The 57,671-nt window shown below is 55.3% G+C and carries 54 protein-coding genes (1 of these 54 running past the window's edge); 12 read left to right on the top strand and 42 right to left on the bottom strand.

Features of this window, described 5'->3' with window-relative positions; translation table 11 throughout:
- From JAO32_RS14840 to JAO32_RS14790, 11 genes are all read right to left on the bottom strand, one after another.
- Positions 1 to 630: the start of an MFS transporter gene (locus tag JAO32_RS14840; protein ID WP_334241755.1), read on the bottom strand. It extends 993 nt beyond the left edge of the window; 630 of the gene's 1,623 nt are visible here — the first part of the coding sequence; the start codon lies at positions 628 to 630; its stop codon lies beyond the left edge, outside the window.
- Positions 627 to 1,787, bottom strand: a complete 1,161-nt coding sequence (locus JAO32_RS14835) for an HlyD family secretion protein (protein ID WP_334241753.1) — start codon at positions 1,785 to 1,787, stop codon at positions 627 to 629. The genes JAO32_RS14840 and JAO32_RS14835 overlap by 4 nt, the downstream gene beginning before the upstream one ends.
- 192 nt (positions 1,788 to 1,979) lie before the next feature.
- Entirely contained in the window at positions 1,980 to 2,798 is an 819-nt protein-coding gene (locus JAO32_RS14830) for an alpha/beta fold hydrolase (RefSeq protein WP_334241751.1), read from the bottom strand.
- Positions 2,799 to 2,850: 52 nt separating this feature from the next.
- Positions 2,851 to 3,672, bottom strand: a complete 822-nt coding sequence (locus tag JAO32_RS14825; protein WP_334241749.1) for an alpha/beta fold hydrolase — start codon at positions 3,670 to 3,672, stop codon at positions 2,851 to 2,853.
- Positions 3,673 to 3,859: 187 nt separating this feature from the next.
- Positions 3,860 to 4,762, bottom strand: coding sequence for a neuromedin U (locus JAO32_RS14820; RefSeq protein ID WP_334241746.1), 903 nt, complete (start codon positions 4,760 to 4,762; stop codon positions 3,860 to 3,862).
- Between the two features lie 52 nt (positions 4,763 to 4,814).
- The gene (locus tag JAO32_RS14815; RefSeq protein ID WP_334241744.1) at positions 4,815 to 5,957 is read right to left on the bottom strand and encodes a porin; all 1,143 of its coding nucleotides are present in this window, start codon (positions 5,955 to 5,957) and stop codon (positions 4,815 to 4,817) included.
- A gap of 89 nt (positions 5,958 to 6,046) precedes the next feature.
- Positions 6,047 to 6,523: a hypothetical protein gene (locus JAO32_RS14810; RefSeq protein ID WP_334241742.1), complete on the bottom strand. Its 477-nt coding sequence runs from the start codon at positions 6,521 to 6,523 to the stop codon at positions 6,047 to 6,049.
- A gap of 308 nt (positions 6,524 to 6,831) precedes the next feature.
- The gene (locus JAO32_RS14805; protein ID WP_334241740.1) at positions 6,832 to 7,236 is read right to left on the bottom strand and encodes a hypothetical protein; all 405 of its coding nucleotides are present in this window, start codon (positions 7,234 to 7,236) and stop codon (positions 6,832 to 6,834) included.
- Between the two features lie 432 nt (positions 7,237 to 7,668).
- The gene (locus JAO32_RS14800) at positions 7,669 to 9,264 is read right to left on the bottom strand and encodes a ParB/RepB/Spo0J family partition protein (RefSeq protein WP_334241739.1); all 1,596 of its coding nucleotides are present in this window, start codon (positions 9,262 to 9,264) and stop codon (positions 7,669 to 7,671) included.
- Positions 9,265 to 9,347: 83 nt separating this feature from the next.
- The gene (locus JAO32_RS14795) at positions 9,348 to 9,761 is read right to left on the bottom strand and encodes a DUF6908 domain-containing protein (RefSeq protein ID WP_334241736.1); all 414 of its coding nucleotides are present in this window, start codon (positions 9,759 to 9,761) and stop codon (positions 9,348 to 9,350) included.
- Complete coding sequence (locus tag JAO32_RS14790) at positions 9,758 to 10,672, bottom strand: ArdC family protein (protein WP_334241734.1); 915 nt, start codon at positions 10,670 to 10,672, stop codon at positions 9,758 to 9,760. Before JAO32_RS14790 ends, JAO32_RS14795 begins: the two co-directional genes overlap by 4 nt.
- 716 nt (positions 10,673 to 11,388) lie before the next feature.
- On the opposite strand from JAO32_RS14790, the gene JAO32_RS14785 reads away from it, so the two are divergent.
- Positions 11,389 to 12,045 (top strand): HD-GYP domain-containing protein, encoded by a 657-nt coding sequence (locus JAO32_RS14785; protein WP_334241732.1) that lies wholly within the window; start codon positions 11,389 to 11,391, stop codon positions 12,043 to 12,045.
- Positions 12,027 to 12,317: a KH domain-containing protein gene (locus JAO32_RS14780; protein ID WP_334241730.1), complete on the top strand. Its 291-nt coding sequence runs from the start codon at positions 12,027 to 12,029 to the stop codon at positions 12,315 to 12,317. The genes JAO32_RS14785 and JAO32_RS14780 overlap by 19 nt, the downstream gene beginning before the upstream one ends.
- Before the next feature lie 202 nt (positions 12,318 to 12,519).
- On the opposite strand, the gene JAO32_RS14775 is transcribed toward JAO32_RS14780, so the two are convergent.
- From JAO32_RS14775 to JAO32_RS14765, 3 genes are read right to left on the bottom strand one after another with little or no spacing between them, the layout of a single operon-like run.
- Complete coding sequence (locus tag JAO32_RS14775; protein WP_334241728.1) at positions 12,520 to 12,948, bottom strand: DUF3147 family protein; 429 nt, start codon at positions 12,946 to 12,948, stop codon at positions 12,520 to 12,522.
- Positions 12,945 to 13,292: a DUF3147 family protein gene (locus tag JAO32_RS14770; RefSeq protein WP_334241727.1), complete on the bottom strand. Its 348-nt coding sequence runs from the start codon at positions 13,290 to 13,292 to the stop codon at positions 12,945 to 12,947. Before JAO32_RS14770 ends, JAO32_RS14775 begins: the two co-directional genes overlap by 4 nt.
- A 6-nt stretch (positions 13,293 to 13,298) precedes the next feature.
- The gene (locus JAO32_RS14765; RefSeq protein WP_334241725.1) at positions 13,299 to 13,805 is read right to left on the bottom strand and encodes an inorganic diphosphatase; all 507 of its coding nucleotides are present in this window, start codon (positions 13,803 to 13,805) and stop codon (positions 13,299 to 13,301) included.
- Between the two features lie 614 nt (positions 13,806 to 14,419).
- On the opposite strand from JAO32_RS14765, the gene JAO32_RS14760 reads away from it, so the two are divergent.
- The 3 genes from JAO32_RS14760 (at position 14,420) to JAO32_RS14750 (ending at position 17,966) form a co-directional block, all read left to right on the top strand.
- Positions 14,420 to 16,711 carry a PAS domain S-box protein gene (locus tag JAO32_RS14760; protein ID WP_334241722.1) on the top strand — a complete coding sequence of 764 codons (2,292 nt, stop codon included), beginning with the start codon at positions 14,420 to 14,422 and terminating at the stop codon, positions 16,709 to 16,711.
- Between the two features lie 556 nt (positions 16,712 to 17,267).
- A complete protein-coding gene (locus JAO32_RS14755) occupies positions 17,268 to 17,474 on the top strand; it encodes a hypothetical protein (RefSeq protein ID WP_334241720.1) in 207 nt (68 codons plus the stop codon).
- 69 nt (positions 17,475 to 17,543) lie between these two features.
- On the top strand, positions 17,544 to 17,966 hold the full coding sequence (locus JAO32_RS14750; RefSeq protein WP_334241719.1) for a low affinity iron permease family protein: 423 nt from the start codon (positions 17,544 to 17,546) through the stop codon (positions 17,964 to 17,966).
- A 26-nt stretch (positions 17,967 to 17,992) separates the two neighbouring features.
- On the opposite strand, the gene JAO32_RS14745 is transcribed toward JAO32_RS14750, so the two are convergent.
- Positions 17,993 to 19,564 (bottom strand): PAS domain S-box protein, encoded by a 1,572-nt coding sequence (locus tag JAO32_RS14745; protein WP_334241716.1) that lies wholly within the window; start codon positions 19,562 to 19,564, stop codon positions 17,993 to 17,995.
- The gene (locus tag JAO32_RS14740) at positions 19,462 to 20,250 is read right to left on the bottom strand and encodes an alpha/beta fold hydrolase (RefSeq protein ID WP_334241715.1); all 789 of its coding nucleotides are present in this window, start codon (positions 20,248 to 20,250) and stop codon (positions 19,462 to 19,464) included. The genes JAO32_RS14745 and JAO32_RS14740 overlap by 103 nt, the downstream gene beginning before the upstream one ends.
- Before the next feature lie 581 nt (positions 20,251 to 20,831).
- On the opposite strand from JAO32_RS14740, the gene JAO32_RS14735 reads away from it, so the two are divergent.
- Complete coding sequence (locus tag JAO32_RS14735) at positions 20,832 to 22,106, top strand: serine/threonine-protein kinase (protein WP_334241713.1); 1,275 nt, start codon at positions 20,832 to 20,834, stop codon at positions 22,104 to 22,106.
- Positions 22,107 to 22,333: 227 nt separating this feature from the next.
- Here JAO32_RS14735 and JAO32_RS14730 read toward each other — a convergent pair whose 3' ends face one another.
- From JAO32_RS14730 to JAO32_RS14720, 3 genes are all read right to left on the bottom strand, one after another.
- On the bottom strand, positions 22,334 to 23,317 hold the full coding sequence (locus tag JAO32_RS14730) for a ComEC/Rec2 family competence protein (RefSeq protein WP_334241711.1): 984 nt from the start codon (positions 23,315 to 23,317) through the stop codon (positions 22,334 to 22,336).
- A gap of 69 nt (positions 23,318 to 23,386) precedes the next feature.
- A complete protein-coding gene (locus JAO32_RS14725; RefSeq protein ID WP_334241709.1) occupies positions 23,387 to 24,064 on the bottom strand; it encodes a hypothetical protein in 678 nt (225 codons plus the stop codon).
- A gap of 9 nt (positions 24,065 to 24,073) precedes the next feature.
- Positions 24,074 to 24,946: a helix-turn-helix transcriptional regulator gene (locus JAO32_RS14720; protein ID WP_334241708.1), complete on the bottom strand. Its 873-nt coding sequence runs from the start codon at positions 24,944 to 24,946 to the stop codon at positions 24,074 to 24,076.
- Between the two features lie 131 nt (positions 24,947 to 25,077).
- Here JAO32_RS14720 and JAO32_RS14715 point away from each other — a divergent pair, with 131 nt between their 5' ends.
- From JAO32_RS14715 to JAO32_RS14705, 3 genes are read left to right on the top strand one after another with little or no spacing between them, the layout of a single operon-like run.
- Positions 25,078 to 26,316 carry a hypothetical protein gene (locus JAO32_RS14715; protein WP_334241706.1) on the top strand — a complete coding sequence of 413 codons (1,239 nt, stop codon included), beginning with the start codon at positions 25,078 to 25,080 and terminating at the stop codon, positions 26,314 to 26,316.
- Positions 26,317 to 26,332: 16 nt separating this feature from the next.
- Positions 26,333 to 28,198 (top strand): ThiF family adenylyltransferase, encoded by a 1,866-nt coding sequence (locus tag JAO32_RS14710; protein ID WP_334241704.1) that lies wholly within the window; start codon positions 26,333 to 26,335, stop codon positions 28,196 to 28,198.
- Entirely contained in the window at positions 28,105 to 28,599 is a 495-nt protein-coding gene (locus JAO32_RS14705) for a Mov34/MPN/PAD-1 family protein (RefSeq protein ID WP_334241702.1), read from the top strand. Before JAO32_RS14710 ends, JAO32_RS14705 begins: the two co-directional genes overlap by 94 nt.
- 32 nt (positions 28,600 to 28,631) lie before the next feature.
- Here the strand turns inward: JAO32_RS14705 and mobF are convergent, their stop codons facing one another.
- From mobF to JAO32_RS14615, 18 genes are all read right to left on the bottom strand, one after another.
- Positions 28,632 to 31,370, bottom strand: coding sequence for a MobF family relaxase (mobF, locus tag JAO32_RS14700; RefSeq protein WP_334241699.1), 2,739 nt, complete (start codon positions 31,368 to 31,370; stop codon positions 28,632 to 28,634).
- 8 nt (positions 31,371 to 31,378) lie between these two features.
- Entirely contained in the window at positions 31,379 to 33,385 is a 2,007-nt protein-coding gene (locus JAO32_RS14695; protein WP_334241697.1) for a type IV secretion system DNA-binding domain-containing protein, read from the bottom strand.
- Positions 33,386 to 33,389: 4 nt separating this feature from the next.
- A complete protein-coding gene (locus JAO32_RS14690; RefSeq protein ID WP_334241695.1) occupies positions 33,390 to 33,785 on the bottom strand; it encodes a hypothetical protein in 396 nt (131 codons plus the stop codon).
- A 139-nt stretch (positions 33,786 to 33,924) separates the two neighbouring features.
- On the bottom strand, positions 33,925 to 34,251 hold the full coding sequence (locus JAO32_RS14685) for a hypothetical protein (RefSeq protein ID WP_334241693.1): 327 nt from the start codon (positions 34,249 to 34,251) through the stop codon (positions 33,925 to 33,927).
- Positions 34,252 to 34,274: 23 nt separating this feature from the next.
- The gene (locus JAO32_RS14680) at positions 34,275 to 35,087 is read right to left on the bottom strand and encodes a RepB family DNA primase (protein ID WP_443082601.1); all 813 of its coding nucleotides are present in this window, start codon (positions 35,085 to 35,087) and stop codon (positions 34,275 to 34,277) included.
- A gap of 227 nt (positions 35,088 to 35,314) precedes the next feature.
- Positions 35,315 to 35,707 carry a single-stranded DNA-binding protein gene (locus JAO32_RS14675; RefSeq protein ID WP_334241689.1) on the bottom strand — a complete coding sequence of 131 codons (393 nt, stop codon included), beginning with the start codon at positions 35,705 to 35,707 and terminating at the stop codon, positions 35,315 to 35,317.
- Between the two features lie 468 nt (positions 35,708 to 36,175).
- On the bottom strand, positions 36,176 to 37,156 hold the full coding sequence (locus JAO32_RS14670) for a CpaF family protein (protein WP_334241687.1): 981 nt from the start codon (positions 37,154 to 37,156) through the stop codon (positions 36,176 to 36,178).
- The gene (locus tag JAO32_RS14665) at positions 37,153 to 37,959 is read right to left on the bottom strand and encodes a VirB8/TrbF family protein (RefSeq protein WP_334241685.1); all 807 of its coding nucleotides are present in this window, start codon (positions 37,957 to 37,959) and stop codon (positions 37,153 to 37,155) included. The genes JAO32_RS14670 and JAO32_RS14665 overlap by 4 nt, the downstream gene beginning before the upstream one ends.
- A 164-nt stretch (positions 37,960 to 38,123) precedes the next feature.
- Complete coding sequence (locus tag JAO32_RS14660; RefSeq protein WP_334241684.1) at positions 38,124 to 39,044, bottom strand: type IV secretion system protein; 921 nt, start codon at positions 39,042 to 39,044, stop codon at positions 38,124 to 38,126.
- 24 nt (positions 39,045 to 39,068) lie between these two features.
- Positions 39,069 to 39,338, bottom strand: coding sequence for a hypothetical protein (locus JAO32_RS14655; protein ID WP_334241682.1), 270 nt, complete (start codon positions 39,336 to 39,338; stop codon positions 39,069 to 39,071).
- Positions 39,339 to 39,349: 11 nt separating this feature from the next.
- Entirely contained in the window at positions 39,350 to 40,138 is a 789-nt protein-coding gene (locus JAO32_RS14650; protein ID WP_334241680.1) for a hypothetical protein, read from the bottom strand.
- 238 nt (positions 40,139 to 40,376) lie between these two features.
- Complete coding sequence (locus JAO32_RS14645; RefSeq protein ID WP_334241679.1) at positions 40,377 to 40,610, bottom strand: hypothetical protein; 234 nt, start codon at positions 40,608 to 40,610, stop codon at positions 40,377 to 40,379.
- 15 nt (positions 40,611 to 40,625) lie between these two features.
- Positions 40,626 to 41,897, bottom strand: coding sequence for a TrbI/VirB10 family protein (locus JAO32_RS14640; RefSeq protein WP_334241677.1), 1,272 nt, complete (start codon positions 41,895 to 41,897; stop codon positions 40,626 to 40,628).
- A 2-nt stretch (positions 41,898 to 41,899) separates the two neighbouring features.
- On the bottom strand, positions 41,900 to 42,745 hold the full coding sequence (locus JAO32_RS14635) for a TrbG/VirB9 family P-type conjugative transfer protein (protein WP_334241675.1): 846 nt from the start codon (positions 42,743 to 42,745) through the stop codon (positions 41,900 to 41,902).
- A gap of 17 nt (positions 42,746 to 42,762) precedes the next feature.
- Positions 42,763 to 45,132 carry a VirB4 family type IV secretion system protein gene (locus JAO32_RS14630; RefSeq protein WP_334241673.1) on the bottom strand — a complete coding sequence of 790 codons (2,370 nt, stop codon included), beginning with the start codon at positions 45,130 to 45,132 and terminating at the stop codon, positions 42,763 to 42,765.
- Positions 45,113 to 45,376 (bottom strand): VirB3 family type IV secretion system protein, encoded by a 264-nt coding sequence (locus JAO32_RS14625; RefSeq protein ID WP_334241671.1) that lies wholly within the window; start codon positions 45,374 to 45,376, stop codon positions 45,113 to 45,115. The genes JAO32_RS14630 and JAO32_RS14625 overlap by 20 nt, the downstream gene beginning before the upstream one ends.
- A gap of 14 nt (positions 45,377 to 45,390) precedes the next feature.
- On the bottom strand, positions 45,391 to 45,681 hold the full coding sequence (locus tag JAO32_RS14620; RefSeq protein ID WP_255550732.1) for a hypothetical protein: 291 nt from the start codon (positions 45,679 to 45,681) through the stop codon (positions 45,391 to 45,393).
- A gap of 247 nt (positions 45,682 to 45,928) precedes the next feature.
- A complete protein-coding gene (locus JAO32_RS14615; protein ID WP_213803153.1) occupies positions 45,929 to 46,144 on the bottom strand; it encodes a hypothetical protein in 216 nt (71 codons plus the stop codon).
- Between the two features lie 81 nt (positions 46,145 to 46,225).
- Between JAO32_RS14615 and JAO32_RS14610 the strand changes: the two genes are divergently transcribed.
- Positions 46,226 to 46,495, top strand: a complete 270-nt coding sequence (locus JAO32_RS14610) for a helix-turn-helix domain-containing protein (protein WP_334241666.1) — start codon at positions 46,226 to 46,228, stop codon at positions 46,493 to 46,495.
- A 33-nt stretch (positions 46,496 to 46,528) separates the two neighbouring features.
- Here JAO32_RS14610 and JAO32_RS14605 read toward each other — a convergent pair whose 3' ends face one another.
- Both JAO32_RS14605 and JAO32_RS14600 read right to left on the bottom strand, forming a co-directional pair.
- Positions 46,529 to 47,101, bottom strand: coding sequence for a PIN domain-containing protein (locus JAO32_RS14605; protein WP_334241663.1), 573 nt, complete (start codon positions 47,099 to 47,101; stop codon positions 46,529 to 46,531).
- A gap of 2 nt (positions 47,102 to 47,103) precedes the next feature.
- Positions 47,104 to 47,553: an excisionase family DNA-binding protein gene (locus tag JAO32_RS14600; protein ID WP_334241662.1), complete on the bottom strand. Its 450-nt coding sequence runs from the start codon at positions 47,551 to 47,553 to the stop codon at positions 47,104 to 47,106.
- Positions 47,554 to 48,492: 939 nt separating this feature from the next.
- Here JAO32_RS14600 and JAO32_RS14595 point away from each other — a divergent pair.
- Positions 48,493 to 49,263: a sugar transferase gene (locus JAO32_RS14595; protein ID WP_334241660.1), complete on the top strand. Its 771-nt coding sequence runs from the start codon at positions 48,493 to 48,495 to the stop codon at positions 49,261 to 49,263.
- Positions 49,264 to 49,340: 77 nt separating this feature from the next.
- Here the strand turns inward: JAO32_RS14595 and JAO32_RS14590 are convergent, their stop codons facing one another.
- Positions 49,341 to 51,776 carry a glycoside hydrolase family 38 C-terminal domain-containing protein gene (locus tag JAO32_RS14590; protein ID WP_334241658.1) on the bottom strand — a complete coding sequence of 812 codons (2,436 nt, stop codon included), beginning with the start codon at positions 51,774 to 51,776 and terminating at the stop codon, positions 49,341 to 49,343.
- A 503-nt stretch (positions 51,777 to 52,279) separates the two neighbouring features.
- Here JAO32_RS14590 and JAO32_RS14585 point away from each other — a divergent pair.
- Complete coding sequence (locus JAO32_RS14585) at positions 52,280 to 55,588, top strand: alpha-mannosidase (protein ID WP_334241656.1); 3,309 nt, start codon at positions 52,280 to 52,282, stop codon at positions 55,586 to 55,588.
- 69 nt (positions 55,589 to 55,657) lie between these two features.
- Here the strand turns inward: JAO32_RS14585 and JAO32_RS14580 are convergent, their stop codons facing one another.
- Positions 55,658 to 56,251 carry a Dps family protein gene (locus tag JAO32_RS14580; protein ID WP_334241654.1) on the bottom strand — a complete coding sequence of 198 codons (594 nt, stop codon included), beginning with the start codon at positions 56,249 to 56,251 and terminating at the stop codon, positions 55,658 to 55,660.
- A gap of 129 nt (positions 56,252 to 56,380) precedes the next feature.
- A complete protein-coding gene (locus JAO32_RS14575) occupies positions 56,381 to 57,619 on the bottom strand; it encodes an HlyD family secretion protein (protein ID WP_334241652.1) in 1,239 nt (412 codons plus the stop codon).
- Positions 57,620 to 57,671: the final 52 nt, after the last annotated feature.

Below are 57,671 nucleotides of genomic sequence, written 5' to 3'. Positions count from 1 at the left end.
CTTCGTCTGGTTTGGAGCGGGCTTCGGTAGAGGCTGTCCAGGAATTCCAAAGTAAACAAACAGCATCATCACGGGGGCAAGCGCCGCGTCCGTCCAGAAGATCCATCTCCACGAGAGTGCATGCATCATCCACGCCTGATAGGAATGTGCGACATGGGTCGTGACCACGATATCCAACGAGTAGGCTCCGATTCCGAACACCAGGTATTTCAGTGGTAGGTTCCGGAGGACGAACGAGAGGGCGAGCGGATAAAACGTTCCAGCCGTCAGGCCGGCGAAAACCAGCAAAGCTATAAAGATTGAGAAAAGACCACAGAAGGGCAGCGCCACGCAGATGAGAGAAAAGAGAGCCGCACAGGATAGAAGAACCCGCCGAGGACCAAGGAGACCGCCAAGGTAAACAGAAAACGGTCCGATGAACATCAAGCCCATGTTGTAGGACGTGCCTACCCAAGAGGCGGCATCAGAGTCCAGATGCATCGCACCTCTGAGATCGGCGGACCCCACACTAATCAAACGCCCCAAGAATGTCGCCAGCATCGCGCCGAGGAGCACCCCAAGGATTCCCAGGGCTGGATAGGTCTTACCTTGTAACGGTGGTGGAGACTGTTCTTCGCCTTTGGTGCTCATTTGACTACCCTGGTGCCAAACGCCGGGCGAGCGGGAACCGCACCATCCGAGGCGTGGATTGTCACAACGGCGGAAAAACCCGGCTTCAATCGACTAATTGCCTCTGAAGAATCCAGTGCGATTCGGACCGGAATGCGTTGTACTACTTTTGTGAAGTTACCCGTGGCATTGTCAGGCGGCAGCAGAGCGAACTGTGATCCGCTGGCTGGCGATACCTCAGCGACATGTCCATGAAGCATCGTTGCAGGAAGAGCGTCGATTCGCACATCCGCCCTATCTCCTAGCCGGACCCCTCCTAGCTGTGTCTCGCGGTAGTTCGCCTGTATCCACACTCCGCTTTGCACCAGCTCGACGATTTGCGTTCCCGCGCCAACGAGTTGACCTGCATGCACACGGAACTCGCCAACGCTGCCACCCGCGGGTGCGTAAATCTTCGTATAGCCGAGATTCACTTGCGCAACCGTAATGGCCGCCTCCTTCGCTGCAATCTGAGCCCTCAGAACACTGTCCTTCGCATTCAGCGCCGCCCGCTGCTGTCCGGCTCCTTCCAATGCGGCCTGCGAGGAGGCGACGCTGGCAGTGGCACGCACAAGATCGGCCTGCCGTGCATTGAGCGCAGCCAATGCCTGGTCGCGCGACGCTTGCACTGCTTCAAATTGCTGCTTGGTCGCGGCCTTATCTACAAATAGACGCTTCTGCCGCTGAAACTCGCTCTCCGCGTGCCGGACGTCGGCGTTGGATGCATCGATCCCAGCTTGTGCCCCGACGCGTGTTGCATCCGCAGCAGCGATTCCTTCTCTCGCAGCAGAAACAGTCGCGTCCGCAACCCGTTTTGCATTCTGATTGGCTTGATATTCCGCATTTGCAGCTGCCAAAGCGGATTTCGTTTCTGAAACGACCGCCTGGTAGTCCGAATCCTCGATCTCTACGAGAAGTTGCCCGGCTCGGACGAGTTGATAGTCTCCTACGTTCACGCGCTTGACGGTTCCACTTACGCGTGTGCTCAAAGGCGTCTGATCAGCTCGCACATAGGCATCATCCGTCTCCTGTTCTCCGCTGCGTGCAGACAGCGACGGCCATCCGAACCGGATGAAGAGGAAGAGGCCAAGAGCCAAGGCCAAAATCACGACTGGAACCAAAACGGAGCGTTTCCACATAAGCGACACCTGGCATCTTTCTCTTGCGGTTCAAAGCAATGAGGCCGTTGCTTGAGAGTAGGTGACTTACTTCGTTTCGAGAACCGCCTTTACAGTGGTTTTGATCCCACACTTTCGGACTGACTCTTAGCCTTTTGAATCAAGGGTGACGTCGGTGTGATCGCCTTGCTGACACTCTGCAGAAGCAGAGACTCAGAACCCTATGAAGGCAAGCAGATCTTCGTTCACTTGTTTGGCATGCGTGGTTGGCATTCCATGAGAGGCTCCTGGATAGAGCTTGATCGTGGAATTCTGTAGAAGACCAGCCGTCTTTTTTGCGTAGGTATAGGGAACAACCTGATCGTCCTCTCCGTGTAGTACAAGAGTTGGCACTTCAATCTGTAGGAGGTCTTCCGTGAAGTCAGTTTCGGAGAAGGCCTTGAGACAGTCGTAATGGGCTTTCGCCCCGCCCATCATCCCCTGTCGCCACCAATTTCGACGGATCGCTTCTGAGACTTTTGCGTCAGGTCGGTTATAGCCATAAAACAGCAACGAATTGTCCTCATAGAACTGGGATCGGCTATTCGCGGTCGCTTCGCGAACGCCATCGAACATTTCGATGGGAATACCCGTCGGGTTCTTGTCGGACTTCACCATCAACGGCGTGACAGCACAAAGAAGCGCAGCCTTGGCAACCCGCCCTTTGCCGTGTCGCGCGACATACCGTGCGACCTCTCCTCCCCCAGTGGAATGCCCAATATGTACAGCCTCTCGAAGATCCAGCTCTGCCACTAACTGAGCCACATCGTCCGCGTACGTGTCCATGTCGTTGCCGGTAAACGTTTGGCTGGATCGGCCATGTCCCCGTCGGTCGTGGGCGATCACTCTGTAGCCACATTCCAGGAAAAACATGAGTTGAGGATCCCATTCGTCTGCCGAAAGTGGCCAGCCGTGATGGAAAAACAATGGTTGTCCTTTACCCCAGTCCTTGAAATAGATCTGGGTACCGTCCTTTACCGTAAACATGCTCATAACACTTCCTTTTGAACGTGGCTAACAGGCGTTTAGAAAGAAATGATTGACATCACTCCGAAATGAAGGCGAGTAGATCTGAATTGATCTGAGCCGCATGTGTGGTCGGCATCCCGTGCGGGAAACCCGCATACACCTTGAGGGTCGGCTTCTTGAGCAACTTGGCGGATAGCGGAGCAGAGTCTGCAAACGGTACGATTTGGTCGTCATCGCCGTGCATCACGAGAGTCGGGACTTCAATCTGCTTCAAGTCTTCCGTGAAGTCTGTCTCGGAGAAGGCCCCGATGCAGTCGTACTGCGCCTTAATACCGCCCATCATGCCCTGACGCCACCAATTGGCTCTCACGCCTTCGGAGATGGTCGCACCAGATCGGTTATATCCGTAAAAAGGCAGCGTGAGATCTTGATAGAACTGGGGACGGTTGCTCAACACGGCGGCTCTCATAGCGTCGAATACCTCGCGAGGCAGGCCCCCCGGGTTGGTGTCTGTTTTCACCATGAGAGGTGACACGGCACTGATGAGCGCGGCTTTCGCCACCCGCCCACCCCCATGTTTCGCCACATAGCGAGCTACTTCGCCGCCGCCAGTGGAGTGCCCGACGTGAATCGCGTTGTGTAGATTTAAGTGCGCTACAAGTTCAGCGACATCGGAGGCATAGGTATCCATCTCATTGCCCGTCCACGTCTGGGAGGACCGCCCGTGACCTCTGCGATCGTGGGCGATAACACGAAAGCCCTTCGCCAGAAAAAACATCATCTGACAATCCCAATCATCCGCAGACAGTGGCCATCCATGATGAAACACGATGGGCTGGCCTGTACCCCAGTCTTTGAAAAAAATCTCGTTCCCGTCTTTCAAAGAAAACGTTGGCATAGAAATTCTCCTTCACGGCCGTTGCCGGCGGTTCTAAATCTCGAGCAGATCATATGGACACGCGACTGAAGTTCATGCAGAGAGCAGGCGATGGGACGTCCTGGGGAACCGCGTTATTGGTAGGAATTGCGACCTCATTTGGGGCGGAACCCAGCCAAATAAAGTGCCAGATCGAGTGATGCACTTTCTACTTTTTGTGAACGAGTAGAATTTGCAACTGGGTCTGGAGTTGCCAACTTGGACCGCCGTTTGTAGTCCGAACGTCATTGAAGATTTGAGTGCGCGCATTGAACGGTTGTTTACCAATCAGAAACACACGACCAATGCCGCCGCCGAGAGGCACAGTCCAGCGCTGGCTGCGAGATGCTGTCCAATCTGCAGTGATTACGGTTGAAGACACACCGTACCAGCCCTTAGCCATGTTGTAGTAGACGAACGGTTGAATCGTCAGCTGATTGACATGGTGATGATTGATGCCCGCGAACTGGTTATTGACGAGACCGCCGCCAAGCCAATGGCCTCGGCGATAAAGCGCGACCATCGTCGGACCGCCGCCCCATTTATTTGTTCCCAACACCTTATCGGTTGCTGTGGGAAGCCAGAGTTGAGGCCCCGCACCCCAAAGAAAATTGCCTTGCCTAAGAGGTGTTAAATAGAACTGCGGTTGGATGTTTCCCAGACCATAGTCAACCCCTTCGGAAGGCGACAATCGAGGCACCACCTCCACCGGAACGATCGTGCGCGATATGACGGCCCACTTTGAAGAGAGCTTGAACGGGATCACTGGTTCCAGCAGAAACGCGTCTCCGGCACGCCGATAGGGACCCACACCATAGTCCACATTGTTTTGAAGAGGAATGCTTATAGCTGCTGCGACAGGATTTTGCGCCGCGTCCTTTGCAGCGGCCGACACTGCCTGCTCGGGCGCAGATACCGAAGACGGGCCTGTAGTGTTTGAGGAGGTCACCTGGCCGCGGGCGAGACAAGCCGAAAGGCCGTAGATCGAAACCACAATACCACGCCGCATCAGGCGGTGAAGACGATCTAGTCTGCGGCTTGGGAGGGTCGGGCTGGAGGTCGTTCTGTACATGGATATCCTTTCAGGTCGCTCTGTTGGTCTAAAGATTTTGGCCAAATCTGGATTATTTGATTTGCAGGCCGAAACGATAGTTCACGCCCACGCCGACATAGAACCTATCGTTCGCGCCGCCGAAACTGCCGTTTGGATTGTTCTGGTCGGCGGAAATCTCGGCCCCAGTCAGGCGGGTGTACGCAGAGAACGCGTATACGAAGAAATCAGGACTGACTCCGCGCGCGAACTCTCCCAGGTATGTCGTGGCCGTGCCGTGCTGCCCTGCCGAGTTGACTTGACGGGCGCTGTCGAACTTATACATACCAATGATTGAGTACTCTTTCTTCAGGTCGTACCGAGCTGCGAAGTTGACATAGTGATCTTTGCGTTGCAGGCTATTCCCCAAATTCAGTGCGAGGTCTGTATTCGCAAGTGGCGACGTGCTTCCCGGTACTGGGCCCTTGCCGTTTCCTGTGTCACCGAAATCAGGATCGCGTAACGTATCGAAGAAATAGCTATAAAGTTTCAGGTTCTTATGTGTGTAATCCACACCCCCGCCATAGACGTCCAGGGAGTGCTTGGTCGCATCCTGACTATGGGCGATCGTGCCCCCAAAGAAAAACGGTTTTGTGTCGTAGACCGCGCCCGCTGCTGTGGTGGTGCCGGCTCCGCTTGATCCCGGAACTCCACCCGGGGAGTAGCTAAAAAGGATTTTGCTCTTCCCGATCGTCGCCACATCCTGGATCGAGCTGTCAAAGCTGACGCCAAAGATGAAGCAGTCCCAAGCGCTGGGATACTGAGCTCCATGTGCATACGGATCAAGTGGTGCGGTTGCTGCAAAAGCAGCTCCATACTGTCGGCCGACACTGACAATGTTGAACACCGGACCGATCTTGGTTGTGAACCCCATGTAGGCTTGACGGCCCCAAAGCTGCCCTTGATCTTCGAGCGTTCCTCTGTTTAGGAGAAACCCCGACTCGACTTGGAATAGGCCACCCAATCCCTTGCCGAAGTCTGCCGAACCGCTGATGCCCGCGAGAGAGCCGCAGCACAGACCGTAGCCCCCTGCCACCAGTGAGTTGCCGCGTTTGCCATCGCTGGTAGGGTTGTTTGTCGAGTCCACAACCGAGGTGTTGAATAAGGCGTAGACGTTGAGTGTGACCGGCTTCGTAGGCTGTGTAGCAAACGCAGCCTGAGCGTTCAGCTTCGACATGAAGCCGAAACCGCAGAGCATCGTCACACACCCGAGCCTGAGTAATATCCTGTTTCTCATAATGACCCTCCGCTGGTGGCCCAAGAGTGCTAGAACTGTTGTGGTTTGCTGTTTACATGGCAAGTACCACGCAGTGTTTCTCGTCCGTAACCGGTTAGCTCGGCACCGCCTGTGCGTCGATTCAACCGAACGCTTTGACCGGCAGCCGTGAGCCTCAGAGTTCCAGTTATGAAGTCTGGAGTCGCCACAATGTTCTCCAGAGGAAACCAATCCGCAACCGTCGCGTGTGTTCCTTCCGCGAGAACGGCTTTCGGCAGGTAGACTCGTCCGCTCGATCCTTTCAACTCGACTAGGACCGTTCTGTCCACATGTGCGCTGTTCTGGTCGGAGTCAGGATTCGTAGGGTTGCCGAACCCATAGGCAGCCGACTTGACGACGCGGGATTGTTCGGCGGTCTGGACGCTGGTGCAGCGCAAGGAGAGTTCAAGCGGTGGTGCTACCTGAGCTTGCTGAGCGAGAAGCGAAGATCCGCTCAGCAACAGCATCGTCATCATCGCACGGTTCATAAGACCTCCAGATATTTCGTGACAGGGTATGCAAGGCCAATCCCAACACGAGGAAGATTGAAAAGATCAACCGGCGTATGCGGCTTGAACTACAGTCTCGATGGGATTGCCTGATGAAGGAACGTCATGAAGTGGCGATAGTAGACAGTCCGATAGAGTGGACAGAACCCAACTCAAATGTCGCGAGCGCGAAGGGAGCAGCGAGACGTATTCGCAGCGGAAAAAGCGGGCCGATACCGTCTTCGGTATCGGCCCGCTCGCTGGAACTATGCACATGTCAGAGGCGCGCTACTGCACACATCGTTGACTTACTTCGTAACATCAACACTCAAGTGAGAGGAAAATACCCACTCACCGCCGATCTTGCAACAACCGTACACCGCATACTGCCTGTCGTGAAGCACGGTCCCGGCCAGGTGACGAAGCTCCGTCTTGATCGTCGCTAGACGGTCACCGTAGAACACTACTTCGGAGCTATCGATCATTGTCTTGTCTACGCCAGTGGTAGGGCCGAACATAGTGCTGTAGAGCGCAATCATATCTTCCGGGGTGCTGAGGACCTTCTGAATGACCTCAGCCTCGCCCGTATCTACTAAGAACAGGGCGGGAAGCTTCCAGAACGTAGGCAGCTTCTCCAGATGATTGCTTTCACAGGCATCACAGTAAGCACGATACCTTGCTTCGATTTCTTTGACGTCGTTGTCGCGATTCATGATTGTCTCCTTGTCGAACTTGAGCCGGGCTGCTGGATTCATCGCTGCGGACGACCGAAGTAATTCCCGCCCTAGCCTTCACAGTGTGGAGCAGCAGATGGGAACAACAAAGATCAGGAACTATGGGTAGACCTCAATCATTTTGGGGGGGCGGAATACAACCGCGAATGGTCCAATCAGCCGTTGTACGACCTGGATATTGGGCGTTTGAAGACTAACGAGTTCAAACAGGGGGAAGGCGCAGGAGGAGGTAGCAGAGGGGAAAAGTGCAGGAAGGGGGAACGTCTTCCTGCCGCGCAGCCGGCGAGCGAAGGCCGGAAGACAGCGGGAACGTGGGTTCAGGGAGAAACCGAAGGGGTGTCTTCCTGCGCGATTTTTTTTACGCAAAGAAACGAGAGGCGGCAGGTTCGCCGCCCCTCGAAGAATCGAACCTTAGGCCGCTTTCTTAGCCTTGGGTGTTGGCTTCACTCCCGGCTTGGATTCCTTCTTCGCCCTGGCCTTGGCTGCAAACTCCTGCTTCACCTTCTGACCGATGGCCTCGGTGTCCACCTTGTACAGAGCGGCGGCACCCTTGAGGACACTCGTTCCGTTGTGACGGGACGCGGCTAAGAGAATGGTCGCCTCCACCATGAGCCGGGATAACGTACCTTCATCGGTGCGGCGCATGAAGGCTATTAGCGTCTTCGCAATGCCACCCTCGTCCCGCTTCTGACGGATGCCGTGCTGCCGTGCCACCGTCTCGATGCGTGATTCATCCAAGACGCTGACCAATTTCTCCAGCACGAAGAAAAGATCGCGCTTGAGCAGGCGTACTGGTACGGCGGCACCGATTGCAGAGAGGACGCGAAGCCCGGTTGAATTAGCGATGGCCTGATCGCGGCGCTGCTTCTCCTGTTCCGCCTTCCACTTCGCCTCATCCCGTCCGCTGGTTTGCTTGGGATGGTGTACCGGGCAACTCATGTTCGCGCACACTTTGTGGATGGTGCCGACGTCACTGCCCTCGGTGATGATGGCCTCGGTGGTGTACTTGCACTGTTTGAACTCGGGACGCTTCGCCTCGTCGTTGGACTTCGGGCGGTCGTCTCGGATGGCGGTGTACTTGTTACGCGGGATGACGGGACTGCCTTCCTGCTGCACACCATAGGCCGTGCTGATCTGCACCAGCTCCGGTTTCGCGGCGATGGTCTTGGCGACGTGTGCCTCCACCTTCGCCTGATAGCAGGTCGGGTCGGTGCATTGGTCGCCCTGCTTGCCAAGGTCATCGCCAAACAAGAGCTTGTTGTGCCCGGTGCGCTTGGGGCAATCGGCGCAACTGCCAGCGGCAGGCACAAGCTGCGCATCTCGCTTGTTGAACGGCGCATCTTTGAGGATGAGTAGGACGTTGGTTGCAATCCAGAACTGAAGATTGCGGACAGGCAGCAGAACCCGCGTGGGCTTCTCGCCTCCGTTGTACACCTCTTTGAAGCAAGCTTTGAGAGCCTGTTCCTGCTGGTCGGCTGGCAGTTTCGCCAGCAAGAGCGCATGGCCTACGCCGATGGCATCGGCATAGAATGCTTCGACGGCTACGGGAGCAAGGTCACTCAACTTGAGGCGTTGCGCCACAAACGCAGGAGTCTTGCCGACTTTGGCGGCAATCTGCTCGATGCTGTACTTGGGGTCTTCCAAGTCCAGCAATGCGCGGAATCCCTGCGCTTCCTCCATCGGGTGAATCTCCGACCGAATCAAATTCTCAACCAACTGAGCCTCCAGTGCGGCGGCATCGGAGAGATTGACGATGCGGACGGGGACGGTGGGCTGCTCCGCGATCTGCGCGGCGCGATAACGCCGTGCTCCCGCAATGATCTCGAAGCCATTCTCTGTGAGCGGACGAACGAGCAACGGAGATAAAACACCCTGGCTGCGGATGGATTCCGCCAACTCCTTCAAGGCGGTTTCCTCAAAGGTGCGGCGCGGGTTGGTCTTCGATTCATTCAGGAGTGCAAGCGATACGTTGCGGTATTCGGTGGCGTTGATGACTTGGGTTTCCATGATGGTGTGCTCCTTTCGAGCGGTTGGGGGCTGCGGTCGCAGAGCGGCATGAGTCGTGCGTGTTCCGCTCCAAGGTGAGCGGACTAGCCGACGATGCACTTGTCCGTGAAGACTGCGGCGAAGCCTTGCTGTCGCAGGTTGTTGTCCCACGTCTTCGCAAAGCTCTCGTGCTGTGCGTGTAGCTGCGGGTGATAGCAGTAATTCCCCTCACGGATGAAGCGGCTCCACTGCTCTATCCCTGCGTAGTCATTTCGCCAATAGAACGGATTTAGGTGCGCTCCACCCGCGACGCCAAGCTCAAAGCACATCTCCGGGTCACGCATGGCGTCACCGTTCTGTTCGCCGTAGTGACAGACAGAGATTGCAGGGAGTCCACACGGCCCAGACTCGTCCACTGCTTCAATGACAAGCTCCATGTAGGGCGGGTTTTCGATCTTGAGGTAGAGGTTGGGTCGCCAACCTCCGGCCTTCTGCAGGATGGCAAGTATGGTCTTCATGCCGCCACCTCTTCCGGCTGTGCTGCGGTGGCGGGTTCGCTGTCCTCGGCCTGAACAGGCGGCTCAAGGGCTGAGAGAATCACGTTGGCGGTCTGCTGGATGACTTCCAAGCTCTCGGCCAACAGCGAAGCGTTGCCCTGATAAAGCTGGATGTAGTCAGCGGACGCGGTTCCGTTGATAAGACCAATCGCTTTCCCGACGACGAAAGCCACGGCCTCGGCTTCCAACTCACGCACGGTCTTCGTGGTTGCCGTGCGGCGTTCGGCCTTGTGCATCATTTCGTGCGCGGTTTCATGCACAAGCGTTGAAAACTCTTCGGCCTTCGACTGCCCGGAAAGAATGGCGATGCGTCCGCCGTAGCTCTTGCCGAGTGCTCCCTGCAAGTCGTCGCGGTAGACAAGCTGGATGCCTTGTACGTTCAGGAAAGCGGCCAGACGCTCGATGTTCTCGCCGGGGTCGCCGTTGACTTCGTGCATGGATGGCAGGTCTACCCCGTTGGTCTGCGACACGTCGAAGACATAGGCATTGCGAAAGCCAAGCAACACCCGCTCATTCTGCTTCGTGATGTCCTTCTCGGCTTCCTTGTTTTTCTTGCGGCGAACGCCAATCATTGGGGCGAGAATGCGAATGCCCTTGGCTCCTGCGTTGACGCTGCGCCCCATGTTCTTCCACGTCCAGAAGCCTGCAACGCGGGTTGCCGTTGGCATCTGCCGTGCGATTTCGAGGACATTGCCAAAGCTGTAGTTATGAAAGCGGCTCATGGCCGTGAGGTAGTTGGTGAGGGCGTCGGACTTACCAGCTTCCAACTGCTCAATCAAGAGCTTGATGTTGGCGGCGATGAGTTCCTGTTTGGTGAGCGGCTTTTTGCTGTCGATGGTGGTGACGTTGTTGGTGGTCGCGTTACTGCTCATGGTGTCTCTCCTTTGCGGTTGCTGTTGCGGTTGCTTTTCATGCCATGCGTGGCATGTACCTACATGCCGAACGCCTCCTGGCGAAGGCGGGGCGGCAAGGCGCAAGGGGAGCGGGTATCTCCCACCCGAGGCTTTTGGGAGGGCGCGGTTGTATCGCGTGATTTTTCGGAACGAAAAATTATGGGGAAACCCCTTGCGCCGCGCCAGGGCAGCGCCCTCAGCGAAGGTTTGGTTTCCTTATTCGCGTGCATCAAGCACGCAGGAATTGGCAGGGTCGCGTTGCGGCAGGAACAGGCCGCTGTGGAGGGTGGCGGAAGACGCGGGAGCGGCTGGAGACAGGCGAGGAGCGCAGCTCCTCCCTAAAAAACAAGAGGAGAATCCTTCGCGCTTGAATGGCTACTTAGGGCTTATCCCGGCTGAAATAGCTGCTTGAAGAATTGCCTTGCAGAGGCGTTTCAGAGGATGATGGTAGGCGGGACGGGCACGCACCGTCCTGGGGTATGGAAACCCCAAAGTAAGCAAGAGGCACGCTCAACCGTGCCGACGTATCCCTACGCCTTTGCGGTCGGGGTGCCTGTGACGTATGTCCAGGCCCCTAAAGCTAAAGGTCACAGGAGCCGTGCTTACTTCGGCTTTCCAACTCCCCGACCACGGGTTCATAAGGCAGATTGCGGGGGCGTACCGCACATCTACTTCCCGAGCTGGAGGAGCAGAGATTGATCCCTCACGAGTGCCAATCCGATATCCCCATTCAGATCGCACAGCTCATGGAGCGCATGCGACGCCATGATGATGACCTCTACGCCCACAGCCTGTTGGTGGGCAGTTTGTCCTTGACGTTTGCGGCGCATCTCGGCTTCCCTCTCCGGGACCAACGCCTGCTGGGACAAGCTGCTCTCCTGCACGATGTCGGCAAATTGCGCATTGATAGACGCATCCTGCAAAAACCGACGACCTTGAATGAACGGGAGTGGTCTATCATCCGTACCCATCCGTCGCTTGGCATCTGGATTCTGTTAAACGAAGGTATTCGCAATCCGGTGGTGCTCGATATCGTGGGGAACCATCACGAACGGTTGGACGGCACCGGTTATCCCGCTGGCCTGAGCGCAAGGCAACTTTCAGAGGCGACCCGCGTCGTCACACTCTGCGATGTCTTCGCGGCGTTGACCGAGACACGCCGCTACGGGAAGCCGCACACACGGCAGGATGCGTTAGAGCGGATGGCAAGAAAGCGGACCCGGCTGGATCTAGACTTATTGAAACACTTCAAGGTCATGATCGAGGCACACTGCGTTCGCGATTCGGCGGAGCGTGGGAAAATTTCCGCTTCATGTTATCGAGGAGGTGAGATATGTCCGAAAGCCTCCTGAACCCGGAGGACGAACGGCTGTGTGGTTTGCTCACAGAGCTGGTGAAAGCCCTCGTGGATGCTGAAAAAGACGTACGCGTGGAAGTCTTAAGCGCGCCCGAAACAATCACGCTGCGGCTTCATGTTGCGGAGTCAGACGTGGGCAAGCTGATCGGAAGACAGGGCCACACGGCGCGGTCGCTTCGGACGATCCTGTCAGCCATTGGCATGAAATACAAGCGTCGATACGCGCTGGACATTGTGGGAGCACACCCTTCGGGGCACTCTCGATGAAGTACGCTACGGAAATCCGAACGTCGACCTAACGACGCCTAGAACAAACCACACGGTGTGACCCCTCCATTGGAATAGAGCCCCATATACTCCTCGCCTGTGGGACGATATCAAGTCTTTCAACTCCAAAGTCCTCTACACGGAGTCGATGCAATCGAGTCTTAGGCGTTCGGTTAATACGCTCGGTACGTGTAATCGAATATCAGCGGCGTACGTTACTCCGGACGAGCCATAGCGCACCGGAGACGAGTCCCCAAACAACCGCCGCCGCAGAAATGACCAGATAGGCATTATGGCTTGTAAGTTCTTTCCACAGTACCGCGGCGAATGCGAGCAAGCCGAAACAACCGAGCGAGGCACCGGCAGAATCCAGACTTGCCGCCATACGACCGCGCCTACGACCGTCGGAACCGATCTCTGCTTTGCGCTTCCTCTCATGATCTTCAATCAAGCTTGCGCTGGCAGGAAAGATCGCTGGGAACGCAAGAAAGAGACCACCTATGCCTGGGCCATAACGCTTTGCGATCAGGCCCGCAAGTACGGTGCATGTGCCCCCAAAGAGAAAACGAAGCAGATACTCATGCGGCCTGGTTTCCTTCAAAGATGAAAGATTGATGTCGATTCGTCTCATGCCAAGCGCCCCACCAGCAACCACAAAGCAAAGGAGACGATAAACCAAATCGGCATAAGGGAAATTGTGGCCAAAAGAGTTGGAGGCCGATATCGACGTAACACCCAGCTGACCAGAGCAGAATAGGCGAGGAACGCAATCGCACCGAAGATCATGGATCTGGTTTCGACAGATGCGAAGGCTTTTCCGCGCTGATGAATCGTCAATCCCAGAGTTGCCAGAGCGATGGAAGGAGCTGCACCAAAGAGGCCGGCGAAGCTCTTCGGACGAAGAACATCGCCGAGCATCGCGAAAATGCTGACGACGGTACCACCCACGATGAACCGAATGAGGTAGTCGTTCATCGCCGGTTAGATCGCCTGTTGCGCTTCTTTGATGAGCCGCATAGCGGCTTCCTCTCCCTTGCAACCCAGCAGCTTGTACTTCTTCCCCTCAAGATTGTGATAGTTGACGAAGAAGTCCTGCAGCTCTTTCAGCCACTTCTCAGGGAGATCTTTCAGCTTTCGGATATTGGCATACATGTGATTGACTTCGGCGACCGCAACAAGTCTGTCGTTTCGTATCTTTTCCTTGCCGTCCAGTTGTTCTCCTTCGATGACCCCGATAAGGCGAGCTTTGACCGCACAGCCAGGAAAGGCGGGCTCGTCCATCAGAAGCAGCACATCGATTGGATCTCCATCAGGAGCCAAGGTCTGCGGTAAAAAACCGAAATCGTACGGAAACACCATTCCTGCGGGAAGAACCTTTTTCAGGCCGAAGATTCCTTGGTCCGGATCGAATGCGAACTTGTTGCGGCTGCCGGCAGGAGTCTCGATGATTACCTGAAGCAGACCTTCCTTCTTGTCGACCGGTTTCAACTTCGTGGGATCCGAGAGAGATTTCAAAGGCGACTCCTTCAAACTAATATGTTAAAGGAATGTTACAGGTCAACCTGTGCCTACTGTGGAGAGGGACCATATATCGTTAGCACCCTTCGGATCACTTTTCTTCTGACGCTGGCCACGCGCGGCCCTGATAGCGCTCATAGCGCTGCTGAAGGTCGTCGAGCTGCAGAACTCAATCGTTGCGTACAGGCACTATTCATCGAGCACGGTTCTGAGCCCACCTCGGTACGTTGGTCCTGTGAAACGTCCTTATCGATACTAATTGTGCGTCATCTTTGCTCTGAGCAATGTACTGTGGGCACTCAGATGACCCGCTGGCCATCGGCAATGGAGGGAGGAGCGCCTTTTCTCGCGTCGGTTGTCTCCGGTCCATGCGCAAAGAACGGAGACGGAATCATAGCTTCTCTACTACGATAGGAAGGCAAAGAATCGTCTGGGTGAAGGTGCAATCCAGGTACCGCTAATGTGGGATCAAACCGCACGCACCCGATCAGTCTTGCGAGATTCAAATTTAACAACGTCCAGTCTGTTAGGTGATCTTGGAACTCAGGAACGCAGCGGCAACTCGTATCGTCGGCACGGGAGAGATGGCGGACCGGGTACGGGCGTATGACTGGAGCGCGACCCCCCTGGGTGCCATTGAGTTCTGGTCGAAGGAACTGGTGACGATGGTGAACCTGACCTTAGCGTCGTCCTCGCCGACGAGAACGATGTGGGGTCCGGAGCTAATCCTGATCTACAACGATGCGTACCGTCCTTTTCCGGGACCCCGCCATCCGGCAGCGCTCGGCAGGCCGGGACACGAGGTATACGGCGAATCGTGGCACGTGGTCGGACCGCTTCTTGAGCATGCCCTGACGACTGGAGAAACCGTCTTTCACGAGAAGTTGCTGGTCCCACTTCCGACGGAAAAGGGCATGACAGGCCAGTACCTGAACTACTCGTTCAGCCCTGTCTTTCAGGATGGAGCGATTGCTGGCCTGTTCGGCTCGCTTCACAACGTCACCGGTGAGGTGGAAGCACTTCGGAAGCTGGCCCAGAGCGAGGCTCGTGGCTCACGGATCCTGCAGAGTATTGGCGATGCCGTCATCGTAACCGACGAAGATGCCTGCATTACAGACATGAACCATGTCGCCGAAAGCCTCACCGGCTGGAACGTCGGCGAAGCCCGTGGTCAGCTACTTGCCACCGTGTTCCACATCGTAGACGAAGAATCCCGGACACCGGTCGAGAGTCCTGCGGACAAGGTTCGCCGCGTCGGAACGGTCGTGGGACTGGCGAATCACACCATCCTTATTCGTAGGGACGGAACGGAAACGGCCATCGACGATAGCGGCGCCCCCATCTGGGACGACGACGGCAAGCTTACGGGAATTGTCCTTGTCTTTCGCGACATCACAGAACGAAAGCTGGCGGAGAAAGCTGCCCTTGGTGAGCGCAAGAAGTTGCTGCAGGTCCTCCAGCAGGCGCCGGTCTTCTTTGCTCTCCTGGAAGGCCCAGACCACATCATTAGCATGGTTAATCCGCTTTACCTGCGTCTGGTGAACCATCGCAATGTCTTGAACAAGCCTGTACGCCTTGCTCTCCCCGATGCCGCTGAACAAGGGTATGTTGAGATTCTGGACAAGGTCTACCAGGGCGAACCGTTCGTCGGAACAGGTGCGAGGTATCAGGTCTACGCCGGTGAAGGCCAGCCCGCGGATGATCGCTATGTTGACTTTGTGTACCAGCCCTTGCGCGAGTCCGATGGTACCGTGTCAGGGATTATTGTGGTCGGTGTGGATGTCACAGACCGTAAGCTCGCTCAAACCGCGGCCCTTCACCTGGCTGCGATTGTGGAGTCCTCCGACGACGTGATCCTGAGCAAGACCCTGGATGGCATCATTACCAGTTGGAACCCTGCCGCCAGTCGTCTCTTTGGTTACACGGCCGAGGAGATGATCGGCGCGTCCATTCTGAAGCTGATCCCAGAAGATCTGCATGCTGAAGAAAAGATGATCATCGGGACCATTCGCGAAGGTCGTTCCGTCGAACATTTCGAGACGGTGCGGCGAACGAAGTCGGGACAACTTCGTGATGTCTCGTTAACGGTTTCACCCGTCAAAAACGATCAGGGCCAGGTCATCGGTGCCTCGAAGATTCTCCGGGACATTTCGAACCGGAAGCGCATGGAGCAGTCCTTGTTGCAGGCCGAGAAACTGGCGGCGACTGGTCGCATGGCGGCAACGATTGCGCATGAGGTCAACAACCCGCTCGAAGCGGTGATGAACCTGCTCTACCTGCTCCGTTCAAAGGTCACCGACGAAGAGGGACTCACTTATCTTTCAACCGCTGAAGGAGAGCTTGGCCGCGTTTCTCACATTGCCAAGCAGACTCTTGGGTACTACCGTGAGCACGCCGCTGCGAGTCCTGTGTCTTTGAACGACCTTGCGCAACATGCTGTCTCGATCTACGAACCACGATGCATGGCTGTCGGAATTGAGATCAGCACCTCTCTGCATGCCACCCAGGTATCCGTCATCCGCCAGGGCGAGATGATGCAGGTACTTTCGAACTTGATCGCTAACTCGATCTATGCCATGCCGAATGGAGGTCATCTCTTCGTTACGGTCGCGGACACTGGAGAGCCTGCTGCCGGAACTGAGATGACGATCGCGGACAACGGCACAGGCATCGCCCCGCACGATCTGCCCAAGATTTTCGATGCGTTCTTCACGACTCGTTCCACCATCGGCACAGGTATCGGCCTCTTTGTAGCCAGGCAGTTCGTTGAAGGCCACGGAGGAACGATCGATGTCACCAGTCACACTGGCGAACCTCTGCACGGCACCAAGTTCCGGATATTCATCCCAGCGCATACACCGTACGAGTCGCAATGAGCGTCGAGGATGTTCTGTCGTGCAACCCGAAAATAGCTTCCGACTTGCTGCTGACGTTTGGCAGGTGGACAGAGAAGCCGTTTAGATTCAAATAGAACCATGGCAGTTGCATGCGTCCGCGATCCGTTCTAAAATTCCGCAATTGGAGTTCTAAATTTCTTACATTCTGCCCGTATCGAGCAGGAGGTGAGCATGGACCGCGAGACACAGTTCCTTCCGAAGCGCCTCCTGGGCCAACCGGAACAATCCATCTGCAAACGCTGTTTTCTTTCCGTGATACCGTCGCGGGGACAGTCCCTGGCGCAAGCGGAAACGGAGCATCGTTGCTACCGTGCCGAGAAGGATTCTACGGGTTATCCAGCCTCGCAGAGCCTTGGGAACGATCAACATTCAGCTTGAAAACTTTGGATTGATCGGATTACCCCCCGTCTACAACCCTGACTCCGATATTTCTATACCAGGCATGCATGCTCATAGCGTTCAGCAAAACGGCAGACAACCCTGGTTGGATTGAGAAAACGCTGCGCCACCTCCATCTCGCTGGCGACAGCCGGGTATGCCAAAGGTTATCCGGCTGCTGAGCTCAAACTTGAAGGAAGAAATCGGCGCGGCCAAGAAGATCACTGCTGCCGGCATCCCGATCCTCAAGCAGAGCGCACTTGAGCTGGAGGAACCGAAGAAGCCAAAGACTGGCAAGGAACAATACTCCGCGAAGAAGAGCAAGAAAGATGAGGCGAAAGCCGCTCCAGACCTACAGGACTAGGCTGTCATTGTTGGTCGGAGTCATCCGTGAGACCCTGCTTCGGCAGGATCTTCCCTTTGGAGGCACGACATGAAAGATGTTCCGCTTGAAATAAGAACACACTCTGCAAACGATTGGTTCGGAAGTTTTGCTGCTTCCTCGTCAGGTTGGTTGGGCTCGAAATGGGCCTTCGCGGGTGCAGGACTTGTGATCGTAATTTGGGCAACGACTGGCCCGCTCTTTCACTTTTCCGACACATGGCAACTCGTCATCAATACGGGTACGACAATCGTCACCTTTCTGATGGTCTTTCTCATTCAGAACACCCAGAACCGTGACGCGCGAGCCATCAATCTCAAGCTCGATGAGTTGATCCGAGCACTGGATAAGGCGAGAGATCAGATGATCGATATCGAGAACCTCAGCGATCTCGAGCTCGACGAACTTCAGTTACGGTATGAGAAGATTCGGGCCGCTTGCGATGAACGCCAAAAGAAGGAGTCTTCCAAGTAGGTCACTACCCGCGGCACACGGTTCTCCTAAGCCGAACCGTCCCGGTGCGGGAAGGTCATGCTAACGACAGTCCCGCTCTGAGAGACGCGGTTACGGCTACGGATGCGAATTCTTCCGCCGTTCTTTTCGATCAAGTCGCGTGAGATCCAAAGCCCTAAGCCAGTACCGCCGATCCCCTTGGTGGAGAAAAAAGGTTCAAAGAGGCGGGCGAGAGTACTGGTATCCATTCCGTGACCGTTGTCGGCAACCGTAATTCGCACGCCTTTCGCACCTGATGGATACAAAATGATGTCGCGGTTCCGGATAATCAATCGACCGCCCGCACGCATGGCGTCGAATGAGTTTGACACCAGGATTACGAAGACCTGACGTAGTTCGTTTTCAAAACAGAACAAAGGCGACACACGCAGGCTGTCATTTACCGTTACGATGTTCTGGTTTTCGAGCCGTCCTCGGTACAGTCCGAAGACCGAGTCTGTGAGCATCCTTAGATCGAGAGAGGTCCTTCCACTGCTCTGCTTATGAAAGCGCAATGTGTGCGTGGCGATATGACTGACGCGCGCAAGCTCTTCCTGGGCCATTGCAACGTACTCTTTGGCTTTTGGCTCAGAGAACTGAGTTTCCAGAATGTAGAGCAGATTGGTCACAGCTTCGAGCGGATTATTGATCTCGTGGGCGATTGAACTGGCCAGGCGACCAACGGAGGCCAGTTTCTCACTCTGTAAGAGGGCCTTCTCGCCCCTTTTACGAAGCGTGCTGTCGCGGATCACCGCAGAGAAAGCTACCAAAATACCCGGAGCCTCCATGTGTGGCGTGAGGATTACGGACACGTCGACCGGATCTCCGTCCTTCAGCGTACTGTGCATCTCTATGCGGGCTTCATTCCCACGGCTCAACTTCGTCAGGGCGGTGGCGAGTTCACCGCTATATGCGTCGGGAAAAAGCGAAGCGAAAGAGCGTTCTATTGCCTCTGAAAGCGTCAAGCCGAAAATTAGTTCAGCTCCATCGTTCCAGCTTTGGATCTTTCCATCTGCTGTAAGGCTGAAGATGGCATCGGAAGATCGTTGAACGACTTCAGCAACCCGTTCTGACTCTCGGCGTGCTCGTAGCAACTCGCTCTCGTACTGCTTCCGCTGAGTGGCTTCAAAGAGAGTCAGAATCAACCGTTTCGGGCCATCCGTCGTGGCTGGCGCTGCCACGGCGTTCACAAACACAGGAACACGACGCCCGTCTGAATGAATGAGATCGAGCGAAATCTCGCGAACAGCCCCGCGCATTAGAAGCATCGGTTTGAACTGAGTCTCGTAGAACATCCTGCTTCCAGTGGAAAGCAAGTCCTGGAAGCGGACTCCCAGAAGTGGTGTATCGATTCGACCGGTCAAGGTCAGGAGAGCTGGGTTTGCGAAGAGTATCGCTCCATCGATAGAGAGAAGAACATAGGCACTCGGACTGCACTCCAACAACCAGGAGGCGTCGACCACATCGACCTTCTGCTCTACAGGAACTTTTTCAGTTCCGCGATCACTTCGCCCGGTGCGCTCATGTGCGGGCAATGTCCCGATGCGTCCATCAACACGAGTTGGCTCTTCGATAGACACTGGTGTACATATTCTCCCACGCTGAGTCCCGCGATGACATCCTTCTGGCATTGCAGAATCAGTGTCCTGATGCCCAGGTGCGGGAGGTCGGCGCGGTTATCCGAGAGAAATGTGACGCGCGCAAAATGATGAGCCAGAGCTGGGTCCATGCGGCAGAAGCTGGCTTCCAATTCTGCGGCTAACTCTGGGCTCTCAGGATTTCCCATAATTGCTGGAGCCATCGCAGCGGACCAGCCGACATGGTTGCTCTCAAGCGTCTCAAGAAGAGATTCAATGTCACTTCGTTCGTACCCGCCGACATAAGCCCCATCATTGATATAGCTGGGCGAAGGTCCGATCATGGTCATGGTTTCGAATGGTCTGGGGCTTTCGATAGCTGCTAAGGCGCCGATCATCGAGCTGACCGAGTGGGCCACGAAATTCACCCGGCTCAGTTGTAACTCACCGATGATGTCGAGAACGTCGCGAGCATATCCATGAAGGGTGCTGTACTTCGTGCGATTGAAGGCAGATGCGTCGGCATGACCGGAACCTACATAGTCAAACAAAACAATTTTGAAGTCATCCAGGAAAGCCGGGGTGACATGTCGCCACATGTTCTGATCGCAACCGTAACCATGAGCGAACATGAGTGTTCGCTCACCTGAACCAAGAATTTTGACGTTGTTCCGTTGCACTGCGGTCATGCAGACTTCCTTTCGCCAAGAAATGACGCTAACCATCAGGATACCTGCACGTGGCCGACAGAGCCATGAGCAGGGTTTCAGAGATCGGCCTGCCTTTTAAGAATTACAGTATGCGGAAACTCATTGGTGCTACTGCCATACAACACCGCCGAGCGGGAGGAAAAGCGAGGAGACTGTTCCGACACCTTCACAGCTATGCACCTTCCTCGAACCGGCATGACGGGACAAAACCTCTTGCTTGTCCAGAGGCCGAGTCCGTTAGTGGGGACGATGGCGATTGATGATCCATCTCCAGAGGTGGAGAAGCAGTATCCCGAAGGGCCTGACGGCCATTTGGAGAGCTGAATCTCCCTTCGGCAACTGCAGCATCGGGATTCCCTCTGGCCCGCTCGCGATCCTCTTCGGCTTCCTCGACAGTTTCGCCACGCCAGCCAAACCGGAACGTGGGCTTGCGTTCATCCGGGTAAGACCGCCAGCCGCGTAAACTGAATCTGTAGAATCATCCTGCATAAGAGCAATACCTCATTCCCCTGCGAGCCTGCTTATTTTGGCATGAAGGAGCTATGGAGCTTGGAAGCAGCATGTATACCTACACAACGGTCTCACCATTAGGTCAAGGCGGCTTCGGAGAAGTGTTCCACGTAAGGCGTAACGATGGAGCGCAGGTTGCTCTCAAGGCGCTCCGTGAAGACAAGCAAATGAATCCTGACGCCGTCGAGCGTTTCTCACGTGAAGTTCGACGGATCGAATCGCTATCACACCCCAATGTGATCACGGTGCTGGACAAGCGGCTAGACGCGCCTCGTTATTACTTCGTGATGCCGCTATATCCTTCAACCTTGGCACGTGAGCTTAGCCAGTTTCAAGGCAACCCAGCTGCGTTTCGGTCGCTCTATGCACAGCTGCTCGATGGTGTAGAGCACGCACACAACGAGGGCATACTTCATCGGGACCTCAAGCCGGAGAACATCTTGATTGATGGTGCGGGAAACGGCATCGTGACAGACTTCGGCCTTGCCAGAGATCTATCTGAAGAGGAACGCATGACTCATACCGGTGAAGGGTTCGGCACTCATGGCTATGTAGCCCCTGAACAGTGGGAGAATGCCAAGACCTGTGATCATCGAGCGGACATTTTCAGCTTGGGAAGGATCTTATACGTTTTGGCCGGGGGCTCACATTGGGAAGCCGATCTGGAACGGATCCCGCCGATCCTCGCCGCCCTCGTTCGAAAAGCCACGGCATCTGAACCCGAGCGCCGCTATCAGAGTGTTGCGGAGCTGCGGCTGTCATTTAATGCAGCACTTGATCTGATGTTGAATGTCGCTCCGGAAGGCACCATCGAGAGTCTTATTGATCGGATGGCCGCTAATCCAGAGAACCCTGCATCGTTTCTTGGTGCTCTTTGTGCTGCGCTGGTTGGACATGAGTCAGATGGAGATCTTATGCACCAGGTCGTTATGAAGATGTCAGGCGAAACTCTCGAACTCTATGAACAAGAGGCACCGGACCAACTTGAGAGGATCATCGCAACATTCGAAGACTTCACGTCAACCCAAAGCTGGGCATTCTCATACACCGACCAGATTGGGAGTCACTGCGCGAGGTTGTTCAGGCGTGCGAACCGGCCGAATATACGCGCGGGGCTTTTGCGAACCGTACTTCGCGTCGGCACTTCCCACTACCGCTTTGACGTAATGAAGATGTTCGGAACAATGCTTCAGTCAGCACGTTCTCCCGAGGATGCGCAGTTTCTGGCGAGTATCCTCTTAGGGAACGATCAGCTCGGCACGGTCCGTGATTTTATTGAACTTACGCAATTGCCCTATGGGCTCAGTCGTCTGTTTCCAGCCTAACGCTACCTCATGAGAGAACTATCTATCGCGGCGAATTTAAGATTCGAGAGAGAGTGACAGACGCAAAGGAGACAGACGGGCTTATTCGGGTTCTAGTAGCGAGGAACGGGTACGTGACGTGCAGGGGCGTTGAACCCCTTGTTCGCGCGGACGCTTTCCCCTTCTGGCCCCTGCGTTCCGGAATCGCGTCCCCGGAACGGTCCATTTTCCGAGTCAATAGGAAAAGGCTAGCGGTTCCTTGCGAATGTCTGCCCATCCGGCCCGGCCAGAAAGATATCGCCGTCGCTCCAACACGTCGCAACAATCGTTCCGTGATCGATAGTGGAATAACATCCGTACTCGGAAAAACGCTCATAGCTGGCTGATGCGTCATGCTTACCGACCAGCTCACCGACAGAACAGACCGTGAGATCGGGTGCCATGGCTTTTACGGCATTGAGACTGTAACCACTTTTACGTCCATGATGGGACGCCTTCAAAAGATTGACCTTCGGCAACTTATTCCCGTTCGCCGCAACCAGTTTGTCCCACAGGTCGGAAGGCAAATCACCGCCGAGAACGATGGAAGATTCTCCATGTTGAATCTGGATGACATAGCTGAAGTAGTTGGGGTCGGCTTCCTCATCCTTTGATTTGGTGTTCTCGAAGGGAGCCCAGATTGAAATGCCGTCCTCTTTGTAAAACGAAGCCGATGCGTTCTGACGCAGTTTCAGAAGCGTGCAATCGTTGAAGCGGCCTTTGCGGAAGTCTTGATATCGATCCCAATCTCGCTCGTCATGATTGACCTGCGCCCACTTGTTCTTCTCCATATCTTTGGTGATCGAGTTATCCGTATCCCAGAAGTTCACGATGTTGTAGCCTTCCACGCCAAGGCGATGAAGACCGCCCATGTGGTCCATGTCCGGATGCGTCTGGATATATCGAAAAATCGATTTCTGGCCGGGCAAATGTTCCTTCAGATAATCGATCGGATCGACGAGCTTTGCCTCCTCATCCTTGAGATGGGCGTCCGCGCCGAAGGTCGCAGCAAGTGAACTGGTCGCCCATGTGGCGTTCCTGGCATACTTCTTCTTAAGCTCATCACGCGTTGGAGCTGCTAACTTCTTGCAGTTCATGATGTCGACAACGGTCAGTCTGTTTTGGAACTCGATGATTGTGCAATCACCATGGCCGACATTGAGAAAATGAATTTTCAAGTTTGTCAACGACATCTATGCCTCTACCTTTCGATCAATATGACTCGCGCGTCTTTACCCACGACCGACACCTTTATCAACTATCTAGTCTTGCTTTTGTTTTGGTTCCTCAGACGTGATTTTCACGCTCTCCAATGCGAGGACATTTGAAACAAGATGCGTTGCAGCATTACGGGCAGCGAACATTACTATGAGGTATTCAACGCCTAAAAGCAGAACTCCGATCACGTCCCGTTTGAAGGGAACGTCGAAGAAAGCATTACAGGCTATACCGACCACGATGAATGCGACAGCCAGGGTTGCCATCTCTCGAAACCGCAGATAAGCACCATGCGCGTCTTCAACGGAAGTATCCGAAGTATGAGTTCGGTAGATTCTGTACCATAGTGCGGTTTGCTCTTTACATTCAGTGGGGAATGGCCCGTGTTTAATCAGAAGCTGCTTCATGTCGACGCGGGGGTCAACGGGTCCAATCGCTGTGAAAGCTCTGCTTGATGGCAAACAATGTCTGCCTGTCTTCCAGAAGACAATGGACTCTTTTGCTGCTCGAGGCATCGCCCAACCGATAGTGCCCGTGACCAACGTCAGGAACGCCGGAATGGCGATCAGCTTTCCGACGATGGTCCAGTTGCCCTTTGAAAGCTCCTGGAGAAGGTTAAGAAGCTGAGGAAGCCCCAACGCGATCACGCCTAATGCAATTGCATTTGAAACGACAAATGTAATCAGTTGAGGCTGGTTCTTTTGTTTGAGAGACTTTGCCATACTGTCCTTTCACTTGTCGATGCCATGTTTTCGAAAGAAAGGCCGGAGGGCCTCGCGGTTTGCGAGAGCAACATGTTTTCTGGGGTTCTCTGCATTTTCGAGAAGTCCAAGGTGCTCCAAATGGTAAAGGAGAAGCGCTTCTTGAACACGCAGGATTAAGCGCCCGTCTTCCATACAGTAGTCGGCTTCGACAACCTTGCGCTGGTCAGTTGAGAGATCTGGATGAGGGACGATGATGGCCTCGATGAAATCGTGCCAATCGGCATCATCTTTTGGATCAATCGCAGAGACATCTCCCAAATGGATTGCATAAACGCGTCCTAATACAAAGTCGCGAAACTCATTGCGGTTGTGACAGAACGCCCTTACATGCCAGCGGCGCCCGTCGAATCCTAGAGCGTGCGGAGATGCAAGGCGTGAAGACGGGCCTGGCTGGCTCATCGATTGGTAGCTGATCCGGACCGATCGTCGCTCGCGCAACGCCAACAACACAGTTTGGAGCACTAGTGGATCGACCGATCGCGCCGGGTCGCGGACGATACCGGTCACAGGCACCCAACCAAGGAACGATGAGTTTGCGCTCATTGCGCCGGTTGATGTGGCCCAAAGACGGGTCAAATACTCATCTGAGGAATCGCGAATAAGAAGCGGCTTGAACGAATCGCTTGCAATATAGGTTCTCTGCAAAACATCGTAGACGGCATTTGTAGGCGCAAGCTCTCTGTATCGCGCGAAATCCAAGGACGCCTGTGGAGTCGAAATGGAGAAGTAATTTACCAGATCGGTGCGATTAACCCTCCCTTCCCACAAAAGGCGAAACTCGATGAATTCCAACCGCCGTTCTTGTCCCCATCGCGCGGGTAAGAGCTGATTTTCCGCCAAACTGCCCACCTTTTCCACTTTTCTTCGCCATCTAAAAACTAGATGGGCTATAGTAATCTTGATTCTACTTCAAGGAGGGACGACCCCGCCAGAAATCGAGACGAGGCCAGTTCCGTGGGAGATTCCTGCATATGGCAACTTCGATTACCTTCTTTCCCGTAGATAACGGGGATATGACGCTTATCAGCCTGGGAGACAAGTCCGGGAAAACCATTCTGATCGACTGCAATATCCGCGCATCTGCGGATGATCCAGACGACGAAACCCGTGATGTAGCAAAAGATCTTCGTGAACGGTTAAAGACGGACGTGAATGGACGGCCGTTCGTGGACGTCTTCCTTTTGAGTCATCCTGACCAAGATCATTGCCGGGGATTGAAAAAGCATTTCCATCTTGGCCCACCGGCAGACTACGCAGACGATAAAAAGCCTACCAACGAGAGGCGCATTCTGATTGGTGAGATGTGGTCCTCGCCCATGGTGTTCCGGCGCGCCAGCGTCGAACATAAGCTTTGCGACGACGCCAAAGAGTTCAACACGGAGGCGAAGCGACGTGTCGCACTTGCCCGTGAGAAGAACTGCTCGGGCATCGACGATGGTGATCGCGTTCTGATCTTGGGCGAAGATGAAGATGGTAAAACCGATGACATCCTAGCAATCGTTGTGAAGGTCGATGAGGACATCACAAAGGTAAATGGCTCTGAAAACGCCGTCTTCAAGGGGCGTCTGCTCGCGCCCATGCCGAAGTCCGAGAGCGATGAGGAAGAAGAAGAATTTCGCAAGAATCACTCCAGCGTCATCTTGAACATGGAGCTGGCAGACGACGAATCTCGTAAAACGGTCAAAAACTTCCTGAGCGGCGGAGACGCCGAAGTGAGCATATGGGAGAAGCTTTGGACAAAGCACAAGCAGGCACCGGCTGTGCTGGAATACGATCTGCTGCAGACGCCCCATCATTGCTCGTGGCACTCCCTTTCTCATGACAGCCGTTCCGACCTCGGCGATAAGGCGAAGATTTCACCAGATGCAAAGTCGGCGCTCTCACAGATCCGCGATGCAGGACGAATCATCGCCAGTAGCTGCGCGATCAATGATGATGATTGTGATCCGCCCTCCCACGCGGCGAAAACTGAATATGAATCCATCGCCAAAGGAGCGAAGGGAGAGTTTCTTTGCACGGGCGAAAATCCGACGGAGGCCAATCCTGCACCGATGGAGTTCACCATCTCGGAGCAGGCGATGAAGAAGTCCGTGAGAAAGGCAGCTGTCGAGGCACCCTATGTGATGAAGAAGGGCCTGATTGACGAAGTCGCTCGGAAGGCTGCGGAGGCAGAAGCTGTCCAGAAGGGTGGCAATAGCCGCTATGCCTGAGCGGAGCAGCATTGTGATGCGTCTACGTGAGGAAGGAATCTCGAAGGTGGATTCCTTCCTCACGTCGGTGTGTCAGGCGCGACGCCTATCTTTAGGCGAGATCGGTGCCTATGAAGGCCGTTCACTGATTGCCGGTTGGGAGTTCCACGTACAAGCAGGCTTGGCGGCAAGGCGGCTCCGAGTGGTGCTCGATTCACGGTTTCCATTTTCCCTCCCGAACTTCTTCCTAGTGGATCGTCCGGAGTTCTTGACTTGGCCGCATATCGAAGAGGATGGACGCCTCTGCCTACGCGCCAGCAATAAAGTCAACAAGCCAGATCGCCCTGCGGAGATCGTTGGCGTTCTTCTTGGTCAAGCCGCAGACTTGCTATGTGCGTCCGAGAGCCGATCCAACGAAGGCGACTTCCGGATGGAGTTCTATTCCTACTGGAATCGGAGTGTTGAGCACGACGCCTTGGAAGTGTATAGCCTTTTGAAAACAGAGGGTCCCAGTAGGCTCGTTCGAGTTTGGCGAGGTGAATCTCGATCAGTGGTTGGAGAATCTGAAGAAGCCGTCCTAACCTGGCAACGGCATCGCTTCGGCAACCTTCCTCAGTTTCAATCAACCGACGCCGCATGCTTTCTCTGGCTTCCCCAAGCTCTAATTCCAAGTCAGTATCCTCAGACAGCCGGTGATATCTATCGGCTGGCTGAGATGACGTCGGGGGGCAAACAGCTAATCGAGCAATTTAGCAGAAAGGGACAGTCCCCGTTTTATTTCATTCTCGGGGCGGACAGCGGCAATGGTCCCTGCCTCGCTGCATTGAAGACACAGCCCTCTGTAACAGCGGATATTCGAGGCCGGCGTCGAAATCGTCGACTCAATGGATTTAGACCTGGAAAGATCCCGCCGTCCGTAACGGCTTCTCGTCTATTCTCTTCGAGCAGCTCGGCTGCGCGCTTGAAAGTGAATCGCGTCGATTCCGCTTGGATTCACGGAAGAGGACATGACCCACACCATGCAACGTTATCCGGGAAGAGAGTTCTAATCGTAGGTTGCGGTTCTGTTGGAGCGCCGATCGCGCAACAACTGATCATGTCAGGTGTAGGCCATCTGGATGTCATAGATCCCGAGGTTCTCACCTCAGCTAACGTGGGCCGACACCCGCTCGGTACTGAATATGTCGGCCAGAACAAGGCGATTGCCCTTGCCGAAAATCTGCAGCGGAACTACCCACACGCGACGATTCGAGGGTTTGGGATCTCCTACGAAGAGTTCATTTTGCAGGAAGCGTCTTCGACGAGGGACGCCGATCTCATTGTCTGCGCTACTGCAGAATGGGAAATCGAGAAGCTCTTGAATCTACAACACATTCTGGGGGAGGTTCCACAAACCATCTTATACACCTGGACAGAGCCGCACGCATGTGCTGGCCATGCCGTACTGCTCACATCGACTAGCCCATGTTTCCAATGCGGTATGAGCTTGGAGGGAGAAGCACGCATGACCATTACAAAATGGCCAGCAGGCATTACGCAGGAACTTTTTGAGCCTGCATGCGGCGCGGTATTCCAGCCATATGGTCCGGTGGAATTGCAAGGCACGATCTCAGTGGCCTCGTCTTTAGCACTGGATAGTCTTCTAGGGAAACAAACAACATCAATCCATCGTGTTTGGGCCGGTCCTCAGTCACTATTGGTGGATGCAGGCGGAACGTGGACTGAAGCGTGGTTAGAGGGGCATCCTGAGCGGCTGCGCGGAGGATTCCAAGAGGAACTTGAATGGACGAAGGACGAACTTTGCCCGGCGTGTGGAAGAAACGATATTGGCGCAGTCTTCACTTCAGAATCGGAGATTCCGAGCAAAGTCTTGTACTCACCCCGAGGGTCCTTAACCACATAGCACGATACCAGCAGTTCGAGCCCTCCTCGCCCGAAGCAGGCGGACAGATCTTCGCACGATTCAATAAAAATCAGATACGTGTGGAACTGGCAACTGGACCGAGAGCGGCTGATCGGCGGTCACGATACGGATATACGCCAAACCGTTCTGCAGAACAGTTTGAGATCGATGCAATGCACAAGCGCGGATTGCACTTCATCGGAGATTGGCACACGCATCCAGAGCGGGTACCGCATCCGTCTCAATCCGACGTGCGCAGCATCCGTGAAGCCTTCAGACAATCGAAGCATCATTTGAATGGCTTCATCTTACTAATCGCCGGGACAGAATCATTTCCGGTCGGCTTGTTTCTCTCCCTCTACTTTTCTGGCGGTGAGATCGCGATCTGCTCAGACTCGTAACATCCGACTGCTACACCACTTGCGGAACCTATTCAAATGCGATGCGCTAACCCATGCGACACAGCATTGGCGCCCTCAAAGGAGACCGCTGAGGACTTGGTGACGCCATGGCTGAGACTGGATGCGAGCGAAGCCGCACTGTTGGTATAAATCTGTGCGTCATGCGAGGCGCGCGAGACAGATACATATGCAAACCTGTTGTTTATCAATTCGGGATGAACGCCGGTATCCATGTTCACCAATACCCGCTCCGAAGTGAGGCCCTGAGAGCTGTGCGAAGTCACGGCATAGCCATGATCGAGGTGCCGCATTTCGTTGGGATCGAAGCGCACGATGCGGTCTTTGGCTCCATCCATGCGCACGCTGATCTTGCCGTCGTCTCCGATGCTCTGGATGGTGCCGAGGTCACGATTGGCAACCTGCAAGTCTCGTTGCGGAGCTGTAAATTGAATTTTGTCCCCGACTGCAAACTCGCGCTCGATCTCGCGGTAAGCGGCGATGCCGCGCAACCGTGATGGGTCATAGGTGACTTGCTGGCCGTCGTCTTTCCGCACGGTGACGAGATTTTCAGCGGGGTTCGTAGTAACAACCTGGGCGTAGGTTCTCGCTTCGATGCCATGCTCTTTGCTGCCGCGAACGTAATGCAGAACGTCGCCGGGCTGATAGCGGGCAGCCCATTCACGGTCAGCGCCGGTCATGTCATTGCGCGGCGTGAGCACGCGCATCGAATGGTCCTTGCTGTCCACGACGCCAAGCGCCTGCAACTCATGCCGCACGGCCTGATTGATAGCGCGGCGCGAAGCATTATCGGGCGAGACGATCAACGTATTCTCGGGATGCCCAGCATACTCTTTCGCGATGGCCGCGACTCGTTGCTGCGGGTCAACGATCTCGGTAATGCGTCCCTGCTGGGAAAGCATCTCGACACCGAGAGCGGTTTCATTGTTGGACAGATGCTCGACAGCTCTCAGGAGTCCAGCGTCCTTCTGACGCATGATCTGGTCAAGCTGCGCGGTCCTCATCCCAGCTTCCTGCAACTGCTCGAATGGCTTCCCGGCATCGACGCCCTGATGCTGGCGGGTATCTCCGATCAACAGAACCTTATCCTGCGGCCCAATCTTATTCAGGAAGTCACGCATCTGCTGTGTCGATGCCAGCGAGGATTCATCGACCATATAGAAATGCTTCTTCGTGGGATCGCCGGCGGCCTGCAGGCCGCCGCCCGCGAGGAAGCGTTGTAGCGTGTCGGCCTGAATTCCAGCGTCACGGAGCTGCTTTGCGGCACGCGATGTCGGTGCAAAACCTTCTACGGCGTAGCCATTCTGTTCGGCTCCTTCGCGTATGAGAGAAAGCACTGAAGTTTTGCCACTGCCTGCCCGCCCCTGTAGTCCTTGCACCCGGTCATACGATGTGAGAACTTCCTCGACAACCCTCTTTTGAGCGGGATTGAAATGAGAGCGCGAGTCCACGAGCGCGACTGCGCTTTCAATCGCCATGATCTGCGGTGCACGGCTCTGCCCATCCTGAACCTTTTGGACGATTTCATTTTCAGCCCTGATGGTCGCCGCGGTGGTGAACCTGCGCCCGGCCTCATGGGCGTTTGCGGGAACGGCTTTGAACTCGCCGGAGGCAACACGCGCCTCGAAGCTGGCGCGGACCTCCGGGTACGTCATCTCGCCCATGCCCCGGCGCAACGCATCCACGTAGAGAGCACGTTCGTCTACGACTGCCTCACGCTCGAAGCCTTTATCGCGGGCGAAGGTGACGGCCTCCCGTACCTGCTGCTGCCTTTCGTTTGGAGGGCGCTCTTGTGTCTGTTCCATCCGCCGCTGCCGCGCCTCGGCCACAACCCTTTCGGCCTGGTTGCCGAACTCATCGGCAATCTGTTTGTGGGCGGCCAGGATTTCAGCGGGAGACAGGATAACCTTCTTATCGCGGGTGTTGTGTGCCGCGATCTGCGCAGCCTCCGGCCCGGTGAAACCGCTGCGGCCTAACGCCTCTTCGATCTGCTGGCGGCGTGGACTGGATGCCTCGAGATAGGCCGCCGTGAAACCCTTTACGTCAGGTGCTCCACTCTTTCCCGCTTCGATTTCATAGCCAAGGTCGCGCAACTTGTAGGTCAGATGAGATTGGTAGACGGCGGTGGCAAACTGCTGGCTCTCGAAGAGAGCGTGCGGTTGCAATGCCCGCATTTTGCCGTTGTCGCGTTCGGTCATATTGAATACGACGACATGCGTGTGGAGCTGCGGCGCGGCGTAGCCATCTACCGGACGGGCAGTGTCATGCTCGAACTTTGCCGCCGCAAACTTGCCAGTCGTCTCGGCGGGATTGTTGCCGCCGATGCGCGCCTGCGTGTATCTCTCCAATTCGTTCAAGGCGACATTGACGGCCTCACGGTGCGCCTCACGCACGCGGTCATCGCCACCGACGAGCGCGGTCAGGGAGATCGACTTGGGCGCGGAGAAGGTCGCGTCCCAACCGGCGCGATGTTCGACTGGCGAGACTGTCTTTCCCTCGGCGTTCTTGTACTCGTGGACGACGCGATGCGAGACTAACTGCTTGCCGGTTTCTGGGTGCTGACCTTCGGAGAGACGAGCAAACTCCGCTGCGCCTACTGCTCCCGACAGACCAAATTCATCGGCCAGCTTGCCATGCCATTCACCTTGTATGGTGTCACCTTGCTTCCAGTAGTTCTGCTCGGCGGCGGTGAACTCTTTCGCGTGATACGTCTGTGCCTGGCTGGCCGAGAGCGGCTTCGAGATGTTCAGCATGGCAGTTCCTAACCGTGCGTGATGACGTTCTGTTCGTCATGGACATCTGCGGTAAGGGAAAGCTCAGGCTGTACCGCCTGTGATGTTGCAGGGTTGTTGGGTGTAGGCGGCGGGGCTGGAGGTTCCGGCTCCTGCTTCAGTTCGGCAGAAGACGCCTCCGGCTTGCCGTTCCGTATGTTCTTCGGGTCATACGGGAGCTTGTCGTCAGGCCGCTCTCGCAGCTCAAATGGCTTGGCGATTTCAGGCATATCGAAGTACGGAAACGAAAAGTAGGTCACATAGTTTTGGTACTTCATAAAGGCGTGGAGGTCTGGGAGCCCGGAGATTTCGGACTCCAGAACCAGAGGCTCGACCTGCCTATCCATCGTGAAATTGCGCCCAGCCCTCGTACCGTCGAAGTGTGTCTCGCGTAGCCGCTCGATCTCTACTTTGCCGATGAACTTCGATACCCACTCCCCGGCATTTGGTTCTTTGGTGGTGAGCCAAACGCTGGTTGCGGGCTGCGAGAGCATCACCTCGGCAAGATGCCCGTAAAGGTACTCGACCTGTGCCTTGCCCTGGAATCCAAGCACGACCGGATTCTGGCCCTTGCGGCCTTCTGTCATCGCGGTGTGAAGTTGCGGCAACTTCTGTAGGCTCGCCAACTCATCAATCAAAAACCAGACACGCTTTTGTCCTTTGGTCGGCTCATTGAGCAGACGCAAAACCAGCCAATCAATCCAAAGACTCTGCAATGGCCGTAGCGCCTCGCGCTCGGCTGCGCGGGAGGTAAGGAAGATCCATCCCTGGCGTTTTTCCGCCCAATCGGAGGCAGTCCATGTGCCGTTACCCTCGGCCTTCTTCGGCAACAGACGAAGACTATCGGCAACCAATCCCAGGGAGCCGAGAACGCCTGCCCGCTGTTGGTGGGCCTGCGGGTCAATCAGGTGTGCGTGCTCGGTGCCTTTGAGCCTCCGGTCGATCTCATCCGGGTTCGACATCCATTGCACCAGCTCGTCCGGCGATGGCCCATACGCCATGAGGAAGGCAAAGATTTTCTGCGGAGACTCGATGAAGAACTCACCCTTACGATCCTGCGGCGGCTGGAACAGGGAGACAGCCAGAGCCTTCGCCTCGGAGCGGCTGCGCAGTTCCTCGGCTGGTCCCCAATACGGGCAGCGCTTGTCCAGAGGATTCAGGATGACATCCCCACGCGACGGGTCATAGAATCGCTTCACGAACTCTCGTGCCGGGTCATACACGATGGCCGAATCGCCCCGGCTTTGTACCTGCCGGAGTACCTGGAACATCAGGGCGGACTTGCCCGCGCCGGTGTCACCGATGAACTGCATGTGCTGGGCCTCGGCTCGCGCCGGTATGCGAATCATCTCCTTCATGTCATCGGTCTTGAACCCGACTCCATCGCCTTTTACAACCTCGTTGAACTCCTGCGGCGTGAGCTTTTCAGGGCCTTTCAGCCGCCTCCCATACTTCAAAGCCTTCTGCCGCTTCACATCCTTGGTGACAGCAAGCGGCAACAGGATCAGAAAGACTCCAGCTCCGCAGAGCAACGGTAGTTTCACGATGGCGGACAGGTCATCCTTATAAAGGGCGACTTTGAGATAGTCGCTGAGGCGGGCGTCCACGTAGCTCCGTAGCGGGCCGCGAAAGAGCAAGTCGTTGCCATGCTGGAGCGCACTCGGAGAAAGTGCCAGAGGGATGATTCGGCCTCCCGGCTCCATCGTTTTTCCATGTACGACATCGTCACTCATGGCGGGGCTTGGCTTGTTGCCTCGCCCGGTCAGAAAGAGCACCCGGTACTCACTGCGGTGCGTCTTGCTGAACGACCCGAAGATGGAAGTACGCACATAGACCGGCATATAAAACCGCTGCAATGGAGTCCCGATGAAGCGAAGGCGACCGTAGAGAAACAGGAGCGTCAGGACGATGGCGGCGAAGATCGCGCCATAGGTATAGATGGGCCGGTGCTGAGGCCAGATGATCGTTTCTTTGCGACCCCACGTTGTCTTTGCCATTGCCTTATCTCCTTCCTTCGGCCAGGAGTTTTCCGGCCATCTCATGTTTCAAAGTGCTGATCTGGTCAAGCAGTTTGTCGAAGGCTTCGAGCGACATGCTCTGTCCTGCGGCGAGCGGTCGCAGGACATTGACCAAAAGCAAGCGCACGCCAAGAATCTCCGCGAGTGAAGGATCGGCAGTTGGCTCCGAGCGCAGCTCGCGGAGAATCACGTCCCGCATCCATTCGCTGCGGGCCTGCCCCAATCCCTCTGCATGTTCTGTGACCTCACGATGTTCGTCCTGCGTGAGTTTCACTGTCACAGGACACACCCGGTTAGCGGCGTGCTCGCCATCCGAAAGAGTGGTGGTTTGGGTATCGAGTAAAGACATAAAACACCTCGAAATTTCAGGTGCACCCAAGTGCACCTGAATTTGCTATGTGGTTGGTTCTAAACAAGTGCACCTAAGTGCACCCAGCACGAACCTGTAAGGGGTGGAGTGTCGAAATACACCCGGTGCGCAGCACCGCTCTGGTACTGCCACGGATGTAGGTGGGGGATCATGCCTTCGATCCCGCCACAACTGCCGGTGTTTGGGACACCGAAGACGCTGCGGAAACCGGCTTCTTCACTGGAGGTTCCGGTGCCTCATTTGCGGATGCTCTACGCACGCGCAATGTCGGCGTAATCCGTTGCGCTTCGGGAGTGCGAAGAAACTCCTGAAACTCACGGTCTTTCGAGAAGACATAAGCAAGCGCCTGCTCCACAACATCATTCGCAGAAGCGTGGATGAAAGCGGCGTACTGATCGACCTGTGTAGCGGTCGTGTCCGTGAGCCGAATAGAAGCGCTGAGGTGACGGGTTTGGGTGACTTCCAGCAGTGGCATTGTGTTCTCCTTTGGGGTTGAAATCAGGCTGTCTTTCGATGGGCAATCATGCGCTGCGCTGTCGTCGCAATCTCCCGCGCACGAGCGGAGCAAAGTGCAGCGGGAAGCTCGGAACAACGACGGCATTTGAGCATCGCAATCACGTCATCAAAGCTGCTGCCTTCGATGAACCAGAGACGAGCGGAAGCCACGTCGATGGTGCGCTGCGCGTAGTAGAGAGGATTGGGTTTGTCTGCGCGCTTTGAAGCCAACTCGTGCGTGAGCGTCAAGGCATCTTTGCCGTGAACAAGTTCATGGGAAACCCACGCCCAGTCACTCTCCGAATGGCTACGCTTCGACGGTGGCTTTCTGGAGCCGATAGGGGTGCCGGGAAGCATGGCATTGACCGCGCTGGCGTCAAGCTCGAAGTCATCGGGATTCCAGATGGAATCGTCGGGATATTCGACCGTGACTTTGTAGGGGGGATCGTACTTTCGATTGAGGAATCCGGGGACGCGCAGAACACGGTTGCAGTCGGTGCAAGCCGGATCGCCACCGAAGGCAATAGCGAGCTGCTTGAGCGTCTGTTCCTGACGCGCAGAGTCGAAACCTTCGACGCGCCAAAGCACCTGATATTTGCCCTGCGAGGTAGAGAGAATCGAAGTCGGCGGCGGCACCAACTCCGATGCGCGGAGCGCAGCGAGCCGGGCATCCCCATCCGTGTCGATGTCTATATAGAGATGGCGAACGGATGCAATACTCTCTTTCGTTCGCTTGCGGCTGCCGGGGTTAAGTGGATTGGCAGCAACGTAGACGTTGTTGCGACCATGCTGGTTCTCGTAGGAGAGCCACGCCATATACCGGGTCTCCAAAGCCTGCTCCAAGCGGACTACTCGTTGCATGGGAGCAGCGCCATTCTCTCCACGTAGCAGGAGTGCAATCGTCTCCTCAAGGGCAAAGCAACGTCTCAGGAAGCTGGCGGCGATTTGGCTCATAGGGGCACCTCTTTGCGAGTAAGATCATGCGGGCCTAAGCAGTAAAAGAAGCCCGGTGATGTGCCGGGCTTCCATGCTGGAGAAAGGGCCTATTCGGCCTCTTCCTCTACGGGAATCTCATCGAACTCCTGCTCATCTGCTGCGGCTTTCTCTGCGCGGTCGAGCTTGAGGATGGAAGTTACCCGGATGCTGTCCGTGCGTACCGGCTTCTTCGCCTTCTTGGGTGTGTACTCGGTGTGGCGAATCTCGCCCTCGACCTGGACGTGTGCGCCCTTCTTGAGCGTGGCCGCAAACTCACCAAACTTACCGAAGACAATGCAGCGATGCCATTCGGTATGCGAGACGTACTCGCCGCTCTCTTTGTCCTTGTAGGAGGTCTTAGTGGCAACCGAGAACGTGGTGAACTTCTGGTCGTTCTTGCCGTTGCGAATCTCTGAGTCGTTGCCGAGGTAGCCGATGAGGGTTGCGCGATTGAGGTACATGGTGGTGTCTCCGTTTTTGAATTCCCGAACTTTGTTCGGGTCACACCGGGCGAAGCCAAGCGAGTGGGCGCGACTCCCAAGGCCGAAGCTCTGCATTTACGGTGGGTCCGTCGAAGATGGAAACCGTAACCCGGAGGGTGCGTAGCAAAGCAGAAGAGCGAGCCTGCCGCCGGGCGTCGCATAGGCCCCGAAGCAGTGACCGAACATGGACGGAATAGCACCGGGGAGACACACGCCAGAGCCACGCACACCCTCTGCTCCCTGACGACGCTATCCACCGGCAAACCAGAATCACGTCTCTGCCTGACCTTCGGACAAAGAGGCGCAGTCCGCGTCCCGATTCGCTCGTCTTCCCGTTCGGTGTGCCCATGCCCAAGAGCACATGCCAGAGGCGAGGCGTATTCGCTACATCATGCTCAAGAAGGTCTTTCATGCGGGTACGCTCCGATTCGGGTTTCCGTCCTCAACTCATGCCGCGCTTGCCGCAGTGGAGGCTCGATAGATGTCCTCTGTGAGGAAGCACTGCTCTGCATGGCTGTAGCCGTTCACGGCAATCACCTCGCGCACCCGGCGTCGACCCGTATGATCGCGCTCGCAGTACAGAACAAAGTCGATGGCTTCTGCTGTCTCTGAACGCATGAATGCGTGGTTGAGATTCGGCCTGGCACTCAGGGCCAGATTGGAGAGGCGATTCAGAGCGTCGAGCGCCGACTTTGCATGAATGGTGGAGAGCGTGCCGCCGTGCCCTGTATTCATCGCTTGCAAGAGGTCGTATCCGCATTCATTGCGAATCTCGCCCATGATGATCCGGTCTGGACGATGGCGGAGCGCGGCGGCCAGAAGTTCGCTGGGCGTGATGGCAACCTGGCCGGGGATCTCCTCTACAGCCTCCCAACGGACAGCGTTGGGATGAGATACCTTTAGCTCGGCAGGTTGCTCGATGATGAGCAACCGTTCGTATTCCGGGATGTGGTCGAGGAAAGCCTTCATCAGAGTTGTCTTGCCTGATCCGGTTCCGCCGCTGATAATCCCGTTTTTTCTGTCCCCGATCAGGCGCACGACAGTATCCCGAACATGCGAGGGAATACTGCCCGATGCAATCAGCTCATCGGAGCTATACCAGCGGTTGAATTTGCGGATGGTAAGGGTTGGCCCGTTGATCGAAGATGGAGGGCCGACAACCGCAACACGTGAGCCGTCCGGCAAGCGTGTATTCAGGATGGGATTCTGTGTCGTGAGGTCTTGCCCGAGGATACGAGCGACACGCTCTATCGCCGCTTGTAGCCGGTCGTTCGTGTATGGGGCGGAGAGCGGGATATGCTGCACAACCCCACCACAATCTGCGTAGACGCCCGTAGTGCCATTAATCATCAGGTCTGAGATGGACGGGTCTAGCAGAAGCTCGCGCAACTCCGGCGGAAAGAACGGAAGTATCAGCTCGTAACTCACCGGGAAACTCCCGGCTGTGGCGGCGGCGCAATCACAGGATTTGCCTCGGCTGTTCCGGCAACAATCGGAGTAACGGAGACACGGTTTTCGTGGAATTCGGTGATGGTCAGTCCAAGCGGATTGATGAACTCATATTGCGGGTAAATCTTGGCTTGGTCGCTGACCTGCTTGGGATTCAGGTAGTAGGTGAGACTGAGCATCCAATGCTCTATGCGCGGCTCCCGCGAGTGGCTTGGGGAGTAGAGCTTGTCGATGGCGACAAGGGCAGTGCCACGGGCGATTGTGGCACCTTGTACAGTCTCCTGGGACATCGACGTGATAGTGACATTCTTCACGTCCACATCGCTCTGCTCGATCTGGCCCGCGATCACCTGCGAAACAAGATGGTTCTGGTTATCTTCAAGCATCAACTGCGAGGCCAGCGTTTGCGCCATGAAGTAGTAGTTGAGCGAGTATTTCTTCCCGATGGTGTCGCGGTTGATGGTGTAGCGAAAGTTGGCCCACTCCATGAGGTATGTCCGTACCTCGCCTTCACGCGGGCTATAGTTCAAATCGCTGTATTGGATTGCCTGGGCGCGGCCCATTTCGTCAATGCGGATATAGCGATTGGCGATGGGACGGCGGGCCAATGAGAGATTCAGCCACATGGAACCGAGCAGTAGAACCGTTCCACAGCTTAGGGCCAGTCGATATGCTTTTCGTTCGGCATAGTGAGAGGCATAGACCTCATTGCCGATGTGGTCAGTGAGGAGCGACTGCTCCGGTGTCAAGGATGCTTCAATGGGTCCTGTGTGGGTGGACATGGGGAGATTGACTCCTTTCGCTTATGGCTTGGAACACGACGAAAACGTAAATCATGCCCGCGATTATGGCCCCTAGTAGGACCACAACAAACACAGCTCTGAAGGGCTTTCCCATTCCAAGGCGATGCAGGGCTTTTACACGCAATAGGTACTCAAACATAGGCTCACGCTCCTCCCATCATGGCAACGGTTGAGGCAGCAGTTGTAGCGAGCTTTGTCATGCTCTCCGCCATACCAGCCGCTCCACCGAATATCGCCTGCGTCATGCTCGGGATGTAGAGCATGTTGACGATGAAGGCGATGAACACCATGATGCACGGAATGAGATTGGCAAGCCACATCTCCATTGAGTAATTTCCGTTGAAGGTCTGTTGGATAAATGCGTTCATAAAACCCGACCAGACGAAGATGAACGCGGCAGCTACCGCGCGAATCATAGCGAAGCCGATAAGCACGTCGAGGAAGTGAAAGAACTTTGCTCGAAACGTCTTGGTCATCAGCAAAGGCACGAAGATGGGACCGAATAGAGCGGTCACGCCATAGAGGATGAAGGCGCTGCAATTGATGACGAAGAGAATGGCCGATGCGATACCCAAGAGACCCTGCACCACGAAATAGCAAAGGATCTGAACGGGGGCCATGAGAGACGGCATTGCGGTATTGTCGCCAGCGGTCTTGAAAAGTTGGAGAAGACTGTCGAGCGAGTTCTGATCGAACGCCGCGACCATCGCCTGTGCGATGTAAGAAAAGAAGTGGTTGACACCAAAGCTCGCGCCGGGGAATGGGTTCACCCAATAGCTTTCAAGCAGGCAGCAGAGAATGAGCCGGAGCAGGAAGTTGACTAGATCGCCTGCATGAACAGGTTGAGCATGGAAGCGGAGAGTCATGCTGGTGGTATTCCAGTTGATGACCATGCTGATGAGGGTGAAGAGTGCGATGCAGCTAAGTTCTGTAAGTCCAAGCTGCGTCAAAGCGCCACCGTTCTGCGTGGTGAGATTGGTCAGATTGTTTGTGAACTGATACAGCCAATCGACGCCGGAACTTGCGCTCGGTAATGCTTGTGCCAACAATGCCAGGGAAACCATATCGCACACTCTCTCAGGTGAGGTTTAGGGGATGTACTTCTGCCACGTCTTGCCTTCGTGGGCAGCGGCGGAGTTGTGCTTCGTCTTGTTTGCCTCTACACGCTGTCGGAATGCCTCGTCACGCTGGCGCTGATCTTCGGCCTCCTTCTGCTGTTGCTGAAGGATGGCCGCTGCTTTGGCGGCGGCAGCGGCGGCTTTCGCCGCCTCGTGCCGCTGGTAAGTAAGCGCACCACCAATCGCGGTGAGAGCCGCGAGGATGGCGAGCAGGATTTTCGTATTGATTGCTTTCAGCATCGTGTCTCCAACTAGGGAAGGTAGGTCTGCCAGGTGCTCGATTCGTTGGCGGCGCTGGTATCGTTGGCGGAACGCTGTTGCTGCACGAAGACTGCTGTATTGAGGTCTTCGACATGGGCGTTACGTCGCTCCATGTTGGCGACCGTCATCTGCGAAGCAAGGCAGGCATGAAGCGTGCCCTGGGACTGCATCTCACTCAATCTCTGCGCCTCGGAAGCGTTGAGGAGATTGAGTTGTTGTACTTCGCTGTTAGTGCTGTCGCCGCCATCGAATTGCTGCGAAAGAAGCGAGGTATTGGCCGTGGCATTCTCGCTGCGAGCCGCACGGTACTGGCCCACAGCGGTAAGGCAGTCGGGAGAGACAGAATCGGCGGTCTCGATCATGGCGAGTTGTGACGTGCGGGAGCTGCCAAGGGACTGGCTGGCCAGATAAGACGGAGCACTGCCGTTCATAGTGACGGTAGCGGCCTTCCACGCTGTGCTTGATGCGCCGGGTGAGTTGCTATTGAGCGCGATGCTCATGCCCGCTGTCTCACCGAACATATTGGCGACGTTCACGTTTTCAAGAGCGTGAAGCGTCGTCTGCCACTGCTGCTTTGCCGAGAAATGCGTGATGTTGCTCTTCAGCATGATGTACTGGCTCTCCAGCGTGGTGAGCTGGGAGACAAGGCTGGCATAGCTGGTGGGGTCGAAGACGATATCTCCGATGCCGAAGAGAGCGAAGCTCGGCGTCGCGGTGAGAAGCACCGCCGCGCCTGCGCTGATAAGCCATTTACGCCGGTTGGTCAGTTTGACTTTCATAAAGCCTCCTGCGGTCTGCGGTTGAACTACATGCACTGCGGGCAGGTTGGGTCCAACCTGTCCAGGGGAAACGTGTGGATGTGTGTTGCGTTTGTAATGGCCTCGGTGGACTGGAGGTAAATCCACGCGAGCGCGTTCCGTCCGGTATCTGTCCCGACAAGGAGGAGAGCTAGCAGAACAGCGGCGATAATTCCAGACACCTGACAGAAACGATGGGATGTAGCGGTCTGCATGGCGGTCAATCCTCCTCTGCAAGCTGCCGCGCTACCTGCGGGATGACGGCAACCCACTCCGCGCCGCTGCGTTCGATGGCCTCGGCAATCGTGTACTGGATCTCTTCAAGCCAATCGGCACGGTTGAGGACAAGAGACACGGCGAGCTTTTCGCCAGTGGACTGCAGGGCCCACGCATCATGTCCTCCACGTTTGGCATCACGCGACTTGCGAAGGAGATGTTTGTAACGGTCGTTCATCGCAATGCTCCTTTCCTACATCGTTGGATCGACGCGATGCTCCGCGTAGGCCGGAATCAAGAGGTCCGTGCCGATGTATACGCGGGCGCGGGAGCCTTCCTTGAGCGTGATGATGGGAAGCCGATTCAGGAAGTGATTCAAGACCTGCTCTCCTTCGGTAGCGGACTGCTCAGAGATGCCATTGCGAATCTGAGTGGAAGGTTCAAGAACACTGCCGTTGTTGCCGATTTGAGCGAGACCACCCAGGCCGCCGATGGCGGCTGCGGCGGCGAAGGCCTGCAGGTAGCCGTGGTCCACCTTCGTCGCCAACCCGGTCGTGCCGATCTGGTCAAGGCCGATGTACTTCGCAAACTCCAGAGAAAACCCATCGGGACAGATGGCACGATGGAAGGTTACGAACATCTTGCGCTGCTGGGCGTTGCCCACGCTCTGCACGTCACCAAGCAGGCGTGTCCCTTGAGGCAAAAGAAGCTGCTGATGGTCATGGGAGTACAGATCGGTCGTCAGCGACACCATGATGGGGCCGCTGAACCCGCCGTCAATGTGATTGGTGACGACACCCTCAAGCACGGTGCCCTCGAAGATGCGATACAAACGGCCATCATAGGTATCAAAGTTGTATGCGGCCATCGCATTGCCTTTGCTGTCAGTCTTGGCCTCTACGTTGGTGGGTTTTCCGGTCGGTGCCGCGCCGCCGGCCGCGGGAGCAGCCGTCACTTGCGCGGCCTCCGTTGTCCCTACTCCGGGAGCGGCGGAAGTCGTGCGCTCGAAGTCAATCGCTACGGTATCGCTGTTGATGGCGTCCTGCTGCTGCTTCTCCTTGGCAAGCTGCTTCTGCTTGGCCTCGGCCTGCGCCTGCGACATCTCGGACGTGTGCTTGGGAGCATTCGGATTGTCGCCGTAGATCGCCGACCGCTGCGCGGCAGTCATCGGCGGTGCGCCCGCGGCCTCCGGGCCGGGCGCGCCTTCGGTCTGCTGGAGCTGCTGGAGCGCGGCGTTAAGTTCCTGTTGATGCTGCCGCGCCTCGGCGTCACGCTGCGCCTGCAACTGCTGTTGCGACTCAAAGCTATTGACCTGCTGGGCGTTCGGCGCTGCCGGGCGCATCGGCAAGCCGCTGGCCGGAGCATTCTTCTTGCTGCCGCTCAATAGGCTGGAGAGATTGGCGATGCCGATAAGCCCGATGATGACGACCAGGGCGATTACGACCGGCATACTCTTCCGCACTGGAGGCTTCGCCTCCGGCTGCTCGGGCACGGTTGCAGGGATGTTCTGATTCGGTTCCGGCATGGCTACCTCACTTCCTCGGTGCGGTGAAAATCAACCTTCTGCTTGCCGATGGCGAGGTAGCCGTTCTCCAACTGCTTTGGAACGGTGTAGAGGCCATTCGAGAAATCGAAGTTGATGAGCGAGGGCTTTTTGTCCTTCACCTCGTAGAGAGCAGGCGTCTCCTGAAACACCCCACGCAGATAGGTGAACTTGTCATCGCGCCAGATTGCCTGCAAGCCAAGCTCTTTGCCCTTCGATTTGTCCCAGGTGAAATCAAAGTGAAGCGAGCCGGGATACTGGCTGCGATACGCCTCTTCCTGCGTTTTTTCAGCCTTCAACATTGCGGCCTGTGCTGCTTGCGCGGCGGCTGCTTCCTGCTTTGCCTTGTCCAGCTCGGCAGCGGGAACGAAGACAGGCATCTCAACCAATCTGTCCTTAGCAGCCTTGTCGCCGGGAGCGATGAAGACTTTTGAGTCGAAGTGGGGATCTTCGTCAGCGGAGACCTCGCGCAATTGCAAGGTGTATTCGTTGCCATGATCGGAGACGATGTGAACGTCCGTCATACTACCCGCAACTTTCGGCTTGATGCTGATGAAACGGCTGGCGACATGGCCGCCATCGAAGACCCAATCCACGGTGTCACCGGCAAAGACGTTCACAACCTTCTCCTGATCGGGAAGCAGGATCAGCGTCGATTGCAAGAGGCCAGCGCGAACCACAGGAGGCGTGTCCGCCTCGGACACGGTGATGGTGCGGGGCGCGTTCGGCTGAAAGTGCTTCTGCTCGGGTGTCGTTGGGCCGGACGCAGAGGCAATGCTTGTGGTCAACGCAAGGCCAACGGTGATGAAGATCAAGACAGGTGGTTTCATTGCTCTGATCCTTTCGGTTAGGCGGACTCGCCCTGGGCAAAGCGGCTGATGCCCTCGGTGAGTCCGTACTTGGCGATGAGTTTCGACCGACGTACCCGGTCCTTGGGTTTGGTGGAGAAGGTTGCATAGCTGCGGTTATCGAGATTCAGCGTGACGACTTTGGTGAGGCCATCGCGCCGCATGTACAAGCCTTCGCGGTCCTGCAAGCTCTCGAAGAGAGCGATCTGCTGTTCTGTCATCTTGAACAGTTCGGCGTACCGCTTCCGATTGAACGTCGCGTCTTTCAAGAACAGGAATGACGTGCAGGAGTTCACGATGCTGTCGGCGTTCGCCCCTAGGTCGTCAGCCGATTGCCCAATCATCGTCACGCCGCCAAGATTCTTGCGAACCGTCTTGATCGAAGCGAGCGCCCCGTCCAACAACTGCTTGTTCTTCATCGAAGAGAAGATTTCTTCGATGAGGATGTGCTTGGGCACGCCAAGATTGGCGGGGTTGTAGAGAACATCGTTGATGCGCCTAAGCAGCCACACCATCAGAGGCTCGATCAGGTCGGCATACTGCTCGTTGTTGACTCCCTGGAAGTCGAAGCATTGCAGGCGGGAGAGCGAGAGGCTGTCTTCTACGTTGTCGAAAACAGCGTTATAAATGCCTTTGCCAACCCACTTCGACATATAGCGGTCAAGCTTCTTGGGCAGGAAGAGGTTCGAGAGACGACGGTTCTCCACGTCTAGCAGGTACATATCCTGCACGGCCTTATGAATTACGTCATCGTCTTCGGGCTCCAGCTCCGCGCCGCCATTGGTGAGCAGGAGTTTTACGAAGGAATACAGGAACTTGATGTTGCTTTCGGTCGGCTCCAGAGCGAAGGGATTGACGCGCGGGCCATCTTTCCCCACGCGGTCAACACGCCCGCCGTATAATTCGACAACGCTCTCGTAGCTGCCTCCAATGTCGAAAATGTAGGTAAATCCGCCGTATTTCTGCTCGAGAGCGATGATCTGGTTCCCATGAACCGACTTTCCGGTCCCTGTCGGACCGATGATGAGCATGACCCTCACGCCATCCACATACACGTCCTGAAAGAACGGCGTCCGGGTGCGAGTCTCGAAGACATTCAGGTACTCCGAGTCCAAATCCTCCGAATGCGGGTGCCCGATGTGCGGAGCGAAGATAGAAGAGAGCCGCGCATGATGATCCTCCGCAAGCCACAGCGGAAAGACGTTGAACTTGTGATTGCCAGGGAACATCGCATAGAACGCGGAGAGATTGCCAAGCGTCTCTTCCATCACTTGTGCGCGGGCTTCGACGAAGATCCGATGCACAGCAGGAATGGTGTCGCGTAGTTGCTCCGCGCTGCGAGCGGCGAGCAGCAGGCGGAGGGAGTATTCGCCCTGCGCCTTCTTATCCAACTCGCGGATGACCTGGCTCAAGTCATCGACATTGCTATTGGCGGCCTTCGCGCCCGCGCCGGTTTCAAGCGATGCAGTGTCGCGTCCGCTCATCACACGAGTCAGTACACCGACCTTGAAGAACGAGATGAACTTCTCCTGGGCGTCGATCTCGCTGCGGGCCGCAGTGGTGGACTTCACACGCCATGTCGAGCACAGCACGCTATCGCAATCGAGGGTGAGGAGGCTGGAGAACTGGCACGGCCTCGATGCCTCGGGCGTCGTCTTCAGAGAGAACATCTGCACATGGCGTTTGCCAACTTGCAAATAATCGCTATGCCACGCAACCGGGTTCTTCACGATCTGGCGGTCTACGCCGGTATCGCTGCGGAGCTGGTCATGGCTCGCCCAATCTTCAAGGTTGAACAGATAGCTAAAGAACTGGAAGGCTTTGCCTTTATCGAGCAGCCGCAACCCAAGCGTGCTGCCGAGATGGCTTTCAAGGATGGTGGCCGTCTTCTGAAGTTCGGCCAACATGCGTGATGTGTCGGCGGTGTTCTCCTGCGGCTCGCGCTCAAACGCTTTCGCCTTGGACGGCTCCAGCGTGAGGCACCAATGGAGATCGATACGACGGAAGGCAGCCGTCTCCTCAAGAAAGGTGAGGCGGTCGTCTACGAATACCTGGGTGACGGAATTACCGTATTTCGACTGACGGGGCAGCTCAAAGCCCGACATAACGCGGGCGTACTGGTACAGGCAGGAGCCTTCAGGCAGTCCACGCAGCGCGCCCTCAATCGTCCGCATCCGCGCATCAAGCTCCTGGTCGGTCAACCCTTCTTCGTCCATGCCGGTAAGGGAGAACAGGCATCCGTACCCGCCGCCTTTGAGCGCAAAGACATTCGGGCCGACGAAGCGCGAGATTGGCACAATCGAGCACGCGGCTCCAGCTTTGGCGAACCACGGCGTATGTTTGATTTGCTCAGTGTTTGCGCGGGTCATAGTAAGACCTTTGGCCCAAGCTCAGGCCCCAGAGTTGGAACATCTTTGGGTGTTTACGAACGATGAGCCATGCACTGATAGCAAGTGTCGGAAAGGCCACCATCGCCAGCAGGCGAAACCCAACGAGGAAAACCGTTACGCAGACGAATACGATCGCCATCCATGCTGTAAGATCGAGGCCAAGCTTGGCTCTCGGTCGATTCAGCGCTTGATTGATTGGTAACGGCTCTCCCCGCTTGGTCATAGCAGATGCACCTCCTACATCTGCTGCCCGGTTAAGCTGCCTATCCATCCGGCTCCCCAACCGAGAACTCCGGCACCGAAAAGAGCGCCGAAGAGTCCAGGAATCGCATCCTGAAACCTTCCCGACATCATGCGGATTCCGGCGAAGATTAGGCCGCCGAAGCAAATCACAGCACCCGCATAAATGCAGAAGGTTTTGAATGTGCCCATTAACGTTTGTGCCCCGGAGAAGTCCATCGTTCCCTGGGCGTGAGCGACACCGCTTCCGACTCCCGCGAACAGGAGCGCAGTGAGCGTCGGTGCCATCACATGAAGGGCGTGGCGGAGGGTTTGCTTTGAGAGGGGGTTTACCCGCCGTTTGGCGGGGAGATTGGACGACCGATTGAGAGGCTTTCCCAACCGGATTGCGCGGCGGATTCTGAGCATCTTTGCACCTCCGCTGACTCTTGTGTCAGCTAGGCGCAAAGCTAAGAGCGGCGCGTCGAAACGTCCAATGACATTTCGAGCATTCGTCATGCCTTACGGGCATGACGACGTCAGGTTGAGGCGGGCTCTACGGCTCGTAATCGCGGATGATCTTCGGCGTCCCAACGCCGCCCTCGAACAACGTTCCTTTGAACGTTGGCTGATAGGAGACAGAGCTGGAGAACGATGTTCCATCTGTGAACTCAATCAGCGTTTCGCAGCCATCGGTGTCGTCCTCATATAGCTTGAGGGCTTTGATCGTCTTGCCCGCCACTTCAGGGCATTCCACATAATCTCTCGTCACACTCGATCTCCTGAAAGGATTCGATGCAATCTAGCCTGTCCCCTATTAGGGGATTCGTCAAGGGTTTCCCACACTTGAAAGGTGAAGAAACAGAAAAAACCTGAGACCCGCGTGTCCCGCAAGGGCAGGACGGCGCAGCATCAGGCTTTGTATGACAGATTTATCGAAAAGCTGATTTTGGCCCGTGAGGAAGCAAGGCTGACGCAGCGGGACGTAGCCGCCCGCATGGGCAGGCCGCACTCCTTCCTCTCGAAATGCGAAACCGGTGAGCGCAGCGTCGAAGTGTTTGAACTGATCCAGCTCGCTCAAATCTATGACAAGCCTCCGCAACACTTTCTAATTCCCGATTAGCCGATTGTCGCGGAAGTCCCGAAGAAAGCAAGTTCAATTCAATCCGTGCATGTATTCACGGAGGAGGGATGTCGTCTGTGTCAGCCCTTGAGCTTCCAGCATGGCTAGGTATTCATCCACATTCTTGGGGGGATTCTTCAGGCTGTTGCGGTGGTTTTCGGCGGCCTCAATAACCAGACCTGGAGCGAGGTCGAACAGATTCAAAATGAACTCATCGGGGTGCTGCGCCTCAATACCAAAATCCCGAAGAGCCTCCCGGGGAAAATCCTTCAGATTGCATGTGACGATCACACTGGCACCACAGCGGATTGCTGCTGCCAGGACGTGTCGGTCATTCTCATCGGGTAGAGTAAGGCCGGGAATCAGGTGTTCATACCCTGTCACGAGTGCATCGGGAGCGGCTTTGTCCATGAGTTCCCGAGTACGTTCCAACTTATCGCGCGTGAGATCGGGACGGCTCTTCAAGAGATTGGTGATCCACTCGTCATGTACATGGGCGGACCATTGCGCGCGGAAGACTCCTGTCAGCGCAAGGTGCATCAGAAAGTTCCGCAGCTCAGCGGGATAAAGAACATTCGCGTCGTAGAAGACAATGAACGCTGCCACGATCAGATCCCAATCTCCTGGTCATACGCTGCCAGTTCGGCGAGAGCGGCCCGGCGTTCCGCATCGGCCTGGCGCTTGTACGTCATCAGTGCGTCGAAACGAACCCGGCGATGGGTACCCACCTTTCGGTATTCCATCTTGCCCTCGTCTAGCAGTTGAATCAGGGAGGGGCGCGAGATGTTGAGCATGTCCGCCGCTTCCTGTGTCGTCAGCTCTGCATGGACCGGAATCAAGGTCACGGCATTTCCCCGCGCCATCTCTTCCAGAATCCGAACCAGCATTCGGACCGCAGGGGCCGGAAGCTCCAATGTCTCCTCTTTGACAGCATCCACAACACGGACCCGGAGGGGGGCTGTCGATCGCATACGCGGAGCCAACAGGCGGCTCGTCTCACGCGCAAGCGTTGCATCTGTTTCTGTGGGCAGGGTCGGCATAAGAAGTGTCTGGGACATCACATCACCTCAACATCATTGTCCCATGTATTCGAAGCATTCGCAATCAATCGAATCAATCGAAATCGTTGCGGAGTCGATGATCGCACCCGAAATCCAACGACCCGTGGGCACAAAACCCAACTTCCAAAACGCGCTCCCAATAAGCTCCCGCCAGGCTGTCTGGAGGGTACTTTTCCGTACTTCCGTGTGGCTATCCGTACCAAAGAAATCAGTTAGATACGCGAGTGCACGGCCACTCATAACCCAAAGGTCGTAGGTTCAAATCCTACCCCCGCAACCAACCGAATTTGCCGTGACATTGTTCATCGCTTTTCGCGTATCTTGCCTGATTCCTGGCACCTCCCCTGCTTTTATTTCGCTATATAGTGTCCTTGTTCGCTGAAATCTGCGAAAGATGCTTGTGTTGCTCCTTTCTGGCCGGAGCTACGCCGCGGTGTGTTATAAAAACTCTTTCGATTGTGTAAGGAGTTTGGGAATTCAATCAAGAGCGCAACAGGGCTGCGAATTGGGAGCGATTTTGGATAGCGTCCTGCTTAATAGCGGGTCTAAGAATGCATATCCATTAACATTTGGTAACCGTCGTTCATCTCATTTGAAGACTATTGATGGTTTTCTGCACCGAGCCACAATTTTTCGACCTAATCCCGCGAGCTAGAATTCGTCGGTGTTGGCAAAATGCATTTAAATGAGCTCTGTAAGGGGGATCGTAGTGTCCACAACTAACGTTTCCTCCCATAATGGATCCCATAGCATTAGGCATCGGTTTTATTTTAGTGACACGAAAGTTTTCGCTATTTGACCGCAGGTAACCACCTGTAGAATAAGGACTAATAGCCAGTAATCTTCGAGACATTCTCAGCTAAACCGTGTCATCGAAGAGGGGTGGACTAGACGGAGCCCAACTGGTTTACAATTGCCCACCGTCTAAGGGGTTCTATGCTTCAACGCAGTGCATTGCTTAAGAACACAGCCTATCGAAATGTGCGTGGACTCGCCCTCGAGGCGGAAGTTCATTCGAATGAATCATTTGAATATGATCATGTAGTTCCGTTAGACCTTATTCGTTCTGCGAATGCCAAGACTTCCTCTTTTACATACAGAGTCGTGAAGCGCTCTGTTGACCTGTTTAGCTGTCTGCTACTTGTTCCGGTAGTCATGCCTGTGTTCCTGGCTGTAGCCCTTTTAGTTCGACTGAGCTCACCCGGCCCGATTTTTTATCGTGAGACTAGGCGTGGCAAGAATGGGCGCGAGTTTACGATTTTTAAGTTCCGTTCGATGTACACGAAAGAACATCTCGATGAAGTGCTTTCTTATAACGAATGCGAGATGACGCAAATGAAGCGCCGACAGGAACAGAAGCACACTGGGGACGATCCACGTGTCACCCGTGTAGGACGGTATCTTCGTAAGCTTAGTCTTGATGAATTGCCTCAACTGATCAATGTGCTGCGGGGAGAGATGTCGTTGGTGGGCCCTCGCCCCGTGGTCTGGGCTGAACTTGAGCGCTATGGCGTCAACGTCCATTTCTACAAGCTGCTGGTTCCTGGAATTACCGGCCTCTGGCAGGTTTCGGGGCGAAATGACGTGAGTTATGAGCAGCGAGTGCAGTTGGATGTGCAGTATTGCAGCGAGTGGAGCGCATGGTTGGATTTGAGAATCGTTCTCCGTACGATCCCGGCTGTTCTCAAAGGTAAGGGCGCTTACTAAGCCTGGAAAGATCTAAAACATCCACAAAATAGAATGAGCTCCCCGGCCGGGGAGCTCATTCTATTTTGTGGATCTCATCAAACTTCCAGGATCGATACCTCTTTCACCTTTGCTGGTCCTGAAGGTGAGCGCTGGATGAGCAGTGTCTTCAACTCCCAAGGTGCAAGGTTCATGGTGTGGTCGAGATTTAGGAGAGTGCTTTTCAGGGATGTCTTTGTCGCTATCCCGGAGCGTTCCTGTACGCGGACGACGTAGCCGTCCTTGACGTTCTCCGCTGGTTTGAGCGCAAGCACCCATACTGAGCTGGGGGAGACCTCAAAGAATGACTGCTCCCATTCCATGTGGCCCGCGTGGGCAGAAGTCATCACATGCTCAGCCGGGGTTTGGAGTTCCTCTGCAAGACGATCCAGCGCCAACTGAGAATGTCTTCCTTTCTTCGCTACTAGCCAGAAGCGGCGTTCCTGACGACCCTGATCCTGCCATGCATTCGCATCGAAGTAGGTGGTCTTATCAGGCCTGTGACGAGCGAACGGGGCTGAACGAATAAGTACTGTACGGAAGAGCCCGTCGAGGCAATCGTAGCTATAGGTTTGCTCGTTGATGAGAGCAAGCGTGTAGTCGTTGGAACCAATTTTGCCTTGCACTGCCGCCCAGTCCTGATAGGGCTCTTCTTCACCATTGACGGCACGCTCAATGATTGCTCCGGGGACCTTCGTGAAAATGCGAGGCTGAACCAGTGCAGTGGGGATTTCAAGTTTCAGCATCTGCTCATGCTGATTCCAATTGATGACGAAGCGAAGTTCTACCGCATCGATACCAGCGTATTGAACGAGATCAAGAATGATCTCTGATTCCATCCATGTGGCGCGGTGGCGAGTGATTTTAGTGACCGGTCCTTCTTCCACCACGCCAGCAGAAGCCAAGGTGGGGCGTCCTATTTCCTGACGGAATTCGTTTACGCCGTGTGCCCAGGTATCTGCTGTATCAGACACAACGACGAGCCCTATGCTCCTGGCTAAAAGTTCAGTTCCATCTTCGGCCTTTGCAGAAGATATGCCGAATCCGGTCTTAGAAATAGTGATGGCATTTGAGAACGCTTCACCATCCGGTGCGGGGCCGTGCGCGAGTTCGAATAACTTGTACCCGCAGGCTGGCAAGTCCACCCAGGCTGTAAGTCGAAGGTGTTGCTGTGTCATGCTCTCGGAAGCTAGCCACTGGATCGGATACCTCTTTTGATCTTTGTCAGTCAGGTGAGTAATAAATTCCAAGTTATCTGGGCGTCGTCCTGTGTAGTACTCGACTAGTGTTTTGCGCGGCCAAGGTAGAGGATTCCATAGGAATACTGCACCCTGGACTACCTTGGTGGTGTCTACCTGACGGGCCATTGTCTGCAGTGCTTGCACCTTAGTTGTTTGAGCAACTTCACATGCAAAGCCGAGGCTGTCACGCACATCCTGATAGTCCGTGTAAAGTGCTGTTCCTGCGGCCATGTCGTGGAACTGACAGAACAGAATCTTCCACCAGGAGTCGACAAATTCCTTGTGAGGGTATTGATGCGTTGTCGTGAGGCTTGAGAACAGAGAGATGGACTCGGCTTCCACCATAGAACGTTCTGCACGGCGATTAAGCGCCTTGCCTTCTCCGTATGCGGAATAGCAGCCACGCGAATGATGCTGCAATTCGTGGCGCACTACAGGAAGGGAACTGAATGCAGGTGATTTTTTTACTGCATCGAAGAACTCATGTAGCGTGCTCCAGCGCAATTCCGGGAGATTCGGATCGCCTTTCATCTTCAGGACTTCACGAATCTGTGCGGCAGTTACTGCGCCTCCATGATCACCGACGCCGAGAAAGAATGCCGCATCATTCATACCGGGTGCAAAGTCGTGTTCTGCTGCAGGCGCAATCCCTGAAGGTTTGCCTTCGTAATCCTTATAAATTCTAAGTGCGAGTACACGCGAACCATCGGGTCCTTCCCACCAAAACAATAGTGGAAGATCCATCTCATGCTCCTGTGGCCGCATGAAGACGTAATACTCGTAGCCAGCATTCTTCAGGATGGTTGGAAGTCCTGCAGCGTGTCCGAAGGAGTCAGGGTTGAATCCGATTTTGACATCGACTCCGAGCTCGTTCTTGCAGAATTCTTTTCCGTAGAGGCAGTGGCGAGCAAAGCTTTCCGTCGCGGGGATGTTGCAATCGGGTTCAACAGGCCACGCACCCACTACTTCCCAGCGGCCTTCACGGATGCGCTGCTTGATCTCTTCAAACATTCCTGGATCAGCATTCTGAACCCAGCGGTAATGCATTGAAGAAGAGTGGGTGTAACAGAATCCCGGTGTGTCTTTGATGCGATTCAGCGCACTGCGGAATGTGTTCAACGCTTCGTCAGAGCCATCGCGCCAGGGCCATAGCCATGCGGCATCAATGTGCGAATGCCCCATAATGTGCATTACGCGTTTGCTGTTTGTACTGTTGCTGTGCACGACCTGGGCAAAGGAATTGGAAACTGCCACTGTGCTGAGTGCTGCTGTCCCCTGAATTAAAAAATCTCTTCTGGACAGGCCGCTTTCATTTGTTTTCATTAAGACCTTCCTCTTGCATTGATTGCGGTATGCACGACACACGAGAGTCCCTGCGCGTGAAGATGTCGATAGGAAACACACGTCTTCCATGTCGAGCCATCGGCGCGATTTACACTTCGCTGTCGTCGGATACTTTTCTGGCAATCCTGCCAGAATCACACATGCTCTTATCTTTTTTGGGCTCAACACCTGTCAAGACAGCTCCGGACAAAGCTGCTATGACAACTTAAAGCCAAGACACCTTTGGTGAAGTGAGAAGTGCCGTTAGCCTGCGCGATAGAATTCGCGGGACAGCGTTTCTATTTATTCACCGCACCTGCGTTAGTGGGCGCGCGACTCCGTTACATCTTTATCGCTTCTCAAGGGAGTGTTTTGTGTTTACTGAAAAGTTTAGTAAGTCGACTTATTATCGCCTGTGTGTAAATTCGCTTGCGATGGCTGCTGTTCTGTGCGGATGCCTTATTTCATGCGGCATTGCTCATGCGCAATATACTCCGGAGACGAAGCAGTTTGATAATCCTGGGCCGCAACAGATAGCTACTGCGGTGCAGGCCTTATCGAAGCAGTCGCAAGATAACATCGACAAACTTTCTAAGTTAGATGAACTTCCTGCGCCAAGCTGGAAATATCACGTTGGATATGTGGCCGGTGCTCAAGAACCTTCGTTTGATGATTCTTCCTGGCCTGCGGCAAGTGCTTCCGGCTCTGTACACACGCAAGAGATTCTTTGGGTGCGTGGGACGGTAACGGTTCCGCAGACGCTCAACGGATACGACCTTACGGGAACGAAGTTATGGATTCAGGGGTGGCGTCCTGAAGAATACGCGCTTACGCTTTTTATTAATGGGGAGCCTGCTGGCGAAGGCGAAGGCCTGATGCCGCAGGTTCTTGCCAAGAACATCAAGCCGGGCGACAAGATCTTCGTTGCGATGGAGCTTCGAGTTTCAGGGCGTCCTAAGAGAGTGCCGCTCACGCGCATTCGCATTGATTTTCTTCCATCACGGCCCAGCCCGCGCGATTTGTATAACGAGATCATTGCTTCAACGCTTCTCGTTCCACAATTTGCAAAGAACGACCCTTCGAAAACGGCTGCTCTGGATAAGGCTGTGAAGGACATTGACTTCAAGTCTCTGGATGCTGGAGATCAGAAGGCATTTGATGTTTCACTGCGCAAGTCACAACAGGATTTGGAAGTGCTGAATCCAGTTGTGAAGCAGGCGACCTATCACATCACCGGTAACTCCCACATTGATGCGGCATGGCTGTGGCCGTGGTCTGAGACTGTGGATGTTGTGCGTCGTACGTTTGGCTCCGCGCTCCACCTGATGAATGAATATCCTTCTTACACGTATACGCAATCAGCGGCTCAATATAACGAATGGATGGCTGATAAGTATCCCGAGATTAACAGTCAGATTAAGAAGCGTATCCAGGAAGGGCGCTGGGAATTAGTTGGCGGCATGTGGGTGGAGCCGGACCTGAATATGCCGGATGGCGAATCGCAGGTTCGTCAGCTGCTGATTGGTCAGCGTTCGTTCAAGGAACTCTACGGAACGACGGCAAGCATTGGCTGGAATCCAGATACGTTTGGTTACAACTGGCAGCTTCCTCAGATTTACAAGAAGTCCGGCATTCATTACTTCGTGACGCAGAAGATGGTATTCAATGAAGCGAATCCACTTCCATTCAAGTTGTTCTGGTGGGAATCGCCTGATGGCAGCAAGGTTCTTACTTACTTTCCGCACGGTTATGCGAATAACAAAATGACTCCTCTCCGCATGACCAATGATTTTGTGCAAGAGCGCACGCTTGCTCCTGGTTTGACGGAGATGATGGATCTGTACGGTGTGGGCGATCACGGTGGTGGCGCGACACGCATGGTTCTGGATGAGGCAACGCATTGGGCACAGCCAGATAAGATTGCTCCCAAAATTGAGTGGGGCTTTGCGAAGACTTACTTCAGCGATGTTGAGAATAAAATTTCCCCTGCCTCGCCAACGTGGAACTATCAGGCCATGGGGAAGGGAGTTGCTGCACTACCCCAGCCGGAAGCAGGAAAGATCAGCATCCCCACGTGGAATGACGAGCTTTACTTCGAGCATCATCGCGGCACGCTCACCACACAGGCTACGCACAAACGCAATATGCGTGAGAGCGAAGAGTGGGTTCTGAATGCAGAGAAATATTCTTCGGTCGCATGGCTCGATGGAAGCAAATATCCTTCCGCGGAGTTGAATGAAGCATGGAAGAAGGTGCTCTTTAACCAGTTCCATGATCTTGCTGCAGGTTCGGGAATAGGTGTTCTCTATAAGGAATCGCAGAAGGATTACGACCAGGTTCGCTGGGCAACGAACGAGGCTTCCTCGAAAGCACTCAACACGATTCAAGGACACATCAACACCAGGCTGGCAGGGCAGGTTCCTGTTGTTGTTTTCAATCCACTGGGATGGAATCGTTCGGGTGTTGTGCCGGTTGACGTAGAGATGCCAACGTCAGAAGGCGATGGTGTTACGGTGCTGGATCGTGCTGGTCGTGTTGTGCCCTCACAGATCGTATCGCGCAATAAGACGACCAACACGTACAGCCTGTTGATTCAGGCGAAGGATATCCCGTCGCTTGGCTACGAGGTGCTTCATGTTGTTCCTGGCCATCGCACGTTCGTGACCGATCTCAAGGCAAATGGAACCGTGCTTGAGAACGCGAACCTCAAGGTGTCGGTGGATCAGAGCACAGGTTGCATCACGAGTCTCTATAACAAGAAGGACAACTTTGAGGCGTTGGCTTCGGGTGCGTGCGGCAACGAATTGCAGGCGTTCAAAGACACGCCTGTGGATGATGATGCCTGGAACATTGATCCCAGCACGTTGGACCATGTCATTCCACTTACCAAGGCTGATTCGGTAAAGCTGGTGGAGAATACGCCATTCCGTGCGGTAGTTCGTGTGGAGAGAACATGGCAGAGCTCAAAGTTTGTGCAGGACATTACACTCTACGCCAATTCGGATCAGGTGGAAGTGGTCAACGATATCGACTGGCATGAGAACCATATCCTGCTGAAGGCTGCTTTCCCATTGGCGGCATCGAGCAGTATGGCGACTTATGAAATTCCTTACGGAACGATTCAGCGCCCGACGACAAGAACCAATAGTTGGGATGCCGCGAAGTTTGAAGTTGCCGCGATGCGCTGGGCTGACTTAGGCGATGGAAAGCATGGCTTTTCTCTCATCAACGAGTCGAAGTATGGATACGATGGCAAAGACAATGTGTTGCGGTTGACGTTGTTGCGTTCGCCTTTGTCTCCTGATCCGGAAGCCGATCGTGGCCATCAGCATTTCAGTTTCGCGCTTTATCCGCATGCTGCTGACTGGAAGACGGCACTCACCGTTCGTCATGGCTATGAGTACAACTACAAGCTGCAGGCGTTGCAGGTGCAGGCGCATACGGGATCGTTGCCGTTGACGCACTCTTTCATCGAGGTCGACAACAAGAATGTTGTGCTGACAGCGGTGAAGAAGGCGGAAGACGAAAACGGACTGATCCTGCACTTCTATGAATGGGCAGGGCAGAGTGGCAAGGTTGAGTTCCGCATTCCTGTGGGAGCGAAGTCTGCTACGTTGACGAACCTGATGGAGAAGCCTGAGGGAGATCCGATACCTGTTGTTGATAAGAATAAGGTTGAGGTTTCTGTAACTCCGTATTCGATTACTTCACTGCGTGTCGATTATCCCGATGCGCAAAAGTAATAGCACCAAGGAATCAAACGAAATGGCCTGCCGTGTGGCAGGCCGTTTTTGCATGTTGAATAAGTCGATTTACTTCGCGTGTACCAGCGGCATTTCCACCAAATGCTGCATGATGAACCAAGCCTGCAGCTCGTTTGCGCGAAGCACGTCGGAGACAGCCAGATCGTTGGTGCCGTCGTCGCCGTTGTCATCGGCTTCCTTCGCAATCTTGTGGCAGTCTTCGATGATGATCTTGTGTGCTTCCAGCAGGCGAGAGATCTGCACGGGGACCTCTTCCTTGCCGCGCGGGGGGCGCGCGATGCGAGTTACTTCTGCAACATCGCCACCCATCGCTACCGAAACGCCGCCGAGAATCTGGATGCGCTCTGCGATGGTGTCGACGATCTCCACCTGTTCGTCAAAGTGCTTATCGAACAGCAGGTGAAGCTGGTAGAAGGTGGGACCGGCAACCTGCCAGTGGTGCTTCTTATACATGTCGCGCAGCGTGATGGAATCCGCCAGAAGCTGGTTCAGTGCTTTGCACGATTTGGCGCGGACTTCTGCATCCAGGGCTAACGGAAGGTCCTGAACGACGGTGCCCCACTTCTGAATCTCGTGGGCTTTTTCGTGCCAGTGGGGTGTGATCAGATCCTTTGACTCAGCCTTCTTCATTGCAACTGCCATGGTGCTTGCTCTCCTTTGGGCTTGTCTCGTTGGATGCGAGGGCAGGGGATACGGTGGCCTTTTTCGTCGACGCAGAAAACACGAAGGGCGCGGCTAAAAGCCGCGCCCTTCGTATATGTTGCAGTGAAGTTACTTAATGCCTACATCCGGAACTACTGAGTAGCCAGGACGCAGCAAGTGGTCGTCATTCTCGCCCTTTTCAAGGTCGATACGGACGGGGATACGCTGCACGACCTTCACGTAGTTACCCGTGGCGTTCTCTGGCGGGAAGAGCGACAGACGCGAACCCGTTGCACCACCAACCTGAGTTACGCGGCCCTTGTACTTGCGGCCACCCAGAGCATCGACCTTAACGGTAACTTCCTGACCTACCCTCATGTGCTGGAGCTGGGTTTCCTTGAAGTTCGCGGTGATCCAGAGGTTATCCAGCGGAATGATGGTCAGCATGTTCTGGCCGGGCGAGATGTTCTGACCCACCGAAACATTCTTCTTGTTGATAATGCCGCCGATCGGAGCAACGATGTGGCAGTAGCTGAGGTTCAGTTTTGCCTGATCCAGCTTTGCCTGTGCCGTCATGATGTCGGCATTTGCTGCTTCTGCACGAGCCTGCTGTACCGCAACCTGCTTCGGAGCGTTCTCGCGTGCCTGCGCTGCGTCGCTGCGTGCTGAGTTCAGTTTGGACAGCGTCTGGGCCACGGCTGCCTGCTGCGCAACCACATTCTGCTGTGCCTCCAGCAGAGCGCCACTGGTGGCTGCGGCCTGAGCAACTGCCTGGTCAAACTGCTGCTTGCTGATCACGTCTTTTTCGACGAGGGGCTTGTAGCGGTCTACGTCAAGCTGTGCCTTCAGTGCGTTTGCTTTCGCCTGATCGACGCGTGCCTGTGCGGCAGCCACGTTCTTCTGAGCCTGTGCCACAGCAGCCTCGGCCGTCGAAACGTCCGATCCCGATGTCGCGACCTGCGTGCGCGTCTGAACGTTCACGATGGGCACGTTGGAATTGGCCTGGATATAGCTGGCCTTTGCATTGGCAAGCTGCGCTTCAGCCTGTTCGACGGCTACCTGGTAGTCGCGGGGATCAATCTCAGCGATGACGTCGCCTTGCTTGATCTCCTGGTTGTCCGTGACATTGACCTTGATGACCTGGCCGGAGACACGCGCGGATACCTGGTAGAGATCGCCATCCACCTGCGCATCATCGGTGTCTTCTGTCAGTGTGGAGCGCCAGTAGAAGAAACCGGACACCAGAACCAGAAGGAGGACCACGACAATAATGATGAACTTGCGGCGAGCTTTTGCCGGTGCCGTCTCAGACGGATCGGGTGCTGCTGCCTTGTTCTGCTGCTGTTGCTGCTGATCGGAATCTGCCACGATCACTTTCCTCCGAGTTGAAGAGCTTGTTTGTAATTCGTTCCGGCGTAGC

Source organism: Terriglobus sp. ADX1 (assembly GCF_036877645.1).
Classification (GTDB): Bacteria; Acidobacteriota; Terriglobia; order Terriglobales; family Acidobacteriaceae; genus Terriglobus.
This window is presented reverse-complemented; position numbering and strand designations above follow the sequence as displayed.

Coding starts and splice junctions, on each gene's coding strand:
- JAO32_RS14835 (WP_334241753.1), bottom strand. CDS start 1,787: ATGTGGAAACGCTCCGTTTTGGTTCCAGTCGTGATTTTGGCCTTGGCT.
- JAO32_RS14830 (WP_334241751.1), bottom strand. CDS start 2,798: ATGAGCATGTTTACGGTAAAGGACGGTACCCAGATCTATTTCAAGGAC.
- JAO32_RS14825 (WP_334241749.1), bottom strand. CDS start 3,672: ATGCCAACGTTTTCTTTGAAAGACGGGAACGAGATTTTTTTCAAAGAC.
- JAO32_RS14820 (WP_334241746.1), bottom strand. CDS start 4,762: ATGTACAGAACGACCTCCAGCCCGACCCTCCCAAGCCGCAGACTAGAT.
- JAO32_RS14815 (WP_334241744.1), bottom strand. CDS start 5,957: ATGTCGAAGCTGAACGCTCAGGCTGCGTTTGCTACACAGCCTACGAAG.
- JAO32_RS14810 (WP_334241742.1), bottom strand. CDS start 6,523: ATGAACCGTGCGATGATGACGATGCTGTTGCTGAGCGGATCTTCGCTT.
- JAO32_RS14805 (WP_334241740.1), bottom strand. CDS start 7,236: ATGAATCGCGACAACGACGTCAAAGAAATCGAAGCAAGGTATCGTGCT.
- JAO32_RS14800 (WP_334241739.1), bottom strand. CDS start 9,264: ATGGAAACCCAAGTCATCAACGCCACCGAATACCGCAACGTATCGCTT.
- JAO32_RS14795 (WP_334241736.1), bottom strand. CDS start 9,761: ATGAAGACCATACTTGCCATCCTGCAGAAGGCCGGAGGTTGGCGACCC.
- JAO32_RS14790 (WP_334241734.1), bottom strand. CDS start 10,672: ATGAGCAGTAACGCGACCACCAACAACGTCACCACCATCGACAGCAAA.
- JAO32_RS14780 (WP_334241730.1), top strand. CDS start 12,027: ATGTCCGAAAGCCTCCTGAACCCGGAGGACGAACGGCTGTGTGGTTTG.
- JAO32_RS14775 (WP_334241728.1), bottom strand. CDS start 12,948: ATGAGACGAATCGACATCAATCTTTCATCTTTGAAGGAAACCAGGCCG.
- JAO32_RS14770 (WP_334241727.1), bottom strand. CDS start 13,292: ATGAACGACTACCTCATTCGGTTCATCGTGGGTGGTACCGTCGTCAGC.
- JAO32_RS14760 (WP_334241722.1), top strand. CDS start 14,420: ATGGCGGACCGGGTACGGGCGTATGACTGGAGCGCGACCCCCCTGGGT.
- JAO32_RS14755 (WP_334241720.1), top strand. CDS start 17,268: ATGCCAAAGGTTATCCGGCTGCTGAGCTCAAACTTGAAGGAAGAAATC.
- JAO32_RS14750 (WP_334241719.1), top strand. CDS start 17,544: ATGAAAGATGTTCCGCTTGAAATAAGAACACACTCTGCAAACGATTGG.
- JAO32_RS14740 (WP_334241715.1), bottom strand. CDS start 20,250: ATGACCGCAGTGCAACGGAACAACGTCAAAATTCTTGGTTCAGGTGAG.
- JAO32_RS14735 (WP_334241713.1), top strand. CDS start 20,832: ATGTATACCTACACAACGGTCTCACCATTAGGTCAAGGCGGCTTCGGA.
- JAO32_RS14730 (WP_334241711.1), bottom strand. CDS start 23,317: ATGTCGTTGACAAACTTGAAAATTCATTTTCTCAATGTCGGCCATGGT.
- JAO32_RS14725 (WP_334241709.1), bottom strand. CDS start 24,064: ATGGCAAAGTCTCTCAAACAAAAGAACCAGCCTCAACTGATTACATTT.
- JAO32_RS14715 (WP_334241706.1), top strand. CDS start 25,078: ATGGCAACTTCGATTACCTTCTTTCCCGTAGATAACGGGGATATGACG.
- JAO32_RS14710 (WP_334241704.1), top strand. CDS start 26,333: ATGCGTCTACGTGAGGAAGGAATCTCGAAGGTGGATTCCTTCCTCACG.
- mobF (WP_334241699.1), bottom strand. CDS start 31,370: ATGCTGAACATCTCGAAGCCGCTCTCGGCCAGCCAGGCACAGACGTAT.
- JAO32_RS14695 (WP_334241697.1), bottom strand. CDS start 33,385: ATGGCAAAGACAACGTGGGGTCGCAAAGAAACGATCATCTGGCCTCAG.
- JAO32_RS14685 (WP_334241693.1), bottom strand. CDS start 34,251: ATGCCACTGCTGGAAGTCACCCAAACCCGTCACCTCAGCGCTTCTATT.
- JAO32_RS14680 (WP_443082601.1), bottom strand. CDS start 35,087: ATGGCGTGGCTCTCCTACGAGAACCAGCATGGTCGCAACAACGTCTAC.
- JAO32_RS14675 (WP_334241689.1), bottom strand. CDS start 35,707: ATGTACCTCAATCGCGCAACCCTCATCGGCTACCTCGGCAACGACTCA.
- JAO32_RS14665 (WP_334241685.1), bottom strand. CDS start 37,959: ATGTCCACCCACACAGGACCCATTGAAGCATCCTTGACACCGGAGCAG.
- JAO32_RS14660 (WP_334241684.1), bottom strand. CDS start 39,044: ATGGTTTCCCTGGCATTGTTGGCACAAGCATTACCGAGCGCAAGTTCC.
- JAO32_RS14655 (WP_334241682.1), bottom strand. CDS start 39,338: ATGCTGAAAGCAATCAATACGAAAATCCTGCTCGCCATCCTCGCGGCT.
- JAO32_RS14650 (WP_334241680.1), bottom strand. CDS start 40,138: ATGAAAGTCAAACTGACCAACCGGCGTAAATGGCTTATCAGCGCAGGC.
- JAO32_RS14645 (WP_334241679.1), bottom strand. CDS start 40,610: ATGAACGACCGTTACAAACATCTCCTTCGCAAGTCGCGTGATGCCAAA.
- JAO32_RS14640 (WP_334241677.1), bottom strand. CDS start 41,897: ATGCCGGAACCGAATCAGAACATCCCTGCAACCGTGCCCGAGCAGCCG.
- JAO32_RS14635 (WP_334241675.1), bottom strand. CDS start 42,745: ATGAAACCACCTGTCTTGATCTTCATCACCGTTGGCCTTGCGTTGACC.
- JAO32_RS14630 (WP_334241673.1), bottom strand. CDS start 45,132: ATGACCCGCGCAAACACTGAGCAAATCAAACATACGCCGTGGTTCGCC.
- JAO32_RS14625 (WP_334241671.1), bottom strand. CDS start 45,376: ATGACCAAGCGGGGAGAGCCGTTACCAATCAATCAAGCGCTGAATCGA.
- JAO32_RS14620 (WP_255550732.1), bottom strand. CDS start 45,681: ATGGCACCGACGCTCACTGCGCTCCTGTTCGCGGGAGTCGGAAGCGGT.
- JAO32_RS14600 (WP_334241662.1), bottom strand. CDS start 47,553: ATGTCCCAGACACTTCTTATGCCGACCCTGCCCACAGAAACAGATGCA.
- JAO32_RS14595 (WP_334241660.1), top strand. CDS start 48,493: ATGCTTCAACGCAGTGCATTGCTTAAGAACACAGCCTATCGAAATGTG.
- JAO32_RS14585 (WP_334241656.1), top strand. CDS start 52,280: ATGGCTGCTGTTCTGTGCGGATGCCTTATTTCATGCGGCATTGCTCAT.
- JAO32_RS14580 (WP_334241654.1), bottom strand. CDS start 56,251: ATGGCAGTTGCAATGAAGAAGGCTGAGTCAAAGGATCTGATCACACCC.